This window comes from Vibrio sp. R15-SG3-ISO1A, from assembly GCF_059833955.1.
Genome location: NZ_JCBDGH010000088.1, coordinates 57,672 through 115,342, shown reverse-complemented (window position 1 = coordinate 115,342; position 57,671 = coordinate 57,672). Strand labels below are relative to the sequence as shown.

General features: G+C 49.9%; 50 protein-coding genes, 1 other RNA gene and 1 riboswitch (2 of these 52 cut by a window edge). Of the genes, 31 read left to right on the top strand and 20 right to left on the bottom strand.

Annotated features, from left to right (window positions below):
- From AC6R0L_RS15805 to AC6R0L_RS15790, 4 genes are all read left to right on the top strand, one after another.
- Positions 1–603, top strand: partial view of a phospholipase D family protein gene (locus AC6R0L_RS15805; protein ID WP_500629724.1) — the 3' end only. Its footprint begins 747 nt before the window's first position; 603 of the gene's 1,350 nt are visible here — the last part of the coding sequence; its start codon lies beyond the left edge, outside the window; it ends in the stop codon at positions 601–603.
- A 108-nt stretch (positions 604–711) separates the two neighbouring features.
- A complete protein-coding gene (locus AC6R0L_RS15800) occupies positions 712–2,250 on the top strand; it encodes a hypothetical protein (protein WP_500629723.1) in 1,539 nt (512 codons plus the stop codon).
- Positions 2,251–2,800: 550 nt separating this feature from the next.
- Positions 2,801–4,510, top strand: a complete 1,710-nt coding sequence (locus AC6R0L_RS15795; RefSeq protein WP_500629722.1) for a class I SAM-dependent methyltransferase — start codon at positions 2,801–2,803, stop codon at positions 4,508–4,510.
- 5 nt (positions 4,511–4,515) lie between these two features.
- Positions 4,516–5,238 (top strand): DUF429 domain-containing protein, encoded by a 723-nt coding sequence (locus tag AC6R0L_RS15790; RefSeq protein ID WP_500629721.1) that lies wholly within the window; start codon positions 4,516–4,518, stop codon positions 5,236–5,238.
- A gap of 39 nt (positions 5,239–5,277) precedes the next feature.
- Here AC6R0L_RS15790 and AC6R0L_RS15785 read toward each other — a convergent pair whose 3' ends face one another.
- Both AC6R0L_RS15785 and rrtA read right to left on the bottom strand, forming a co-directional pair.
- The gene (locus tag AC6R0L_RS15785; RefSeq protein ID WP_500629720.1) at positions 5,278–6,690 is read right to left on the bottom strand and encodes a DEAD/DEAH box helicase; all 1,413 of its coding nucleotides are present in this window, start codon (positions 6,688–6,690) and stop codon (positions 5,278–5,280) included.
- A gap of 183 nt (positions 6,691–6,873) precedes the next feature.
- Positions 6,874–7,482, bottom strand: coding sequence for a rhombosortase (gene rrtA, locus AC6R0L_RS15780; RefSeq protein ID WP_500629719.1), 609 nt, complete (start codon positions 7,480–7,482; stop codon positions 6,874–6,876).
- Here rrtA and AC6R0L_RS15775 point away from each other — a divergent pair.
- Positions 7,459–8,079: a tRNA-uridine aminocarboxypropyltransferase gene (locus tag AC6R0L_RS15775; RefSeq protein WP_500629718.1), complete on the top strand. Its 621-nt coding sequence runs from the start codon at positions 7,459–7,461 to the stop codon at positions 8,077–8,079. The two genes, rrtA and AC6R0L_RS15775, sit on opposite strands and share 24 nt — an antisense overlap.
- Positions 8,080–8,156: 77 nt before the next feature.
- Positions 8,157–8,256: riboswitch (purine riboswitch) on the top strand.
- Between the two features lie 76 nt (positions 8,257–8,332).
- On the top strand, positions 8,333–9,358 hold the full coding sequence (locus AC6R0L_RS15770) for an adenosine deaminase (RefSeq protein WP_500629717.1): 1,026 nt from the start codon (positions 8,333–8,335) through the stop codon (positions 9,356–9,358).
- 5 nt (positions 9,359–9,363) lie between these two features.
- Here AC6R0L_RS15770 and AC6R0L_RS15765 read toward each other — a convergent pair whose 3' ends face one another.
- From AC6R0L_RS15765 to AC6R0L_RS15750, 4 genes are all read right to left on the bottom strand, one after another.
- The gene (locus AC6R0L_RS15765; RefSeq protein WP_500625864.1) at positions 9,364–10,668 is read right to left on the bottom strand and encodes an anti-phage deoxyguanosine triphosphatase; all 1,305 of its coding nucleotides are present in this window, start codon (positions 10,666–10,668) and stop codon (positions 9,364–9,366) included.
- Between the two features lie 51 nt (positions 10,669–10,719).
- Positions 10,720–13,215 (bottom strand): bifunctional diguanylate cyclase/phosphodiesterase, encoded by a 2,496-nt coding sequence (locus tag AC6R0L_RS15760; RefSeq protein WP_500629716.1) that lies wholly within the window; start codon positions 13,213–13,215, stop codon positions 10,720–10,722.
- Positions 13,216–13,274: 59 nt separating this feature from the next.
- The gene (gene yfbR, locus AC6R0L_RS15755) at positions 13,275–13,874 is read right to left on the bottom strand and encodes a 5'-deoxynucleotidase (protein WP_334550923.1); all 600 of its coding nucleotides are present in this window, start codon (positions 13,872–13,874) and stop codon (positions 13,275–13,277) included.
- A 112-nt stretch (positions 13,875–13,986) separates the two neighbouring features.
- Positions 13,987–15,201: a pyridoxal phosphate-dependent aminotransferase gene (locus tag AC6R0L_RS15750; protein WP_334550921.1), complete on the bottom strand. Its 1,215-nt coding sequence runs from the start codon at positions 15,199–15,201 to the stop codon at positions 13,987–13,989.
- Between the two features lie 221 nt (positions 15,202–15,422).
- On the opposite strand from AC6R0L_RS15750, the gene AC6R0L_RS15745 reads away from it, so the two are divergent.
- From AC6R0L_RS15745 to AC6R0L_RS15715, 7 genes are all read left to right on the top strand, one after another.
- Positions 15,423–16,751 carry an isochorismate synthase gene (locus AC6R0L_RS15745; RefSeq protein WP_500629715.1) on the top strand — a complete coding sequence of 443 codons (1,329 nt, stop codon included), beginning with the start codon at positions 15,423–15,425 and terminating at the stop codon, positions 16,749–16,751.
- A complete protein-coding gene (gene menD, locus AC6R0L_RS15740) occupies positions 16,752–18,488 on the top strand; it encodes a 2-succinyl-5-enolpyruvyl-6-hydroxy-3-cyclohexene-1-carboxylic-acid synthase (RefSeq protein WP_500629714.1) in 1,737 nt (578 codons plus the stop codon).
- The gene (menH, locus tag AC6R0L_RS15735) at positions 18,478–19,311 is read left to right on the top strand and encodes a 2-succinyl-6-hydroxy-2,4-cyclohexadiene-1-carboxylate synthase (RefSeq protein ID WP_500629713.1); all 834 of its coding nucleotides are present in this window, start codon (positions 18,478–18,480) and stop codon (positions 19,309–19,311) included. The genes menD and menH overlap by 11 nt, the downstream gene beginning before the upstream one ends.
- A 47-nt stretch (positions 19,312–19,358) precedes the next feature.
- Positions 19,359–20,225: a 1,4-dihydroxy-2-naphthoyl-CoA synthase gene (gene menB / locus AC6R0L_RS15730; protein ID WP_500629712.1), complete on the top strand. Its 867-nt coding sequence runs from the start codon at positions 19,359–19,361 to the stop codon at positions 20,223–20,225.
- An 11-nt stretch (positions 20,226–20,236) separates the two neighbouring features.
- Positions 20,237–21,223, top strand: a complete 987-nt coding sequence (menC, locus tag AC6R0L_RS15725) for an o-succinylbenzoate synthase (RefSeq protein WP_500629711.1) — start codon at positions 20,237–20,239, stop codon at positions 21,221–21,223.
- A gap of 27 nt (positions 21,224–21,250) precedes the next feature.
- Positions 21,251–22,642: an o-succinylbenzoate--CoA ligase gene (menE, locus tag AC6R0L_RS15720; RefSeq protein ID WP_500629710.1), complete on the top strand. Its 1,392-nt coding sequence runs from the start codon at positions 21,251–21,253 to the stop codon at positions 22,640–22,642.
- 169 nt (positions 22,643–22,811) lie between these two features.
- Positions 22,812–23,006: a hypothetical protein gene (locus AC6R0L_RS15715; RefSeq protein WP_500625873.1), complete on the top strand. Its 195-nt coding sequence runs from the start codon at positions 22,812–22,814 to the stop codon at positions 23,004–23,006.
- A gap of 14 nt (positions 23,007–23,020) precedes the next feature.
- On the opposite strand, the gene AC6R0L_RS15710 is transcribed toward AC6R0L_RS15715, so the two are convergent.
- From AC6R0L_RS15710 to AC6R0L_RS15700, 3 genes are all read right to left on the bottom strand, one after another.
- Positions 23,021–23,944: a YeiH family protein gene (locus AC6R0L_RS15710; RefSeq protein WP_500629709.1), complete on the bottom strand. Its 924-nt coding sequence runs from the start codon at positions 23,942–23,944 to the stop codon at positions 23,021–23,023.
- A gap of 156 nt (positions 23,945–24,100) precedes the next feature.
- Positions 24,101–25,972: an MFS transporter gene (locus tag AC6R0L_RS15705; RefSeq protein WP_500629708.1), complete on the bottom strand. Its 1,872-nt coding sequence runs from the start codon at positions 25,970–25,972 to the stop codon at positions 24,101–24,103.
- An 18-nt stretch (positions 25,973–25,990) separates the two neighbouring features.
- The gene (locus tag AC6R0L_RS15700) at positions 25,991–26,581 is read right to left on the bottom strand and encodes a TetR/AcrR family transcriptional regulator (protein WP_500629745.1); all 591 of its coding nucleotides are present in this window, start codon (positions 26,579–26,581) and stop codon (positions 25,991–25,993) included.
- 214 nt (positions 26,582–26,795) lie between these two features.
- Here AC6R0L_RS15700 and AC6R0L_RS15695 point away from each other — a divergent pair, with 214 nt between their 5' ends.
- Together AC6R0L_RS15695 and AC6R0L_RS15690 are read left to right on the top strand one after the other, a co-directional pair.
- Positions 26,796–27,665, top strand: coding sequence for a Tim44 domain-containing protein (locus AC6R0L_RS15695; RefSeq protein WP_500629707.1), 870 nt, complete (start codon positions 26,796–26,798; stop codon positions 27,663–27,665).
- A 102-nt stretch (positions 27,666–27,767) separates the two neighbouring features.
- Complete coding sequence (locus AC6R0L_RS15690; RefSeq protein ID WP_487903446.1) at positions 27,768–28,091, top strand: DUF1244 domain-containing protein; 324 nt, start codon at positions 27,768–27,770, stop codon at positions 28,089–28,091.
- Between the two features lie 105 nt (positions 28,092–28,196).
- On the opposite strand, the gene AC6R0L_RS15685 is transcribed toward AC6R0L_RS15690, so the two are convergent.
- The 4 genes from AC6R0L_RS15685 to AC6R0L_RS15670 form a co-directional block, all read right to left on the bottom strand.
- The gene (locus AC6R0L_RS15685) at positions 28,197–28,607 is read right to left on the bottom strand and encodes a phosphate ABC transporter substrate-binding protein (RefSeq protein WP_334550902.1); all 411 of its coding nucleotides are present in this window, start codon (positions 28,605–28,607) and stop codon (positions 28,197–28,199) included.
- A 10-nt stretch (positions 28,608–28,617) separates the two neighbouring features.
- Positions 28,618–29,739 carry a hypothetical protein gene (locus tag AC6R0L_RS15680; protein ID WP_500629706.1) on the bottom strand — a complete coding sequence of 374 codons (1,122 nt, stop codon included), beginning with the start codon at positions 29,737–29,739 and terminating at the stop codon, positions 28,618–28,620.
- A gap of 106 nt (positions 29,740–29,845) precedes the next feature.
- Positions 29,846–31,312 carry a methyl-accepting chemotaxis protein gene (locus AC6R0L_RS15675; RefSeq protein WP_500629744.1) on the bottom strand — a complete coding sequence of 489 codons (1,467 nt, stop codon included), beginning with the start codon at positions 31,310–31,312 and terminating at the stop codon, positions 29,846–29,848.
- Positions 31,313–31,752: 440 nt separating this feature from the next.
- Positions 31,753–32,829, bottom strand: a complete 1,077-nt coding sequence (locus AC6R0L_RS15670; RefSeq protein WP_500629705.1) for a PLP-dependent cysteine synthase family protein — start codon at positions 32,827–32,829, stop codon at positions 31,753–31,755.
- 175 nt (positions 32,830–33,004) lie between these two features.
- Between AC6R0L_RS15670 and AC6R0L_RS15665 the strand changes: the two genes are divergently transcribed.
- Positions 33,005–33,469 (top strand): Lrp/AsnC family transcriptional regulator, encoded by a 465-nt coding sequence (locus AC6R0L_RS15665; RefSeq protein WP_487903569.1) that lies wholly within the window; start codon positions 33,005–33,007, stop codon positions 33,467–33,469.
- A gap of 75 nt (positions 33,470–33,544) precedes the next feature.
- Here the strand turns inward: AC6R0L_RS15665 and tesB are convergent, their stop codons facing one another.
- On the bottom strand, positions 33,545–34,405 hold the full coding sequence (gene tesB, locus AC6R0L_RS15660) for an acyl-CoA thioesterase II (RefSeq protein WP_500629704.1): 861 nt from the start codon (positions 34,403–34,405) through the stop codon (positions 33,545–33,547).
- Between the two features lie 240 nt (positions 34,406–34,645).
- Here tesB and AC6R0L_RS15655 point away from each other — a divergent pair, with 240 nt between their 5' ends.
- The gene (locus AC6R0L_RS15655; RefSeq protein WP_500629703.1) at positions 34,646–35,074 is read left to right on the top strand and encodes a YbaY family lipoprotein; all 429 of its coding nucleotides are present in this window, start codon (positions 34,646–34,648) and stop codon (positions 35,072–35,074) included.
- A gap of 8 nt (positions 35,075–35,082) precedes the next feature.
- Here the strand turns inward: AC6R0L_RS15655 and AC6R0L_RS15650 are convergent, their stop codons facing one another.
- Complete coding sequence (locus AC6R0L_RS15650; RefSeq protein ID WP_500629702.1) at positions 35,083–35,385, bottom strand: MGMT family protein; 303 nt, start codon at positions 35,383–35,385, stop codon at positions 35,083–35,085.
- Between the two features lie 51 nt (positions 35,386–35,436).
- Between AC6R0L_RS15650 and AC6R0L_RS15645 the strand changes: the two genes are divergently transcribed.
- From AC6R0L_RS15645 to AC6R0L_RS15630, 4 genes are all read left to right on the top strand, one after another.
- Complete coding sequence (locus AC6R0L_RS15645; RefSeq protein ID WP_500629701.1) at positions 35,437–36,174, top strand: VP0952 family biofilm-associated protein; 738 nt, start codon at positions 35,437–35,439, stop codon at positions 36,172–36,174.
- Positions 36,175–36,332: 158 nt separating this feature from the next.
- The gene (locus AC6R0L_RS15640) at positions 36,333–38,372 is read left to right on the top strand and encodes a GGDEF domain-containing protein (RefSeq protein ID WP_500629700.1); all 2,040 of its coding nucleotides are present in this window, start codon (positions 36,333–36,335) and stop codon (positions 38,370–38,372) included.
- A gap of 142 nt (positions 38,373–38,514) precedes the next feature.
- Positions 38,515–38,611, top strand: an RNA gene (gene ffs, locus AC6R0L_RS15635) — signal recognition particle sRNA small type.
- 261 nt (positions 38,612–38,872) lie between these two features.
- On the top strand, positions 38,873–39,337 hold the full coding sequence (locus AC6R0L_RS15630) for a GNAT family N-acetyltransferase (RefSeq protein WP_500629743.1): 465 nt from the start codon (positions 38,873–38,875) through the stop codon (positions 39,335–39,337).
- A gap of 41 nt (positions 39,338–39,378) precedes the next feature.
- On the opposite strand, the gene AC6R0L_RS15625 is transcribed toward AC6R0L_RS15630, so the two are convergent.
- Complete coding sequence (locus AC6R0L_RS15625; protein ID WP_500629742.1) at positions 39,379–40,857, bottom strand: phospholipase D family protein; 1,479 nt, start codon at positions 40,855–40,857, stop codon at positions 39,379–39,381.
- A gap of 754 nt (positions 40,858–41,611) precedes the next feature.
- Here AC6R0L_RS15625 and AC6R0L_RS15620 point away from each other — a divergent pair.
- The 6 genes from AC6R0L_RS15620 (at position 41,612) to AC6R0L_RS15595 (ending at position 47,730) form a co-directional block, all read left to right on the top strand.
- Positions 41,612–43,246 carry an ABC transporter substrate-binding protein gene (locus AC6R0L_RS15620; RefSeq protein ID WP_334550882.1) on the top strand — a complete coding sequence of 545 codons (1,635 nt, stop codon included), beginning with the start codon at positions 41,612–41,614 and terminating at the stop codon, positions 43,244–43,246.
- 74 nt (positions 43,247–43,320) lie between these two features.
- Positions 43,321–44,241, top strand: coding sequence for an oligopeptide ABC transporter permease OppB (oppB, locus tag AC6R0L_RS15615; protein ID WP_248331649.1), 921 nt, complete (start codon positions 43,321–43,323; stop codon positions 44,239–44,241).
- A 15-nt stretch (positions 44,242–44,256) separates the two neighbouring features.
- On the top strand, positions 44,257–45,159 hold the full coding sequence (gene oppC, locus AC6R0L_RS15610) for an oligopeptide ABC transporter permease OppC (protein ID WP_334550879.1): 903 nt from the start codon (positions 44,257–44,259) through the stop codon (positions 45,157–45,159).
- A gap of 28 nt (positions 45,160–45,187) precedes the next feature.
- A complete protein-coding gene (locus AC6R0L_RS15605; protein WP_334550877.1) occupies positions 45,188–46,159 on the top strand; it encodes an ABC transporter ATP-binding protein in 972 nt (323 codons plus the stop codon).
- Entirely contained in the window at positions 46,156–47,151 is a 996-nt protein-coding gene (oppF, locus tag AC6R0L_RS15600) for a murein tripeptide/oligopeptide ABC transporter ATP binding protein OppF (RefSeq protein WP_487902387.1), read from the top strand. Before AC6R0L_RS15605 ends, oppF begins: the two co-directional genes overlap by 4 nt.
- 156 nt (positions 47,152–47,307) lie before the next feature.
- Positions 47,308–47,730: a hypothetical protein gene (locus AC6R0L_RS15595; RefSeq protein ID WP_500629699.1), complete on the top strand. Its 423-nt coding sequence runs from the start codon at positions 47,308–47,310 to the stop codon at positions 47,728–47,730.
- Between the two features lie 72 nt (positions 47,731–47,802).
- Here AC6R0L_RS15595 and AC6R0L_RS15590 read toward each other — a convergent pair whose 3' ends face one another.
- Positions 47,803–48,396: an outer membrane protein gene (locus tag AC6R0L_RS15590; RefSeq protein WP_500629698.1), complete on the bottom strand. Its 594-nt coding sequence runs from the start codon at positions 48,394–48,396 to the stop codon at positions 47,803–47,805.
- Between the two features lie 142 nt (positions 48,397–48,538).
- On the opposite strand from AC6R0L_RS15590, the gene cydH reads away from it, so the two are divergent.
- Together cydH and AC6R0L_RS15580 are read left to right on the top strand one after the other, a co-directional pair.
- A complete protein-coding gene (gene cydH / locus AC6R0L_RS15585) occupies positions 48,539–48,631 on the top strand; it encodes a cytochrome bd-I oxidase subunit CydH (protein WP_334550872.1) in 93 nt (30 codons plus the stop codon).
- A gap of 8 nt (positions 48,632–48,639) precedes the next feature.
- On the top strand, positions 48,640–49,785 hold the full coding sequence (locus AC6R0L_RS15580) for a patatin-like phospholipase family protein (protein ID WP_500629697.1): 1,146 nt from the start codon (positions 48,640–48,642) through the stop codon (positions 49,783–49,785).
- 103 nt (positions 49,786–49,888) lie between these two features.
- On the opposite strand, the gene pyk is transcribed toward AC6R0L_RS15580, so the two are convergent.
- A complete protein-coding gene (gene pyk / locus AC6R0L_RS15575) occupies positions 49,889–51,331 on the bottom strand; it encodes a pyruvate kinase (RefSeq protein WP_500629696.1) in 1,443 nt (480 codons plus the stop codon).
- Positions 51,332–51,682: 351 nt separating this feature from the next.
- Between pyk and mlc the strand changes: the two genes are divergently transcribed.
- Both mlc and AC6R0L_RS15565 read left to right on the top strand, forming a co-directional pair.
- On the top strand, positions 51,683–52,900 hold the full coding sequence (gene mlc, locus AC6R0L_RS15570) for a sugar metabolism global transcriptional regulator Mlc (protein WP_500629695.1): 1,218 nt from the start codon (positions 51,683–51,685) through the stop codon (positions 52,898–52,900).
- 113 nt (positions 52,901–53,013) lie between these two features.
- Positions 53,014–53,961: a chemotaxis protein CheV gene (locus AC6R0L_RS15565; RefSeq protein WP_500625579.1), complete on the top strand. Its 948-nt coding sequence runs from the start codon at positions 53,014–53,016 to the stop codon at positions 53,959–53,961.
- 50 nt (positions 53,962–54,011) lie between these two features.
- Here the strand turns inward: AC6R0L_RS15565 and AC6R0L_RS15560 are convergent, their stop codons facing one another.
- Together AC6R0L_RS15560 and AC6R0L_RS15555 are read right to left on the bottom strand one after the other, a co-directional pair.
- Entirely contained in the window at positions 54,012–57,083 is a 3,072-nt protein-coding gene (locus AC6R0L_RS15560) for an error-prone DNA polymerase (protein ID WP_500629694.1), read from the bottom strand.
- A gap of 21 nt (positions 57,084–57,104) precedes the next feature.
- Positions 57,105–57,671: the end of a Y-family DNA polymerase gene (locus tag AC6R0L_RS15555; RefSeq protein ID WP_500629693.1), read on the bottom strand. Its footprint extends 882 nt past the window's final position; 567 of the gene's 1,449 nt are visible here — the last part of the coding sequence; its start codon lies off the right edge, out of view — the gene reads right to left on this strand; it ends in the stop codon at positions 57,105–57,107.

Below are 57,671 nucleotides of genomic sequence, written 5' to 3'. Positions count from 1 at the left end.
TACAACAAAGTTCGACGTGATAACAATACATATCCATACGAAGACGACTATCAACAGCATTGTAAGAACCCACAAGCAACTTTAATGACTATGCTTCAGTGGTGGCAGGACTTACCTGAGCCCCCGTCAGATGAAGATTACAATATCGAAGTCAATGCGCCACTTATTCGCAATAGCTTGTCTAGGAACCAAATAGGTTCAGTTACAAGAGATGATCTTCAAGGTATTTTGAGGGCAACTCATGCGACGATGGACCACTTAATTAAAATGAGCACAGAGTCTTTGGGAAGGCCAAACCAGAAGTCATTGACCAGAGAAGAGAGGCTTCCGCTGTTTACAGATTGGTTATACAACCAACGAAATGGCAAAGGGCAAACGGTAATAGAGCTATTAGATTTAGTGCTCTACGGGGGTAAACCTGAAAATATGTGGGAGCGCATCTATCAAGCAAGTAAGCATGAAGAATATCGATTCGCACATTATGGTATTAGTTCGATTGCTGAGGTTGTTGGTTGGGCTAGACCTGAAGATACTCCACCAAGAAATGGCCGTACTAACAAGGCTCTTAGAGCCCTTGGGTATCCGGTAAAGGTAAATATCTGATAAAAAAATAATATTCCGTCTAGCTATACCAAAAATGTGAAGGGAAACGCTGTCCTGAAAGTAGTTTTATGACACTGTATGCTCATTTAAATGTATGGTGGTCAACTTATGAAATTAGGCTTTTTCTTTGGAGCGGGTGCTGAAGTAGGTTATGGACTCCCGATTGGTGGAAAGTTTGCGATCGATTTGTTTCGCCAAGATGTGAGTGAGCATAAACAGGCGTTGCGCAATCAATTAAGAAGTCTCAACCAATACGATACGTACGTTACAAGCTGGCTACCAGAAAAATACGCTACACAGAGGATTCATGCCTTTGGAAAAAACGAGTTTACTAGTTTAATTGAATCGTCAATTGAGTACAGGAAGTCAGAAATTGTTCGTAGGCTCAATGATTTTGATGTGGAAGCAGACAAGGCACTGATAGATCTAGGAATAGATAAGAAAGTTGTTGTTGATAAATTTAATACTGAAATGGAGCATGCGTTCGGTGACCAGCTGTTTTCAACTGCTGTTCAGATGAATAGTTTACTTTCTGATGAAGTGAGATTGTTTGGCAGCGAAATGTACTCAGCAATGTTGAGTGTACTACGTGTTAAAGAAAACACTGCTGATCTTCAGAGGTATGCAGGGGCTTTTTTACAACTTTTGGTTGGGGCACACGGACAAGAGCTGGTTCAGAGGCTTAATCAAGAACTGTTTGAAGCTGCTCCTGACGATATCCCTATATTTGATGATGTTTCCGGAATGTTCAAAGTTGAGTTCAATCAAGCAGGATTAAGTGCTTTGGAACTATTAATGGAATCAAAGCGAGAATACGATGTAGAGAATGGGTCGATATCAGACTTGCTCTCTGCTTTGGCGCAACAACTTTTAGAAAATATATTTACCACTGTATTAGACTATCAGTCACTCATTGATAGCCACTTTCGCTATTTATACTCCCCAAAAACAGAATGGGCTAAGTTCTCAAAAATGGTTATTTTTTTGTGGGCTACAAGGAAGTACATTAAAGAGCAGTTAGAGAACATTGGCAGTCTGCCCAACAGCGGTTACTATCATGATCTTCAACGTTGTGAAGCTCTTGGTATCGAAATTTCCGCGATAGGAACAGCTAACTATAATAACCTCATTGAGACAATTGCCGGGCAACTTGATTATCAAATACCAAGTGTTCACCAGTTAAATGGTGGTGTCTGTGATTACTACAATCCATATAAAAACTCGGTTGTATTTTGCCAAGATGATAATGATGTTCCACAAGATCAAATCCATGTACCGTTTATACTGACTCAAAGCGGGCTAAAGCCCTTAACATCTGTCGATATGTCAAGACGTTATGTTAGCTTGTTTGACAGTTACTCCGAGTGTGACGCCATAGTTGTAATTGGGTATGGTTTCAATATTGATGATAGCCATATTAACGGATTGTTCCGTCAACTTATAGAAGATAACGGTAAGTCACTACATTGGGTTTGTTTAGATACTGACGGCACAGCAGAAGAACAGAAGCGAGTATTGGTTCAGAAATTAAGAATTAGTGCGGTTAATCGAAATAAGGTTCATGTTGTTCCTGTATCACCTGTTGAGAGATTAATTGGTGGAGTAAACTGGTTGGATAGTATCAAAACAGTGGTCGAGCAAGGTTAGACTTGTTAGTTGTCGTAACTAATCGCCCGATGAACTAAGTGATAGTTTTACCAATACCTAAAGTAGTACTTTGTACTATCTATGGTAATCAAGTCGATGCGTCTAATAGTAGTGCCAACTGGTTGTGTACTTATGTACCATTGGTTGTACCACTTCCATATCTTCTTTTTATGTTTATTGAAAACAATCAGTGTCTTATATCATGATTTCGACTGCCTCACTCCCGCCACATTCTAAAGGTCTGATTTATCAGGCCTTTTTTCATATCTGAAGATTGAAGACTATTTTAGATAACTACTCTAGAACCAACACATATCATTCAGCCCAAATCTAACTTCTCGTAAAGGTCGAACCATTACAAATCAGGCTTGAGTCCAGTCACATTCACTACAAAAAAGCGCGCAATCCAGCGGCGGTAGTCCGAAAATTTCAAATTAAACATCATGCCAAACGTGACGCAAGTCACCAAACCTAACCCATTTCTAAGACTTTATCGCCATATGCAATTGAGCTGTATATCATGATTTCAGAATGATGATCGGCGCCTATTATGTTCCAGACTACCTCTTTTTATGATGCGCACGCAGATGTGCTAGCGAAGCAATACAACTCAGTGTCGTTTGAGTCTGTTCACCAGTCTTGGCGGGCCTATTGGCCGAGTGCGGGCGCGTCTGTGCTTGATGTGGGGGCCGGTTCTGGGCGAGATGCAAAGTGGTGTAGTGCACAAGGGTGTGAGGTCATTGCTATCGAGCCGAGTGATTTGCTGCGAGATATTGGCAAACACAGCACGGGCCCGAATGTCACTTGGCTGAAGGATTCACTCCCTAGGCTAGAGAACACGCTCACCCTAGGCATGCGCTTTGACCTGATCTTAGTCAGCGCAGTATGGATGCATATACCGAGTAGCAAACGGGAGCGCGCGTTTAGGAAACTCTCATATCTTCTTGCTCCCAATGGCAAGCTTGTGATCAGTTTACGTCATGGTGAGTTCGATGATGGGCGCCACAGCTTTCCCGTTTCGGTGGACGAAATTAAGCGCTACGCAAGCGAACGAGCGCTACAAATGGAGTTGGTCACTGATAGCGATGATTCTCTTCAACGCAGCGGTGTGCATTGGCAAACCGTTGTGCTGTCCCTACCTGATGATCGTTCTGGAAGTCTCAACACCGTTCGCCGTATTGTGATCAATGACAGTAAGTCGGCCACCTACAAATTGGCTTTATTGCGCACACTTTTACGCATTGCTGATGCTCATCCCGGCGCAGTGATGGAGAGAGCCGATGGCAAGATAACGCTACCAGCTGGGTTAGTCGCGCTTTACTGGGTCAAGCAGTTTAAGCGACTCATTGATGTCGATATCCAAGGCATGGGGATTCAACAAAACTCCAATAGCAGTAAAGGCCTGGGTTTTGTAAAAGAAGATGGATGGCACCAACTCAACCATCTAGCGGCGGATGATTTTACCATTGGTGCGCTCTTTATGGGTGATGACGCCAAAGCCATACAAAAGCTCTTCTCACACACACTGGCGACCATCAAATCAGGTCCCGTAACCTTTATTTATCAAGGCAGTAAAGACAATCGCTTGTTTGAGTTATGTTCACCTTCCTCTCGTCGCAAGCGTCAAGACTCAGTGGTATTGGATGGCGCGTTTTTCGCAAGCTACGGTGAGTTTGTGCTTGATGAGAGTTTGTGGGAGTGCTTTCGCTTGTATCACTCATGGATTGAGCCTTTAGTCGTCAACCAATGGGTTAAAGAGATGCAGCGATTCGAGTTAAATCGCCAGCGTGATATAGCGCTACATACCTACCATAATTGTTTGGTCTGGATTGATGCTGCGCATGACACGCGTGATGTACGACAAAGAGTTGAGGAGCTCAAAGGTCAAGGGACGGAGATTGTCAGTGTGTGGAGCGGTAAGCCGCTCGCAGATGCGTATCACGTTGATCATTGCTTGCCTTTTGCGTACTGGCCAAACAATGATAAGTGGAACTTATTGCCGACGACATCAGCGGAAAACCTGAAAAAGAGTGACCGACTGCCAACAGTTAAACGCCTGTATGACTCGAGAGTGCGAATCCTAGATTGGTGGAATGTTGCGTGGGGAAATGATGCACATCGCCAGCGCCGTTTTTTCACTGAAGCCGCATTATCGCTGCCCAATTTACCCGCCGCGTGTACCGACTTTGAGGCGGTATTTGAAGCGATGGGGCTTCAGGTGCGAGGGGTCAAAAGCCGCTTACTTGTCTCTGAGTGGTAACCACCATGACTTACACCGGAATTGATGGCTGCAAAGCAGGCTGGTTGGCTTGGGTAGTGACAGAAAATGCACGGCCTAAAATCGTGATTGAAGAAAGTTTGGACGCGCTGGCGGCGCAGATTGGGGGCACTGGAGTGTGGCTGGTGGATATGCCAATCGGTTTTAGCACCCCAGATCAGCCAGATAGGTTATGTGATAAGGCCGCGAGGGCGTTGCTTAAAGGGCGCCGTGCGTCGGTGTTTTCCGTGCCTTGTCGTGAGGCGGTCTATAGTGAGAGTTACGAGCGCGCCTGCGAGCAAAATGTGGCGCGGTTGGGCAAAAAGTTCTCGAAACAAACCTGGGGCATTGTCCCTAAAATGCGTGAATTGGATGCCTTTGTCCGATCTCGGCGCAGTGCGTCACTGTCTGTACGTGAAGCGCATCCTGAGCTGGCCTTTGCGGGGCTATCTGGTCAACCGATGGCGTGGAATAAAAAGTGTATTGAGGGGCATCAAGAGCGGTTAGCGCTGCTAAATCACATAGCCCCAGATTGGATGGCGGTGCTCAATTCAGCGCTGGCGAGCGTACCGCGTAAAGTGGCGGAGAAAGATGACATTCTCGATGCGTTTGTTCTGATGTGTATTGCGATGCGACCAGAAGAGTGGGTGAGCTTACCAACTCCAGCCAGCGATTTAGAATCTGGCTTGCCGCGTGAGATTGTCTATCTACCGAGCGCCGATGTGAGCTGAGTACCCGTTTCACATCGGCGTCATCTGTTTAACACGTGTTTATTGCGCTTTTTGAGTGTTGGATGGCTTGTTTGGACGGTTACCTGAACGGTTTGGCTTTCTTGCACCATTGCTGCTTTTTCCCGCGGGTTTACCACCACGTTTTTCACCGTTCGCCGATTTTGGTCCGAAGTGACGCTTGTTTTTGCTGGCCGGTTTGTGGCCACGGGCGTTGTCTGCTGAGCGTTGTCCGTCGGTATGTTCCGTTTTCGGTTTCTTCGGCTTTTTTGGTTTCTTTGGCTTAATCGGGCGTGTGTCGAGTTTGGATTCTGGCAGCACGTTGACTGGCGCATAGCCTTCTAAGGCAAGGCGTGGCAACAGCTGTTGAATCAATCGCTCGATGGCAAATAGCTCGCTCGCTTCTGCCGCTTCCACCAAAGAGATCGCACGGCCCACTTCGCCAGCTCGACCTGTACGGCCAATTCGGTGAACATAATCTTCGGCCACGTGCGGCAGTTCAAAGTTAACCACTTGAGGCAGCTGTGGGATGTCGATGCCGCGCGCCGCGATGTCGGTGGCCACTAGGACGCGAACGTCGCCAGATTTAAAATCCGCTAGTGCTTTGGTGCGCGCACTTTGACTTTTATTGCCGTGAATCGGCGCTGCGGTGATCCCTTGATCATTGAGGTAATACGCTAAGCGGTTAGCACCGTGTTTGGTGCGGCAGAACACCAGAACTTGTTTCCAGTCGCCATCTTGAATCAGTTTAACCAACATCGGCGCTTTCTTGCGCTTGTCGGCCGGGTAGATGCACTGCTCGATGGTGGTTGCGGTCGAGTTGGCAGGCGCGACAGACACTTCAACAGGATTGTTCACCAAGCCTTTTGCTAAGTCACGAATCTCTGCTGAGAACGTCGCTGAGAAGAGCAAGTTTTGGCGTTTTTCAGGTAGCAGAGCCAAAATCTTGCGGATATCGCGGATAAAGCCCATATCCAGCATGCGGTCTGCTTCATCGAGAACCAGCACTTCCAGTTGATCAAACTTCACCGCATTCTGTTGGTAAAGATCGAGCAAGCGACCCGGCGTGGCGACCAATACGTCCAATCCTTTGCGCAGCTTCATCATCTGCGGGTTGATCTTGACGCCGCCAAATACCACACCCGAGGTTAGGCGTTGGTAACGGCTGTACTTGAAGACGTTTTCTTGCACTTGCGCCGCCAACTCACGAGTCGGTGTAAGGACGAGCGCACGAATGTGATTGCCTTTGACGCGCGTGCCGTTATCGAGGCGCTCTAGAATTGGCAGTGTAAAGCCTGCGGTTTTACCTGTGCCTGTCTGCGCTGCGGCCATGACATCTTGACCAGCAAGCACCGCTGGAATGGCTTGTTGCTGGATTGGTGATGGCTCACGGTAGCCTTGTTCATCAATGGCTTTAAGCAGCGGAGCAGAAAGACCTAAATCGGTAAAACCCATACGTTGTTCTCTGTTGTGATGTAACCACGCCCCAGCGTGTATGCGGGGGGCGAAAAAGTGGGCCATTCTGCGCCCTTTGTCTCTGAACATCAATAAAATTATTGAGACAAAGGGCACAAAGACCGGGCGTCAAGGAGGGCAGTGCAAGACGGCGGATGCGGCCGTGGCTGATTTGAGCGTGACTTATTTTAGCGTGATCGCGTCTTTGTTTTGTTGCGTGAGCAAGTGCATGACAAGCGCGAAGAGCAAGCCGGTCCCCACGCCAAAGAGATGTGCATCAATGGCGACAGGTGCTTCAATCAGAGCGCTGGTGGATTCTGGCGCGCCCATGCTTTGCTCCCAAGCAATTTTTGCCAGCAAGCCAAGCACAAGTAGCCCGCTACTTTTTCGCCTTGGTAAATGGCTCTTGCTTGGTAAGTATTCACGTAAGGCGAAGTAGCCAAATAGCCCATGTAAAACGCCAGAGAGGCCAACATAGCCTTGCATCGTCGTCGTCAAGTTAAGTAAACCGACGCCAAGGCTACAGAGAAACAGGGCTAAAATAAGATCAAAGGGGCGAGGGCGGAATAGATAGCAAATCACCCATAGACCCGCGAGGTTCATCACAAGGTGGGCAAGGTTGGTATGGGTAAAGTTTCCTGTTACGATCCGCCACCACTGACCTTGTTGGATATCGATCTGGTGCCAAGCGCTCCAAGTCGCGGCGGGTTCAGTTTGTAACACGGCACACACAAGGCTAATGAGCCCCAATAGGATAATTAAGCGGAAATGACGTTTCGGTACTGTACTCAATGTGGGAAATCACTCAAAGCGTGTCTATGCCAATGGATAGTGCCGCTATCCTCTCATGTGGAACTCATCATACTCCAACATAAAGCGGAAACCCACCGACCAATGGGCACCGCGCGCATCTTGACGCTCTCGCTCTCCAATAGTCGCTGTTACGTCGGGGAAGATTTCAGTGAGCATGAGGCGCTCAACGCCCTGCTTAGTGAACCCAACGTCGAGCATTGGGTGCTGTTTCCCGGTGAAGGTGCGCAGAGCTATGAGCAAGTGAGAACGCGCCTCCAGCAAGCTGAGCCCAAGGTGCGTCTGCGCGTGATTCTATTGGATGGCACGTGGAAGAAAGCCTACAAAATGTGGCAACTCTCAACCAACTTACACGCTTTGCCTAAAGTGGCGCTCCCTACAGATCTGGTGGGCAACTACCGCATTCGTAAATCGCCCAGTGCCAACAGTTTATCGACGGTGGAGGCAGGCTATCACATCTTGCGTCTGCTTGAGCCTCGGCAGGATTTCACCCCACTTATTACCGCGTTTGAGAAGATGATCGATTTCCAGATTGCGCAAATGCCGCCAGGTGTGTTCGAGAAAAACTACCAAAGCTAGGTGTTGCCACGCAGTAAAGGTTGGCAAAGTCTTCTGTCTCGGTATATGCTTAACGCAATCGTTTTCACCGTAAGGCCATCATCGGCGCTACGGTGCTTCGTATAATCCCACTGATACGGTGTGGGAGTCTCTACCTGGAGCCGAAAATTCCAGATTACGAAGAGATAAGTGCAAGTCGCTTTTCTCTTTGTATGTCTGAAATTCGTCAAGGGAAAAGCGTTTGTTGTGAAAGTGTCATTAAGAGGCGACAAACGTGAGTCATACTGCTTTTATTCAAAACCTACCTAAAGTTGAACTCCACCTACACATTGAAGGCACCTTAGAGCCCGAGATGATGTTTGAGCTGGCTAAGCGCAATCAGATAGACCTGCCCTTTGCGACGCCTGAGGCGGTCAAGCAAGCGTACCAGTTTACCAATCTTCAATCGTTTTTAGACATCTACTACCAAGGCGCCAATGTGCTGATTGAAGAGCAAGATTTCTACGATTTGACGTGGGCGTACTTGCTGCGCTGTGAGCAAGATAATGTGATGCACACTGAGATCTTTTTCGACCCGCAAACTCACACCGCGCGGGGTATAGCCTTTTCTACTGTGATCAACGGTATCACGCGTGCTTTGGATGACGGCCAGCAAAAGCTCGGCATTACTAGCCAAGTGATCATGTGCTTTCTTCGTCATTTGGATGAAGAGAGCGCGATGGACACGCTTGAGGAAGCGATGCCGTTTAAAGAGAAGATCGTTGGCGTAGGACTCGATTCCTCAGAACTAGGCCACCCGCCAGAAAAGTTTGAACGCGTGTTTGCCAAGGCGCGTGAGGCGGGCTTTTTGACCGTGGCACACGCGGGCGAAGAGGGGCCTGTGGCTAACATCACCAACAGTTTAGACAAGCTGCATGTGGCGCGAATCGATCATGGAGTGCGTTGCAGTGACGATCCAAGCTTAGTCGCCTCGCTTGCACAATCGCGCGTGCCGTTGACGGTTTGCCCACTATCAAACATCAAGTTAAAGGTCTTTGATGAGATGGCGCAGCACAACATTGTGGACCTATTGCGCCAAGGGCTTTGTGTAACGATCAACTCTGACGATCCCAGTTACTTTGGCGGTTACATGAGCGATAACTTTCTTGCGGTTGCCGCCAGCCACGCACTAAGCCGCGATGAACTGGCCATGTTCACTCGCAATGCGATTGAAGCCAGTTTCATTTCACAGCAAGAAAAAGCGCGCCTGAATGCCCAGCTTAGTGACTATATGGAAGCTGGGCAGCCAGAGCGTAGCTAATCGCGTTAATGTGACGAAAACAGCTGTTGGTGCAGGCGCTGAGCGTGGCCATCGGTCATTGAGGAGATGTAGTCGGCTATCACGCGATAGCCGTCTGCGCTCTGTGTCCACTGTTGGCGCACTTCGATAGGCAGCAATCGCTCTGGATCGGCGCTCAGCGCTTCAAAGATATCCATAATGATCTGCTGGCCTTTATATTCGACCACCTGAACGTGGGGCACTTGAATCACATAGTCGCTGACAAAGCGCTTGAGAATATCCAGTGCTAGCGCCATTTGTGGCTCCAAAAAGGCATTGAAAGCCAATAAGTCACAATCGAATGGCGCATCCACCGGCTTGATAGAAACGCTGGTCAGCAGGGCGTTGACCATACCGCCAATGGCATCTTTGCGCTGAAAGTGCGTGCCGGCAAACAGCATTTCAGTGATGGAGTCGATGTGCTGCTCAAACCAACTCTCACCGCACTCCGACAACTGGCTCGCCGCGCCCTCTATCCATTGATGACGGGTGACCAGACCAAGCACTATGGCATCTTCCAGATCGTGTACGCCGTAGGCAATATCATCTGCCAGTTCCATAATGGAGCAATCGAGCGACTTAAAGCGCGTTTTGTGGTGCCCTTGGCCGCTGGGCGCCTCACGTAGTTCGCTAAAGCGCGTTTTGTCCGCTTGAGAGAGCGGCTGCAGCATCCAATCAAAGGTGACTTGGTCACAATCGTAATACCCTTTCGCAGGCGACCACTCTTTGGCTTTTAATCGCCGTTGATGAGAGACCGGCGGTGGCGTGTCGGCGGAGCAAGTTTGGCTGAGCGGGGCTGGGTATTTCATCAACCCAAGCAGAGTGCGCCGCGCGAGGTTCATACCAAAATGCTCAGTGTAGGGTTCAAGCTGGGTAACAATACGAAAAGTTTGCGCGTTGCCTTCAAAGCCGCCGTGGTCACGCATCATGTAGTTCAGGGCAACCTCGCCCCCGTGCCCATAAGGTGGATGGCCAATATCGTGCGCCAAACATAACGAATCAATCAAACTATCGCTAGGCAGTAGGTCACGAAACTCAGGCTGCTTCTTTTTGATTTGCGCGACAATACCCGTGCCGAGCTGAGCGGCTTCAAGCGAATGGGTGAGACGGGTGCGGTGAAAATCATCAAAGCTGGTGCCATGCACTTGGGTTTTGGCCTGCAAGCGACGAAACGCCGCAGAGTGGAGGATTCTTGCTCGATCGCGCTGGTATGGGCTGCGATGATCGTCACGGCGAATTTTATGTTCATCGTCGTGGCGCATCAGCCACGCCGGGTCCAAGTTGAAATCCATCAGCACATCACCTTTCGAACGTTACGTGTTTAAACCTCGAGTATGCCTAGCTTACGATGGATTGCCAATCTGCTTTATCAAATCCTCAATAGACAGGGGTTTAGCATAGAAATACCCCTGACCTAAATTGCAGTCGTACTCGATCAACTGCTGGCTTTGCTCTTGCGTTTCTATCCCTTCGGCGACCACTTTCATCTTATGCGCTTTGCCGATGGCGATGATCGCTTTGACCAGCGCATCACTCTGTTTGTTGACCAGCATTTTATCAACGAAGCTGCGGTCAATCTTGATCTCGTTAATCGGTAGATTACAGAGGTAGCTCAGAGACGAGAACCCAGTCCCAAAGTCATCCAACGAGACCGCAAACCCGCTCTCTCTGACTTGATTAAGGATTGGGGTGACCATTTCTAAGTCATCAATCAGGACGTTCTCGGTAATTTCAACCGTGATACGGCTGCGGTCGATCGCCTGTTCATCAATAATACGAGTGAGCTGATCGAGGAAGTTTTTCGCCATCAATTGGCTCGGCGAAATGTTAATGGAAAGACCCAGCGCATCCTGCCCATTGGGGAAGTGCGCAATGATGTGCTGGCACGCATGGCGAATGACAAACTCGCCGATTTGATGGATAAGACCGATCTCTTCTGCTTTACGTATCAGCTCAATCGGTGACACATGCCCAAGTTCAGGGTTGTGCCAGCGCAGCAGCGCCTCTACCGATTCAAACTGGCCAGATTGCAGGTTGATCTGCGGTTGGAACACCATATAGAGCTCATTATTCCTGATGGCGTTTCTCAGCTCTTTTTCTAAAGTCAGCTCGTATTGAACACGCTTGTTAATTGACTCATCAAAGAACAATACGCGCCCTTTGCGGCGGGCTTTTGAGGTATAGAGCGCTGTGTCGGCGCGAGTGATAAGCTCTTCCGGATTTAAGCCATCTTGCGGATAGATAGCGACACCGATACTACAACTGGTGGAGATCACTTTGCCATCCACCACCATTTCTTGTTTAAAAATATCGCGGATTTGATGGGCGATCTCTTCGGCATCAAGCACTGAGCCCAGTTGTGGGAAGCAGAACACAAATTCATCGCCGCCAAAGCGTGCCACCAGTGAGTGATCATTGAGCATTTCGGTAAACTGATGGCCGACATAGGTCAGCAGTTTATCACCCACAGAATGACCAAAGGCGTCGTTGACCTTTTTAAAGTCATCAATGTCGACAAACATGATCGCCGTGAGCGGTGTCTCTTGATTGGCATTGCGAATCGCCTCTTGAATAAACTCAATCAAGAAGGTGCGATTGGGCAACTCGGTTAAACTGTCGTGCAGGGCTTGATGTTGCAGCTCACTTTTGGCCTCTTGCAACTGGGTAAAGTCACGAGAAATCTGCTTTTGCATTATGCGATAACGTAGCCCAACACGTTTACCGACCACCCAAGAGAGCAAGCCTAAAATGCCACAGACCAGAATGCTCGCCAGCAAGACCTGATTGAGCTCTCGCTGATTGCTCTGCGTGATCTGTTGCTCCCGATCCATGAGAAAATCTTCGACGGGCTTGAGGTAAACGCCTGTCCCGACAATCCAATCCCAGTCGGGCAGGTAGGTGACATAGCTGAGCTTGTAGGAATCTTCGCTACCGAGCGGGGTTTGGCTTGAGTGGTAACGGACAAAGCCACTGCCTTGGTGGGCGGTATCGACAATGGCTTGAATGTACTGAAAGCCGGTTTTATCGGTAGCGTCTAAGCGTTCAACACCGAGCAGCGCTTTGTTGGGGTGAGAGAGCATCGCCCCTTTGCTGTCCATGATGAAAATGTAGTCGTTGTTGCCGTAGCGATAATCTGAGATGCGTTCAATCAAACGTTGTTTGATATCTTGCTCGACATCCACCACGTACTCACCGGTACCAATAAACCAATCGTAGGGCTCAAACAGCGCCACATAGCCAATTTTGTCGAACTTTTGATCCAAAGCGTTGGGCTTGTTCCAGTGCCAGCGGTGGTAGACACGCTGTTGATTGCTGACCATTCGGGAGAGGTCTCGAGTGAGGTACGAACCATTGACATCTTGAAGATCCCACATGTCCGTTCCTTCTAACTGGGGAAGAATCGGATGCATGACATTGGTACCATCGAGCTGATAGACAAAGAAATACCCGCGCCCTTGATTGAATCGAATGGGTCTGAGCGCTTCGGTGATCGCCTTTTTGATGGTCTCTTCGGGTTGGCCTTCATACTGGCGATATAAGTTTTGTGCAATGGCGAGGGCTTCTTCAACGCGCTGTTTAATGTCTTGGCGAAGCAGATCTTCGGTGCGTTTTTTCTCAAACTCAATCTGATCGACAATATTGGTCACGCGATTTTGGATACTTTTGCGCTGTGTGGTGTAGAAGTTGTCGCGCAGGGAGTTGACGTCTTTTTCGAGCGCAAAGCGATTTTCGTTGACGATTAAGGCCACAATGACAATCGCAAATGTGACCATTAAGGTAAGCGGCACATACTGAATGAACATCAGCAGTTTTTTATCATTAGAGATACCGTCCTGCACTACACACCTCGTCTTAGGGCTTTTTGATTAAGTGTAGACAGAAAGTACTAGCTTGCCAGTTAACTTATCTCATCGAGAGAGAGCTCAAAACTCGGGGCGAAGGTGTTGAGGAAGTACTCCATTTCTGGGGTATGGCGCTCTTTTAGCGTCACATCGAGGCGCTTTTTGGCCAAGGCGTATTCATGGTTGCCCGCACTGAGCTCTTCCAAGCATTTGAGATAGGCACAGATGGTGTCGGCTTGCTTAACGATGGCAGCATCGTCACTGTGCGCTTGATGAGAAACTAAATAAGGCGCAAAGTCTTCTTGGAACTCTTCCGGCAGCATGGAGAGCAACTTCTTCTCGGCCGCCGCTTCGATTTTTTTGTACTCTTTGGCGATCTCAGGGTTGTAGTATTTCACTGGAGTGGGTAAATCGCCCGTCAATACTTCACTGGTGTCGTGATACATGCCGAGCAGCGCGACACGTTCTGCGTTGACTTGGCCGCCAAACTTCTTGTTTTTGATAAGCGCCAGCGCGTGGGCGACAAAGGCGACTTGCAAGCTGTGCTCGGAGATGTTTTCAGTCGACACCGAGCGCATGAGCGGCCAGCGCTGAATGAGTTTCATACGGGCCAAATGGGCAAAAAAGTGGCTTTCTTGGGGTTGATTGGATGACATTTCTCTACCTCCTAGAAATGAAAAAAGGACACGAGGTCGTGTCCTTAGCATAAGAAAATTCGGCGGCGATTACTATTGCCGAATCGCTGATTACACCATGTCGCGAGACGCGTTACTGGCTGTAACCGGAAAGGAATTTCTCAAAGCGGCCAATGGCCAGTTCCAAGTCTTCAACATGGGGCAATGTCACGATGCGGAAGTGATCCGGTTTGGGCCAGTTGAAGCCAGTGCCTTGTACCAGTAGCACCTTCTCTTGGATCAGAAAATCCAACACCATTTTTTGGTCATCTTTGATCTTGTACATCTTGGTATCAATTTTAGGGAACAGGTACATCGCCCCCTTGGGTTTGACGCAAGAGACGCCAGGGATTTGGTTGATCAGCTCCCAAGCGCGGTCGCGCTGCTCCAGCAATCGACCACCCGGTAAGATCAACTCATTGATACTTTGGTAGCCACCGAGCGCGGTTTGAATCGCATGCTGCATAGGCACGTTGGCACACAAACGCATCGACGCCAGCATGTCCAAGCCGTTGATGTAGCCTTGTGCCAGGTGTTTTGGCCCGGTCATAAACATCCAGCCGCCGCGGAAACCACACACACGGTAGGCTTTGGAGAGGCCATTGAAGGTCATCACCAGCACATCATCGGTTAAGGTCGCAACGGAGGTGTGCGTCGCGCCATCGTAGAGCACTTTGTCGTAAATCTCATCGGCGAAAATGATCAACTTGTGTTGGCGCGCAATTTCAATCACTTCCAATAGGAAATCACGGCTGTAGACCGCACCGGTTGGGTTGTTTGGGTTGATCAAGACAATCCCGCGGGTTTTGGGCGTGATTTTCTTCTTGATGTCATCCAGATCGGGGTACCAATCGGCTTGCTCATCACACAGATAGTGCACCGCTTTACCACCTGACAGTGCGACTGACGCTGTCCATAGTGGGTAGTCCGGTGCTGGCACTAGCATCTCTTCGCCGTTGTTGAGTAGCGCTTGCATCGCCATCACGATCAACTCCGACACGCCGTTACCGATGTAGACGTCTTCCACATCAAGCGAGCGAATACCTTTACGTTGGTAATGTTGCACGACCGCTTTACGGGCCGAGTAAATGCCTTTGGAATCGCAATAACCTTGTGATGTTGGCAGGTTACGAATCACATCGACCAAAATTTCGTCAGGGGCGTCGAAGCCAAATGGGGCGGGGTTGCCGATATTGAGCTTTAGTATTTTGTGTCCTTCTTCCTCCATGCGTTTAGCATGTTTCAGTACAGGACCCCTAATGTCATAGCAGACATTGTCGAGTTTTGACGACATCCCGATATTTTGCATTGGCAACAACCTAAAAATAATTGAATTTCTTTATTAAAGTAACTCAATTCAAAGTTATTTAGAATAAAAATCTGAATGATTGCGGCTATTTAGTGAGCTTGTAGCACGCGTATTATCACAGGATTTCGCAAAACATTGCTTGCATCCTTGATTTGAGTAGGGTCAATAAATAGAGTAGCGGTATAAAATTGAATAATGATCTCTTTGCATACGAGGCTGATTTGTCCCATTTCCATCAAGCAGTCACTGAACTGATAGAACGCGTCAAGCAAGCAGAAGACGGCACCGCCCGTCTGGTTCAAGCTCTTGAAGACAAACCAGAATGTTCAATGATCGATTGGCTGGATGCTCAGCCGCTTTTCCCTAAATTTTACTGGCAATCCCGCGATACTCGTGAAGAGGTGGTGGCGCTCGGTCAGTGGCATACTTTCGTTGACCCGGCTCCCGCTTACGCAATTTTATCGGCAGATCAGCGCGTGTGGGGAGGGAGAGCGTTTGATGGTGATGATGAAAAAAATCGCCGTTGCATGCCGTCGTTTTTCTTTTTACCTCAAGTGGAGTTGATTCGTCTTGATGATCAATGGTCTTTGGCGGTCAACCTTAACCCAGATAAATCGCGCACCTTGATGGCGCTAACCAAATTGCGTTGCGAGGTGGCCAAGCTCAAGCCTTTAAGTGCTAACGTGCAGAGCATGACCCATAGCCCAGAGCAGCCGCAGTGGCATGATTTGGTCGACAAAGTGTTGCACGGTATCGACAACGATCAGTTTAAAAAAGTGGTGCTCGCAAGGCGCACCGATGTGGCGCTCGACCGCGCGATCAGCGCCGCGCAACTGCTTAAATCCAGCCATGAGCAAAATCACCATAGCTTCCATTTTATGTTAGCGCTAGACAGCAAACACAGCTTTGTAGGATCAACGCCAGAGCGGCTCTATGCCCGCCAAGAGAATGAGCTGCACACCGAAGCCTTAGCTGGCACGATTGGGCGTGGGCAAAGTGCGACGCAAGATATGGCGCTCGCCAATTGGCTGGCTAATGACAGCAAGAATCTCAACGAAAACCAGTACGTGGTGGATGACATAGTGCAAAGCCTTGCGCCGTTTTCTTCCCATGTTGAGGTGGAGCAAGAGGCGCGTTTGGTTCGGCTGAGAAAAGTGCAGCACCTTAAACGCACCATTCACGCCACGCTACACTCTGGTATTAACGGTGTGCAGTTGCTTGGCGCTTTGCAGCCAACGGCGGCGGTCGCCGGTTTGCCGCGTCAGGCGTCGATCGATTTCATACGCCAACACGAGCCGTTTGCGCGCGGTTGGTACGCAGGTTCTATGGGCTTTATTAGCTATCAACGTGCGGAGTTTTGCGTGGCGATCCGTAGCGCGTTGGTCTTGGGGGAGACAGTGCAGCTCTTTGCCGGGGCAGGGATTGTGCCCGGCTCTGTGGCTGAGCATGAGTGGCAGGAGCTGGACAAAAAAATGTCGACGCTACTGTCACTGTTTGGCCATCAATCACCGCCTTTTTGTCAACGCTCATCATTAGGAGTGGCTTCGTAAATGCCCCCACAAACCCATACACAAGCGGTGACAAATCGTCTTTGGTCGCGTGTTTTACTGGAAGAATTATCTCGATTTGGCGTGCGCCACGTCTGTGTCGCGCCTGGCTCGCGTTCAACGCCGTTGACCCTAGAAGCCCATGCCAATGCGCATTTTACCCTGCACACCCATTTTGATGAGCGAGGTTTAGGCTTTCTCGCTTTAGGGCTGGCCAAAGCCAGTCAACAACCGGTCGCTATTGTTGTCACCTCTGGGACGGCGGTGGCCAATCTTGTGCCTGCGGTTGCTGAGGCCAAGTTAACCGGCGAGCCTTTAGTGGTGCTCAGTGCTGATCGTCCCCCGTCGCTGGTGGATTGCGGCGCGAACCAAGCGATCAATCAAATAGGATTGTTCTCAACCCATGTCACTAACAGCTTAAATCTGCCTATCCCTGCGGGTCGAGAGGCGTATCCTTGGCTGCTGACATCGGTTGATAACCTGATGGCCAGCCAGCAGCGCGAGGGCGGTGCGGTGCACATTAACTGCCCGTTTCCTGAGCCTCTCTATCTCAGCGCTGAGGATGAGCCAGTCTTGGCGCAAAGTCTCGATACCTTATGCCCTGAACTGGCTAAGTGGACGCTATCATCCACACCTTATTCGCAAAAAAGTGCTGCTCAGCACAGTGAGCCTTGCCATGTTCCTAATCTGGCGGGCAAGAAAGGCGTGGTGGTGGTGGGGAGTGTGGAATTACAGGAAGCCAAACAAGCCAAACACTTAGCCGACACATTAGGTTGGCCGGTGTTTTGCGATCCGCAGTCAGGCGTCAGTTCGCCTTGGGCACACTACGATTTATGGCTGCAAAATTCGCGTTTTCGCTCTCAGCTTGCATCTTGCGAGTGCGTCCTACAGTTTGGCTCGCGTCTGGTCTCTAAACGTTTGGTGCAGTGGATAGCCGAGTGCGTTACCCACTCTGGCGCTGAGTATCACTATGTGTCACCTCACCCTGCGCGCAATAACCCGAACCATCTGCCACAGCATCATCACGAGATGGATATTGGCCGTTGGATTGAGAATGTCCAAGCGATGATGCCCGCAGCGGTAAGCCGTCAAATCGGATGGGCGGAGCGCTTAATAGAAGCAAGTGAGCAAACACGTCGCCTAGTGCAGCAGTTCAATGTGAATGGCCCGCTCAGCGAAGTGTCCGTGGCCATGTCGTTAGAATCGTTGCCCGATGAGGCATCGCTCTTTATTGGCAACAGTTTGATTGTTCGCTTGGCGGATATGTTTACTGCGTTGACGCCGCGAGAGGTACTGAGTAACCGCGGTGCATCGGGCATTGATGGCTTGATTGCCACTGCAGCAGGTGTTGTTCGTGAGCGTCAAACGCCGACGGTGGTGCTGCTTGGCGATACCTCCGCACTTTATGATTTGAATTCACTTGCCCTGTTCCATCACGAGCCAACGCCGGTGGTGATTGTGATTACCAACAACGATGGCGGCGCGATTTTTGATTTGTTGCCGGTTCCAGATAGGGAAAAGCAAGCTCTGTATCAAATGCCGCACGGTTTTCATTTTGAACACGCCGCGGCTCAGTTTGGCCTTGCGTATCGTCAGCCAAAGACGTTGGCGGACTATCAGCACTGTTTAGCCACGCACCTCAAGCAGGGAAGTGGCGCACTCATTCTTGAAGTTTTCACGCCCGCGGGTGAGGCGTCGAGTCATATTCGTCAATGTGTTAGTCAGATCCATGCTCTCTAGTCAGTTCTTCCCTGCCGATGATGTTCAGAAAAAAGACAGTATTCAGCAAGCCGGTGACGCGCCGCTGTTGGTGTTTCTTCACGGCTTTCTTGGTTCGAGTGACGACTGGCGTGAGGCGCTCAGCTATTTGAGCGAGTTTGATCGACTTTGCCTCGATCTTCCGGGGCACGGTGAGAGTGTCGGTATCCACACCGAGTCATTTTCGACCTGCTGCGCACAGATCACCAAGAGTGTGTTGGCGAGATTGCAGAGTGAGCAAATCTCTTTGGAGCGACCTATAGTGGTAGTGGGTTATTCGCTTGGCGCTCGCCTTGCCATGATGGGCACGGTGAAGCGCGATTTTGCGCCGCTGAACATCCAAGCCTTGCTGCTAGAGGGCGGTAATTTTGGCTTGCAAGACAAAGCACAGCGCCACGAGCGATGGCTCAGTGATGCGCAATGGGCCCGCCGCTTTAGCGAGGAGCCGATTGAGCAGGTATTGAGCGATTGGTATCGCCAGCGCGTATTTAGTTCACTAAAGGATGCGCAAAGACAAACTCTTATCGCCAAGCGCAGTGATAATCTAGGCCCCGCGGTGGCCAAGATGCTATTAGCAACGTCTTTGGCGAAGCAGCCGGACTGCTTAGACGCACTGCGCCAACTCACCCTGCCAATCACCTATGTCTGCGGTGAGCAGGATGAGAAATTTAAACAACTTGCACAGCGCAGCAGGCTCCACCTCTGCTGCGTTGAGAATGCGGGGCACAATGTTCACGTTGAACAGCCCCAACGCTTTGCAGAGCAGGTGCGCGCGCAGTGTATTGCGCTTGCCGCTCGCTCTTAGACATTATGCCCCGCTCGATTGGGCTACAAGACAAAACAGGAATCATCATGGCTAAAACAGTCGGTATCTCAGAAGAAGAACTCTACGCTCCCGTTCATTGGCGTGATTGCAGCGCCGAATATGAAGACATCCACTACCACAAATCGGACGATGGCATTGCCAAAATTACCATCGCGCGACCTCAGGTGCGCAATGCGTTTCGCCCTTTGACGGTCAAAGAGATGATCCATGCGCTCGCGGATGCGCGCTACGATGAGAGTGTTGGGGTGATCATTCTGACTGGGCTAGGCGAAAAAGCGTTCTGTTCAGGTGGCGATCAAAAAATTCGTGGCGACTACGGCGGCTACCAAGATGATTCTGGCACTCACCATCTCAACGTGTTGGACTTTCAGCGCCAGATCCGCACCTGTCCAAAACCTGTGATTGCCTCGGTGGCCGGTTGGGCGGTGGGTGGAGGCCACGTATTGCACATGATGTGTGACCTCACGATTGCCGCAGACAACGCCCAATTTGGTCAAACAGGACCTAAAGTGGGTTCTTTCGATGGCGGTTGGGGCGCCTCTTACATGGCTAGAATTGTTGGGCAAAAGAAAGCGCGTGAAATCTGGTTCTTGTGCCGCTTTTACGATGCCCAAGAAGCGCTCGACATGGGGCTGGTGAATGCCGTTGTGCCACTGGAAGAGTTAGAAAAAGAGACGGTGCGCTGGTGCCGTGAAACCTTGCAACACAGCCCAATGGCGCTGCGCTGTCTGAAAGCGGCGTTAAATGCGGATTGTGATGGTCAGGCGGGTCTTCAAGAGTTGGCAGGCAACGCAACCATGATGTTCTACATGACCGAAGAAGGCCAAGAGGGTCGCAACGCTTTCAATGAGAAGCGTCGCCCTGACTTCAATAAATTCCCACGCAATCCGTAAAGGAGTTGGTGATGAGAACAGCCAAACTGTACCGCTACAAACTGCCAATGGACAGTGGTGTGATCCTGCGCGAGCAACGTTTGACTGTGCGGGAAGGCTTTGTGATTGAGCTTTGCTGCGACGGTCAAATTGGTCGCGGTGAAGTCGCGCCGTTGCCTGGCTTTAGCGTGGAGAGCCTCGATGAGGCTTACGCGCAATTGGTCGAGCAGCTTTCTTACTGGCAGCTAGGCCAAGAATTGGCGCTGGATGCGCTGCACCCGTCGGTGGCCTTTGGTCTATCGATGGCGCAGATGGAGCTCGACAACGCCTTGCCGGCTGAGGGCTGTTTTCAGGCCGCGCCGCTTTGCTCGGGCGACCCAGATGAGTTGTTGCCCAAACTGGCGGGGATGAGCGGGGAGAAAGTCGCCAAAATCAAAGTTGGCTTGTATGAGCCAATCCGAGACGGCCTACTGGTGAGCCTATTTCTTGAGTCGATTCCCGATTTGACGCTGCGTCTTGATGCGAACCGAGCATGGAGCGCGGACAAGGCGGCGCAATTTGCTAAGAAAATCGCGCCGTCGCTACGTCAACGTATCGCTTTTATTGAAGAGCCGTGTCAAGCGCCGGGGGACAGCTTCTCCTTTGCCATCAATACCGGCATAGCGATTGCCTGGGATGAAACACTGCAGCATGCCATGCGCAGCGAGGATTTCTCACTGCACGATCTCAATGGCGCCAAAGCGATCATCATCAAACCGACCTTAATCGGTTCGATTGAACGCTGTAAATCGCTGATTGAGCAAGCGATGTCGCTGGGGATAAAACCGGTGATCAGTTCAAGTATTGAGTCGAGCCTTGGCTTGACTCAACTGGCGCGCCTTACCCATTGGTTGCTGCCGGAGACGATTCCAGGTTTAGATACCGTCGGATTGTTTGCCGCGCAACTTGAGGTCCCTTGGCCGGGCTGTGAGCTGCCCGTTACGCCACTCTCTTCGCAAAGTCTCATCTGGCAATGTTAATCGCCGCTGTGAGATACGATCACTGTGATGGAAGGCTTCAAGTTGTCACCCGTTAGACAATGGGCGCAGCAGCGCCCATTGCAACTGGCCTTGCGCACGCCAGAGCGAGACTATACCTGGGCAGAGCTGTCTGATGTGGTCAGTGAAACAGCATCGACTCTCGCTCAGCAAGGTGTGGGACAGGGTGATGTGCTCACCTGCATCGATAAAAACAATTCGGAACTCCTGTTTGTGTTGTTGGCGTGTATGGAGCTAGGGGCCATTTGCGCCATCAGCATGCCCGATAGTGAGCAGGAGAGGGCGCAAAAGTTTTCTACGTTGTATCCCGCATCCAACGCTGTGAAGCTGTGGTCTTCTCGCCAAGATATTCGCAGTACCCTCCGCTTAGACTTTTCTGCCAACCAGCGACAACGCCAAGAGAATTTTTCTCACAGTTACCACCCAGATAACCTCGCGACGCTGATTTTTACTTCAGGCTCGACTGGGCCTGCTAAGGCCGTCGCCCATACACACGCGCAGCATTTGGCCTCAGCGACGGGTCTATTGGCGCACTTTTCTTTTCAGCCTGAAGATTGCTGGCTACTGAGCTTGCCGCTTTATCATGTCTCTGGGATGGCGATTGTCTATCGTTGGTTGGTCAGTGGCGCGCAGCTCAAAGTGGGCACGGGTGAGTTGGCGCAAGACATTCAACAGGTGACTCACGCCTCGCTGGTGGCGACGCAGCTTAAACGTTTACTCGATAGCCCACAGCCTTTACAGCTGAGTCGTGTGTTGCTCGGTGGCAGCCATATTCCGCTAGAGCTTAGTCAACAAGCGGCGGATCGCGGTATCGATACCTGGCTGGGGTATGGGTTGACGGAAGCGGCCTCGACCGTGACAGCAAAACGCGTGGATGGCAAAGAGAGCGCCGGTGTGGTGTTACCCCATCGCCGCGTGATGGTGCACGACGGGCGGATTTTGATTGGCGGTGAGACACTCGCGTCAGGGTACTACTTTCAAGGTCAATTGACCCCGCTCCCGACGGTTCGCGTGCCGGGCCAGGGTGATGGGTTTGATAGCAAAGATTTAGGCCAGTGGCAGGACAATGAGCTGTGCATACTTGGCCGCGCCGACAACTTATTTATCTCTGGCGGTGAGAATGTACACTGCGAAGAGATAGAAGCGGCGCTCTGTACCCACAGTGCGATTCGCCAAGCGATTGTGGTACCCATTGACGACGCAGAATATGGCCAGCGGCCAATCGCAGTTATCGATGCCAATACACTGCCCGATAAAACTGAGCTAGATTCCCACCTAACACCACTATTAGCCAAGTTCAAATGGCCCATCGGTTACTATTTGATGCCCCCTGAATTGACCCAAACAGGCATCAAAGTCTCACGTTATGAGGTTAAGAAGTTTGTAGTTTCAAGTTCCTAGTGGCTAGTTCCTAGAGTAGGGCTTTCTCCTTCTAGGAACCAGAAACTAGCCACTCGCCTCTCCTCACCCATTAGGTCTTTTGGCAATATCACAGACCAAATCTGAATTTCGTTTTGTTATTCCTCTCTTTCATAATAATCGCAAGTTTAAATGGTGAAGGGAATAAGCAATGAATGCGATCTTGATCGTCGCGGTGGTGATTCAGATTATTGTCGCGACGCAAAGCGAGGGTGTGATGCGCTCGTTGTGCGAGCTCACGGCTTTCCTTTTGGTCATTGTGTTTGTTTTTCGTCAGCGTCAGCGATTGAGCCCACGTCATAGACAGCAAGACAACAAAGTGATGATCGAACCAGAAGATCTCTAATGTCGGTTTGCGCGTTAACTGAGCATTAGCCAAGTCAGTGAACCGCTTGAAATCAACACCCATAAGGTGATGCCAAACAACAAGGGCTTGGGTCCGGCAGCTTTCAATTTTTCTAGCGAAATACCACATCCAATCAAAAACAAACAGACCACTAATGCGCGTTTTGCCAGCGCGAAAAGGCCTTCATAGAGCACCTGAAATTGCGGTAGCGCATCACTCACTCCGATCGCGGCGCAGTAGAACAGGATGAAATAGGGAATGGTGACCTTTTTTGCATCGCTGTGAAAAATCCACGCACTCACCAGAGCCACAGGCACTATCCATAACGCACGCGCTAACTTTAGCGTGGTTGCGGTGGTAAGCGCTTCCTCACCGTATGACGAAGCGGCGCCGACCACCGAAGAGGTGTCATGGATGGCGATGGCGGCCCAAGTTCCGAAGGTGTGTTGGTCGAGATTGAAGGCGTGTCCAATCAACGGGAACACAAATAAAGCGACCGAGTTAAGCACAAATACGGTTGCGAGTGCCAAGCCAATTTGGTCGTCTTTCGCATTGATCGCCGGTGATACGGCGGCGATGGCGCTGCCGCCACAAATCGCGGTGCCCGATGAGATTAAATATCCGGTGACCGTGTCCAGCTTAAGCTTCTTCGCTAGCCAGCTACCGATGAGCAAGGTGCCAACGATGGTGGTGATAATCAGGCCGATGCCATCCGCTGTGACGCTGATGGCTTGCTGAAATTGAATACCAAAACCCAAGCCAACAATAGAATAGGCGAGCAGCTTTTTGGTGATTTTTGCAAGCGGGATCGACGCCGGTACCCAGCCCATCGACGCGATCAAAAAGCCAATCACCAGTGCGGTGGGTGACGAAATCCAGGGCGTTAAACACAGGGCCAGTGCTGCCCAGAAAAGCCAAGTTGAAGAGGATCGGATCATCGTTGCTCTAAGTGCCTACAGAAACGTGTTCAGTGAATAACGTCAGTCTAAAGCAGTTTTGTTGTTAAGTAGATTAGTATGATTTGAACAAGCGTTAAGTTTTTCTTAACGCTCGTCTTCACAGTGAGCGCCTGTATCAAGTCGTGTGCGGGGTGATTATCGCCAATCGCCGCGCAGTTCTAGTACGCGTTGCTTCATCCCTTCGGCGGAGGCTTCTTGCGGCGTAACCGGCTCTCCGGCTTCGATTTCAATTCTCGACCAGAATCGACTCGGCAAGCCTTTGCAGGCACTGCCTTTCACGCGACTAAAGTAGCTGCCCCACATGCCTTTCAGAGCGACGGGAATCACAGGGACAGGGCTGCGTTTAAGAATGATGTCCATACCGCGCATAAAAGGGCCGATTTCGCCATCAGGCGTCAGTGTGCCCTCAGGGAAAATACAGACGATGTGTCCCTCTGCCAGCGATTGTTCCACTTCGCTGAACGCGCGGCGGATAGAGCCTCGGTTTTGCGCGCAAATCGGAATCACGCCCGCCCGCTTTAAAAAGCGTTTTAGCGGAGGAAGATGGGCGTACTCTTCATGCATCACAAAACGAATCAAACGCGGACACACCGCGCTCAGTAGCAGCGCATCCATATAACTGACGTGGTTACAGACAATCAGTGCGCCGCCCTGTTCGGGCAGATGGTGTAAGTTTTTGTGTTTGACGCGATAGGCGCTGTGCGTCAGCACCCAAACCAAAAAACGCACCGCAAAAATCGGCACTTGCAGGAAGAGATAGAGCGCGACTAAGGCATTCAACACCGACAGCAGAATAAACAGCTGCACTATGGAGAGGTTGAGTAAGCTCAGGCACACAATGCCCATCACAGCACTGCCTACCATAAAGAGTGAGTTGTAAATATTGAGCGCCGCAACGACCTGCGCGCGCTCATTCTCCTTTGAGCGTTGCTGCATTAACGCATACAGAGGCACGATAAACAGACCGCCAGAGGCGCCCAGCAGTAGCAGATAAACAAACACTGGCCACAGTGCTGAGTGGCTAATAAACGCGTGGAACGTAGAAAATTCAGGCAATTGATCAGGGACAGCGAGCGCCATTAGCAGACCAAACAGGGTAATTCCGGCACTGCCAAGTGGCACGATGCCAATATCGATGCGATTTTTCGATAGCTTGTCACACGCCATGGAGCCAACCGCAATGCCGACTGAAAACAGCGCGAGCAGGAAGGAGACCGCGGCTTCATTACCACTTAAGTGCAGTTTGGTGAAATTTGGGAACTGAGTCAGGTAGGCAGCGCCTAAAAACCAGAACCAACTGATCGCCATTAAAGTTTGAAAGACGGTTCTGTCGCGTTTTGCAATCGCAAGTGTACGGCGTGTCTGTTGGATAGGCTGCCAACGAAAGGTCAGGTTTGGGTCGCTGGCTGGGGCAACCGGAATTGATCGGCTCGCGAGATAACCCGCAATCGCAAACACCACGACGGCGCCCGCCGCAACGTATTTGGCGTTCTCTGCGGAGGCAATGACGCCAGCGCCCAGTGTGCCAAGCAAAATCGCAAGAAAGGTGCCGGTTTCGACTAAGGCGTTGCCGTTCACCAGTTCATGTTGCTTAAGCTGAGAAGGTAATAGCGCGTATTTAATCGGCCCGAAAAACGCCGATTGGGTACCCATTAAAAACAGCAACAAGAGCAAAATAACATAGCTTTCGGTAATAAAACCGACAGCGCCAAGGCACATAATGGCAATTTCCGCCAATTTGACCTTACGAATGAAGCCCGCTTTTTCGTATTTGTCTGCCAATACTCCCGCCGACGCCGAGAATAAAAAGAAAGGCAAGATGAAGAGGCCCGCAGCGAGGTTGATAAATAAGTTGCTAGAGATGGGGAGCGCGTTTGCGCCCGCGAACGCGACAAACAGCAGCAAAACATTTTTGAAAATGTTGTCGTTAAACGCGCCAAAAAACTGAGTAATAAAATAGGGTAGAAAGCGCTGTTGTCGAAGAAGCGAGGTCTGGGGCTCTGACATGAAGGGGCCTTTTATTGATTACCAGCTTTTAAGATAGCTCGAAAGTAAATTTTCGATAAGCACTTTGCCCTCAATCGGCTCAGCAGCAAAAAACTTATCATCGACACTGAGCAAGGTAATGCCGTGAACGCCCGCCCACAACACGCGACTGGCTTTCACCACCTCTTGATCTGAGCGATGAGGGGAAACAGCTTTCAGCAGATGTTCCAGCATGCTGGTCATACCGTCAATGCGCTGTGCTTGCCATTCGGGCAGCGCTTCCCCGTTCATGTTGTGCTCAAAAATGAGCTGCCAACGGTAAGGGTGGCGCGCCGCAAAGTCGTGGTAGCAATAGGCAAGCTCATATAAGGCTTTGGTGCTGTGGTTACAACGTTCAACGACCTTTTTTGACTCAAGCGCGAGTTCGTCCAGTGTTTGAGCGACCGCGTGTAAGAGCAGCAGATTGTAGTTGCCAAACACATTCACCAAGGTGCTCGGAACATAGCCGATTTTGTTCGCCAGCTTACGCAGGCTCAACTCATGATGAGAGTGAGTCGTGAGGAACTCTTTTACCGTGTCTAAGGTGAGTGCGATCAGCTCTTCGCGAGTGTGGTCGTTGCGTCTGGCCATAAAAAGGGGATGAAAATGAACAATGTTCAATATTCTAATAAGCACCTGTTCGATCCGCAACAAAACAATCACTAAATTGGGGCGTTTCCTTGCGGATAGCTGCAATATTCTGATACATCATAAACCCGGCTTCTGGTTTCTTTATTAAGGATGACTGGGTATTATGCGATGATAACGAAAACTTCATCCTCAAATGGAAACTCTAAGGAAAAATATGAAACGTTTGTTTTCCCTAGTTGCTCTACTCATGGTCTCTGTCGCCATGACGCCTGTTGCCGAAGCGAAAAAGTTCGGTGGTGGTAAATCTTTCGGTAAAAGCTTTAAAACAGCCCCTGCGCCGAAGCAGCAGCAACAAAACACCAATACGCTGGGTAAAGACCAAGCGACCAAAGCACCGAGCTCAAGCAAAAAAGGCTTAATGGGCGGCTTGCTTGGCGGTCTGCTGGCTGGTGGCCTGCTCGCGGCATTTTTCGGTGGCGCGTTCGAGGGCATCCAATTTATGGATATTCTCATTCTCGGTTTGATCGCCTTTGTGATCTTCAAATTTATGCGCGGCATGCTGGGCGCAAAACAGGGCAGCATGAATCAACATCGTCAGCAACCTGCTTTTGGCGGCAGCGCACCCAAGTTCGAACAGCCGAATGTTCACAACTTTGAACAAGCGTCTGCCTCTTCTGCGGGCGGTTTTGGTGCACAGACTGATGTGCCACACAACACGCCACCGGGTTTTGACCAAGCGGCCTTCATCAACGGCGCGCGTGAGCACTACCGCATTTTGCAAGGAGCGTGGAACCACAACCAGTTGGATACCATTGAAGAGTACGTGTCACCAAGCTTGTTTGAAGACCTAAAAGCAGAGCGTGCGAAGCTAGAGGGCGATCAACACACTGACGTTATGTACGTGGATGCGGAAATCGTGCGAGCGGACTACGACGCGTCAAAAGCGCAACTGAGCCTACAGTTTAGCGGTCGCTACCGTGATGCGGTGGAAGGCGTTGAAGAGAATATCGAAGACATCTGGCACCTAGAGCGTGACTTAACCGTCGACAATGCGCCATGGTTGATTGTTGGCATCCAAGGGTAATATCCTAAGGTATAAACTGATGTAAGAAAACGCCCATTTCGATGGGCGTTTTTTTCACCTCTCCATGATTGACCTTAACAACGAAAACAAGGAATGAGTAACGTGGCTGATTTTAAGTACCAACACCTCTCACAGGAAGAACAAGACAAACTCGATGCTGCTGTGTTTCGCCGCTTGCTGTCACATCTAGACGACAATAAAGACGTGCAAAATATCGACCTGATGATCTTGGCGGGCTTTTGCCGCAACTGCTTTAGCAAATGGTACAAAGCCGAGGCAGACAACCAAGGGTTAGAATTGGACATTGATGACGCGCGCGAGCGTGTTTACGGCATGACTTACGATGAGTGGAAGCAAAACCATCAACCTAAGGCTACCCCAGAGCAGTTGGCTGCGTTTGAAGCTCGTCAGAATCGCACCAAATAGCAAACGGCTACAGAGCGAGTCAAAGTAGTAGCAAACGTCAGAGACAAAAAAGCCAGCGAAGGTTCCACCTCGCTGGCTTTTGTCTAGGTTGTGTTTAGGTGTGGTTTAGAGCTTGAGAAGCACCTTAACATCGCCCGTAACCGCAGACTCATCCACATAGCCAATCGCGCTGGCATTCGAAGAGACTTCCGCAATCACGCCAGCGTAATCCGCCACTTGAACAGGCGCTTCGGCTTTACCCGTAAAGACCAAGCGTGACCAAGCCGATTGCAGCTGAGACTCACTGCGACCCGTGGCGATTTCATGAAAAGCAATACGCCCAGCGTCGCCATCAGCCAGCTCAACGATACGCGCAGTTGAGCCATTGTCGAGCTTGGTTTTCTTGCCCATAAAGAGCTTTTTCACATCACCCGCTGAAAGTGAGTCCACACCAGCCGGATTACCAATCACGACCATACCTGCTAGCGCATTGAATGAAAGGGCAGAAGCCGCTAATAAAGTGATCAGTTTTTTCATCGCTTCCTCCTTAGAATACAAAGTCTAGACGTGCAGAGTAGACAAGTGTGCTGTCTTCGTAGTCAGAGCTTGAAGGATCATTGGTTGATACTCCACCCGTCGTGTCTTTGTAGTCAACATATGTCACGTCAAATTTTAACGCCATGCTTTGGTAGAAATCCCAACGAGTGCCGACTGAATAAGACATACGCTCGTAATTTAACGCGGATAGTCCGCTTAGCAGCGGTCTCTCTTTATCATCTGTTGTTTCTACCCAGCTACTTGCTAGATAAGGCGTGAATTCGTTGATTCGGTAGCCGATAAGACCTGATACTGAACGTGTGTCCGAAAACTTACCATCGAGCTGTACATCAGTTCCTTCAACGTTGACTAGTAAATCACCATTGTCGTATTGAGCACCAATAGAGATGAACTGACCATCTTGCTCGTGTACTTCTAGCACATCTGCTAGGTAGCAACTACTAGTTGGGCTTCCTTGTGATGCGCCTTTTGCACACTCAGGGTTAGCTTCTGCCACAAAGTAAGAACCACGAAGCGTGAGATCATTGAAGTTCCAGTTGGCTGACAAACCCATCATTTTATCCAGTTTAACTTCGCCGATGCTTGAGTCATCTTCGTCTACGGTTGCGATACCTAGCACGGGTTGAAGCAGAAGCGTTGAGTCTTCAAAGTCAATCGGCACGAGCAGTTCTGCACCCGTGTAGCCTTTCAAGACGATGTTTTCGTACGTCTCTTGTGATGGACGAATCATCGGATAGGCGTAGCCCAAATCGACATAGTCAGAGTAGAAGAATAGCGGTAGACGCAGCTTACCTGCACGCGCTGTAAATGAGTCAAAGTCGTAAGAGACGTAAGCCATCTCGAACTTTGGATCGTAATCATAACGGCTGTTCGCTACGATTTGAGTGACAAACTTGGCTCGATCATTGATCTGGAAATCAAACTGCAAACCGCCAAGGGTTTCTTGTTCCCACTCAAGGTGCTCATCCGTGTAACCGGCGTAGCCGACGGCGTTATCCGCTTTACCCATGCCGACAGAACCAAATCCACTGATGGATAGGTCTTCTAAACTGGCAGCGTTAGCGCCAAATGCGGCGAGTGCCACACAGCTTGCTAGAATCGTTCTTTTCATCCTGAACTCCACTACTTTATGTTGGGGGTTATCATAGTTATTTAATTTTGGGCGAATTTGTCCACACCATCGCGCTTACGAGACGGTGTGAGAGACAAAGAGGTCGCTACTTGACCTTAAAGTGACTCGTCAGTTCGGTTAAGTTAGCGGTAATAATGTTGATGTTTTGCGCGACGCTATCGAGCTCACCGACACTGTCTGCCGTGCCTTGAGCCATGTTGCGGATGTTGGCCACTATGGTTTCAATCTCTGCGGATGTGCGTTCTTGCTCTTCTGTGGAAGAAGCAATCAGTTCGTTTTTGTGGCTAATATCCGAGACGTCAGCGGTGATGCGTTGCAAGGATTGCTCAGCAACGAGCGATTTCTCTACGCACGCTTCCGCTTTGTTGGCGCTTTCGGTAATGATGTTGGCAGCGGTTTTGGTCTGTTCCTGTAACTGCTGCAAGACAGATTGAATTTCTTGAGTAGAGGTTTGAGTGCGAGAAGCGAGGGTACGCACTTCATCGGCCACCACGGCAAATCCTCGGCCCTGTTCGCCCGCGCGGGCGGCTTCAATGGCGGCGTTAAGCGCCAGTAAGTTGGTTTGCTCAGCAATGGCGCTGATCGCATCCAGAATCGAGCCCGCATTTTGGGTGTTGGCATCGAGCTGTTGAACGACGGTCGAGGCGTTTCTCACGTCTTCCGTCAGTTCTTGAACGGCAGTGATGGTGCTCTTAACTTGCACTTCACCGTTGCTGGCTTGCTCACTGGCGCTGTTGGCTGAGACGGATGCATCGCTGGCGTTGGAAGCAATCAGCCTTGCAGCTTCAAATAATTGCGCCAATGAACGAGAGACTTCTTCGATCGCTTGGTATTGTTTATCTGAGAGGCTAGAGGTCGAATGGCTCGACTCCACTAGAGTGGTGGAAATGTTGTCCAGCTTACTCACATTTTCGATAGTGTGGGTGACGTTTTGTTGCAACTTATCAACGAATACGTTGAAGGAGTCGACCACGGGTTTCAATTCATCGCGTTTGTCATGTTGAATACGAACGGTGAGATCGCCATCGCCCTCGGCAATATCGCGCATGTTTTCAGCTAAGGCACCCAGATCGCGGCGAATACCGCGAGTCACAAATGCGCCCATGACGATGATCAGAGCCAGCGCCACAACGCCAAGAACGCTCATGTTGCGACTTGCGGTCACGTTGTCACTTTGTAGCTCCGTCACCGACTGTTCAAACTCATCAATGCGAGCTTGAGAGAAATCGGACATTTGGGTGGTCAGTTGGCTAAGAAGTTGGTTGTTTGCTTCGGCTTTTTTGGCCGCCTCGGACAGATCGAGTTCACCATCAATCATGCCGAGCGCGACATCATAAGTGCCATTGAAATAACTTTCTAACGTCGATTTAAGTTGCGCAGTCTGTGATTTTAGTGCCGGCTGCAACGTGGCTTGCATCTCAAAGTTGCCGACGATTTCCGCGAGCGTATCACGGTTGATGTCGAGCATCTCTTCATCACCAAGTGTTACGGCGAGATTGAATCGCTCTGCAAGCTGAGAGAGCAGCACAGAGTTCAGGGAGGCCGAGTTCATCACGGGGTAATAAAGCTTATTGATATCACGAACTTGTTCGGTGTTATTGGTGAGGGTTGAGCCACCGATAGAGAGAATGCTCACAAAGCCGAATAGCGACACCAAGCAGAGTGCAAGGACCTTCCCACGAATGGAGAGCGACAGCATAGAAATTTCCTTATTTCAGTATCAACAATTTAATGGTGACTGTTATAGTTTTAAGGTACGTAATATTATTATCAATAATCATCACATCTTATCAACACTAAAACAATAACCTAACCACGTTATTTTGCTATTACTGTGAAGGATAGTCGCTCTTTTGGGACTCTGCTGAGTTTAAAACAGAAGTCTTAGGTTAAAAATTGATTTTTGTATGACTTAGTCCCTTGCTATTTTCGTTATTTATAATAAATACAACGGGTTAATAATCGCACGATTTTATCACCCGTTGTTTGAATTTATCGGATGTTTAGCCCCGATCCTGTGGTTGCAAACTGTTTAAGTTGCGTGAGGTAAGGCGCTAAATCACCAATGTGATCCTCAACCCATTCTGGTGAAAAGTAGGTATCGAGGTAGCGCTCGCCACTGTCACAGAGTAGCGTGACAATCGCGCCTTGCTCGCCTTTGGCTTTCATTTCGCTGGCAATTTGTAGCGCGCCGAACAGATTGGTGCCTGTAGATGGCCCCACTTTACGCCCCAGAATCCCCTCAAGCCAATGGATGGTCGCGACCGAGGCGGCGTCCGGAATGGTGCGCATTTCATCGATAACGCCGGGAATAAAGCTCGGTTCAACTCTTGGGCGGCCGATCCCTTCTATTTTACTGCCACAGTCGAGCGTCAATGAGGTATTGCCAGTACGATAAAATTGATGGAACACTGAGTGTTCTGGGTCAACCACGCACAACTTGGTGTTGTGCTGTTGATAGCGAATAAAGCGGCCAATGGTGGCGGAAGTGCCGCCTGTTCCCGGGCTCATGACTATCCAACTGGGGATAGGGTGTGTCTCGAGTGCCATCTGGCTAAAGATCGAGTTGGCAATATTGTTGTTGCCGCGCCAGTCTGTCGCGCGCTCGGCATAAGTGAACTGGTCCATATAATGGCCGTTGAGCTCTTTGGCGAGGCGGTGAGATTCTGCGTAAATCTGGTCGGTGCGTTCGACCAGATGCGCTTTGCCACCGTAAAATTCGATTTGCTCAATTTTTTTCCGCGCGGTGCATTTGGGCATCACGGCGATAAAGGGCAACCCAAGTAGCCGCGCAAAGTATGCCTCAGAGACCGCGGTACTGCCGGAAGAGGATTCAATGATCGGAGTGTCAGGCCCGACCCAACCATTGCATATTGCGTACAGAAACAGTGAACGTGCCAATCGGTGCTTAAGCGAGCCGGTAGGGTGCGTGCTTTCATCTTTTAAGTAGATATCAATGCCGTCAACACACGGCAAATCGAGTTTGATGAGGTGAGTGTCGGCGCTGCGTTGATAGTCTGCTTCAATTTTGCGCACAGCGCTGTTTATCCAATCATGATCTTTACACACGGTATCGCTTCCATTGTTCATGCAATGAAAATAAACTAACTTCAAATAAGGAGAAATGCTTACCTATTTTTCCTTGTATTTACTGTCAAGGTAGAAAAAAATTCTCCCATAACCCATAACCCATAACCCATAACCCATAACCCATAACCCATAACCCATAACCCAAGGCCTCACCATGCAACTAGACCGCATCGATAAAACCCTCCTCAACTTGCTGCAACAAGATGCGACGCTGTCGTTGAACGATCTGGCGGACGCGGTGAATCTAACGACGACACCGTGCTGGAAGCGGCTGAAAAAGTTGGAAGAGAGTGGCGTTATAGAGCGTCGCGTTGCGTTGCTCAACCCTGACAAACTGGAGTTGTCGTTTACGGCGTTTGTGTTAGTGAAAACATCGGATCACTCGCATGGCTGGTATAGCCACTTTGTCGAGACCGTGTCGGAGTTCCCTGAGGTGATGGAGTTCTATCGGATGGCGGGAGAGTATGACTACATGATGAAAGTGCTGGTGAAAGACATGCCGTGTTTTGACCGCTTCTACAAAAAGTTGGTCAACTCGGTGGCGGGTATCTCTAATGTTACGTCGACCTTTGCTATGGAGCCCCTGAAATACACCACGGCGTTGCCGATTCAGGGATAGCGTTATGATTAGCAATGACTGGCAGCGCCTGAAAAATAGCGCCGCGCTTGGATGATTCCAAATACGGCATTGGCGTTATTGAGTAAATCGCATCACACCTTCTTGCACCGCAGTGGCGACCAGATGTCCCTCACGATTGTATATCTCGCCACGGACTAAGCCTCGGGTATTGCTGGCGGTCGGGCTCTCGATGGCATACAGCAACCAGTCATCCATTTTAAAAGGGCGATGGAACCAAATTGAGTGGTCGATGGTAGCCACTTGAAACTTCGGTGTCATCAAAGAAACACCGTGCGGATGAAGCGCGGTCACGAGGAATCCCCAATCAGAAGCGTATCCAAGCAAGTATTGGTGAATCAGTTGATTGTCGGGCATCTCACCGTTGGCACGAATCCAAAGATACTGCTTGGCGTCGACTTTTTGCGGATTTAACGGATTGACGACGGTGACCGGGCGCATCTCAATTGGCTTCTCCCCACAAAACGCTTTTTTCAGCCTCTCTGGCAACATGTGTTCGATTTGCGCAGCGAGCTCAGACTCGGATTTAAAGTTTTCAGGCCCAGGAATATTCGGCATGGTGTTTTGATGCTCAAAGCCCGGCGCATCACCATGATAGGAGGCGGTGAGGTAGAAAATCGGTCGACCGTTTTGAATCGCTTTTACCCGACGTGTGCTGAAGCTTCGGCCATCGCGCAGGTTTTCAACATCGTAAATGATCGGTTTTTCCGGATCGCCCGGGTAGAGAAAGTAGCTGTGAAATGAGTGCACAGTGCGCGCATCATCCACTGTGTAGCGAGCGGCAGAAAGCGCCTGACCAATCACTTGTCCTCCATAGACTTGCGGTAGGCCAAGGTTTTCACTTTGGCCGCGAAACAATCCTTCTTCTAATTTTTCAAGTTTCAGTAGTTCTAGGAGTTCTTTGAGAGGTTTACTCATTGGCAGATCCTTCCCCTTGTCGAGCGGGTTTCATAGGTACAGGTTGACGATAGCGACTATTTTATCGGTTGAGTGATAAATTTAAACAGCTGTATGAAATTGTAGTCAGACTTTTCTGATTTGCGTTAGGTCGCGGTCAACTCTTTCATCAATAAGCACCACTGTGCACAGCCATCGTTTATACTCAAGACGATTCTCCCGCTTACGTTGGGTTTTTGGCGAACAAATTAAAGAGGCACTATGAAAAAGAATATCACGCATTGGTTTTTAGCATGCACTGCGATACTTGCGCTCGCAGGTTGCCAAGCGGGGCAACCATCGGCGACAGCGTCGAAAATGGAAACAGTCTCCGGTACTCTTGCCTACCGAGAGCGGATCGCACTGCCGAGCGAAGCCTTGGTGACGGTCACGTTGCAAGATGTCTCACTGGCGGATGCGCCAGCAAAAGTGATCGCCAAACAGCAGTTTTCGGCGGATGGGGCACAAGTTCCGTTTACGTTTGAGCTCAGTTACGATCCGAGCCAAATTGACGCGCGGCATACTTATAGCGTCAGCGCAAGAATTGAGGTGGATGGGAAATTACGTTTTATCTCTGATACCGCGTACCGCGTGATTACCGATGAAGCGAAAACGCAGCAGGTGAATCTACTGCTTAAAGGTGTGCGTTAAACATCGTCTTACGGCTGCCAGCGATAGCGAACCAGTCTTACTCGGCCTTCTGGTAAGACCTCAATGCCCTCTTCAATGAGGGCGTTTTTTTGTCTTTCAAACGCTTCGCCTTTTAGTGAGAGCTTACCTTGACTATTGATGACCCGAAACCAAGGCAGAGACGATCCCTCAGGCAGTTGGCCTAGCGCTCGGCCGACATGTCTTGCGTAACCTGGGTAACCCGCCATTTTTGCAATCTCTCCGTAGGTAGAGACCTTTCCACATGGAATTTGGTGAATCACAGCAAAGATTTGCGCGAGAAACTGGTCCATAATGCTTTTGTCCTAGTTCGATTTTTTCCATGGAATGGATAAGGAGAGAGGATGGTATTGTCTACATTTCAGTTCTTTGTCGCAACACTGCTGGCGGTGATTTGCGCCCGCACCATCAGCATAAGTGAAGGAGACATCCCACTGCTCGCGATGCTCATTCCCGCGCTTTGGATATTGCCTCAAGGCGGTATTGTCGGGTTGATATTGATCGGTGCAATGACGGTTTACGGCTTGACGTTGCCTTATCAGCCGATTGCGTTGTCTGTAAGCCAATGGATACTCTTTCCGCTCTTAATGGTGGTGTTCTCAAAACGCAGCAATATGTGGGTGGTGTTAACCATCGCATTGATTGTCGCAGCGCTGCAAGTCGGCATTATGGTCACACAGGCCGGTGGAAAATTAGAGGGCAGTGCCTTTATCACTGTGCTGCAAACCCTCTCAATATCGGTGGTGTGGTGGTCAGCCAATCACTGGAAACCATCGAATAAACATAGCTGGTGGGCGCTCAGTTTGATTTTGCCCCTGTGGATGGCTGAACTCTCCTACGGCGTGCTGGTGGCACTCTCGCTGACGGGTATGATTGCCTCAATGGAAACGCTGACGAAGCTAAAAACATTGCGTTGGGGGAAATTGCTCTGTTGGACGCTACCGACCGTCGGATTTGCCGCTTTAGTGGTGTCGCCCAATATTGAGGTGCCTAACCCGGTATTTGTGGTGTGGTTTGCCTTGTTAGGTACGGCGTGGATGACCGATTACATCCTTCGCAGTGCGGAAGAAGCGGAGATTTAGTTGCATAGCTCTCACTATAAAGCGTTTGGGCTAGCAATTATTTGGCGTATGCAACCGAGTGTGCGAGAATCTTGCGTAATTGCAATCTCATGCAAAGGGGTGAGCAGTCTTCACCAGGACTGGTTACTTGGGTTAGTTTTTCGCTAGAGACATGAACAATGTGGTTTAGGTTTTGGCTACGGATGGTCAAACTCGGCCAAGGATTGTGGCTACTGTTGGCGTTGATGGGAGGAGCCCATGCAGCGCAAGAGCAGTATCGGGTCGCGATGGAAGCCGATGACGTCGTCACGAGGACGCTGTTTGATGCAGTATCGCAGCATTTTTCCATCAAAGTAGAGTATGTGCTCTATCCTAGTTTTAGCGACATCTTACAATCTGTCGAGTCTGGTGAGAGCGATTTCGCGGCCAATGTCACCTACACCCCTGAGCGTGCCCAATACTTCGATTTTTCTGCGCCCACTAACATTGAATACACCTATTTGTTTAGCCCCCAAGCCCGCCGCTTAGGGGACGTTCAAGTTGTGGGCGTGCCCAACGGCACGATTTATGGCGAGCTGATTGAGCGCCACTTTCCTGCGATTACCCTCATCGAATACTCGGGCCATCACGAAGCGGTTCGACTACTGAATGCCGGTGAAGTTGACGGCGTTGTTGACGCCATTAACCAGCTTAAGCCGATGTTGCTTTCCGGTTTTGATGCTGAACTGCTGAATGATCAAATCCCCATTAAACCGGTCTCTATCGTGACAACCAAAGGCCAACACGCGGATCTCCTAGCCGCGATAGAACATTACGTCCATAGCGCTAGCGTACAAAAACTGTTGCGTGAGTCGATTCGACAATACCAATTTAATATTCGCAGAGATGCACTACGAAATGTGGCGAAAGAGAGCGGCCTTGACCTTGATCGCCCACTGAGAGTGAAGTTGGAGAATTTTGGTCAGTACGCGACTTATCATGCCGACGGCAGTGTGTCTGGGATCGCAGCTGACGTTTTGTTTCAAGCGTGTGACATCTTACTGCTTAAGTGCCAGCTTGAGAGTCAAGCCAATGAAACTTGGGAAAGCATGTACCAAGATTTGGTCAATCAGGCCATCGATGTACTTGCTCCGGTTGCAGTGCTGGAATCGCGTAGGGGTGAGCTGCTCTTTGGTGATTCTTACTACTTCCCTGAAGCGATTTTGGTCAAACGGGAAGGGTACAAGAAGGGCGTCTACAGCAACATTTCTGAATTGATTGCAGAGCGTATTGGCGTGATAAAAGAGGCGGCATCTGAATCACTGCTGAATGTCTTGCTGCCCAACAAGCGCTTTAAGGTCTACAACAATAGCCAAGCGTTGGTGACGGCGCTACTGAATGGCGAAATCGACTACATCCCCATGACGCGCGGCAGTTTCCATGCGCTGCTGCGTGAGAGCAAAGAGGTGTTGCCACTCGAAGAGGACACCGCGATAGCGCCTTTCTACCGTTCAGAGGTAGCGATGGGCTTTGCAAACAATGAACTCGGAGCGCAATTGGTGCCGCTGTTCAATCAGGCGCTGACGATGATCAACGTCGAGAAAATCATCCACCTCTATGACAACCAGCCAGACTGGAAAGCCACGCTGCATAACGAGAAAAGCTTAGCCCAGCAGAACCAAGCATTGCTTCTGTTTGTGCTGGCGTTCTTGGTCATCGTGGCGTATTTCCTCTATAGCCAATCGAATACGGATAACTTAACGCGTTTGAGAAACAGGCGTGCCATGCAGCGTAAATATCGCCTCGGTCTCAAATCGCGTGACACTTTGGTCTATTTTGATGTCAACGGGTTCAAAGCCATCAATGATACCTATGGGCATGAGATAGGTGATGAGGTGTTAAAAGCGATCGCCAACCAGATCGTTCGCTACTGGCAAGGCAGCGCGTATCGTATCGGTGGTGATGAGTTTATTTTGATTGGCCCGATGGATGAAGGGCAACTGGATATTCTCGCTCAACATGTTGCCGCCTTAACCTATACCTCATGGGACAACAGTGTGTCACTCAACATTACATTGGCTATGGGCGTTTGCCAAGCGAGCGCTCGCTCACTGACACTTCAGCAAGCCCTGAATCAGGCGGATCAAGCGATGTACAGCCACAAACGCAAGCAGCGAGAGCGCAGCAGCCAAGGCGCAAAAGAGCAAGGTAGCTTGGTTAACTGCTCCGTCAATGGCTAAGTAGCTACAATTGCCTAATGATTAGGCAGTTAAGCCACTTTTCGTTGATTTGTCTGGTTAACCGCTTGAAATCAGTCAGGCGATGATTGATAATCCCCACACTTCTTAGCGCACAGTCGCAAGAAAAACGAATCAATGGAGGCTCTGGTCCTCCCGCAACAATAGCTTGTGAACTCGGTCAGGTCCGGAAGGAAGCAGCCGCAGCAAGTGACTTGTGTGCCGGGATGTGGCTGGGGCTTCCACCCTTTTGAAGCCTGCAATATATGTCGCATAAATTGCAGGCTTTTTCATATCTGCACAGCATTGGGTTCTGTGTCGCTAGGCGAAGGATTCATCTCACGTATACAGGATATGACAGTCTTCATCAGTTAGCTCATGTTTGCCCCTTTTCTTTTTTCGACGAATTCAACAACCACTTGACCAAAGTAACGATTGACTCACTTTCCCTCACCTCACTATGTGGTCAAATTTACTACCGCACTGCAGAGCAACAGATAACTATGATTACGATACGAGACTACCAGCACTCAGACGCCCTAGAAATGTGGCAGCTGAAGTTCCAAACGATTAGAACCGTGAATATCAAAGACTACACTTTTGAGCAAGTATCCGCTTGGGCTCCGGATGGCTTTGATATGGCGGTTTGGCAAAAGCGCACCGATGGTATGAAACCTTTTGTTGCGGAACTCGAAGGCAAAATAGTCGGCTTTGCAGATTTACAGAAGGATGGGTATATCGACCATTTTTTCTGTCATGCCGATTATCAAGGCATCGGGGTAGGGCGACGATTAATGGAGCACCTATTCACGAAAGGACGCAGACTAGGCATCAAGCGTTATTATTCTCACGTGAGCATCACCGCCCGTCCGTTTTATGAGCACCTTGGCTTTCGTGTTGTAGGAAAGCAGCAAGTTGATGTACGTGGGCAGCAACTCACCAACTTCATAATGGAAACAAGCGGCTAAGATGGATTGGGCAACGGCCGAAGTGCGATTTTGTTACTCGCTTACAATTGGCTTTCTATCGGCAGCCATCCGCTGATCCAAGCGCCCATTTTTAACCATAGGCTAGCATCGGGTTCGCTATCGAATTGCACGGACTGTGCGTGATCGATCCAAATCAGTTCGCCCTCTTGCACAGTGACTTGGTAGGCCTTCTCATTCAATTTACTGTACAGCTGCGCTAATGCACGCTCAGCGTACTCAGGTTGTTCGAACAGTACCGCCAACTCGGTATTGAGCTCCGCAGAGCGCGGGTCAAGGTTCATCGAACCGACGGCAATTTTGCTCCGATCGAGTACGATGACTTTGGCATGTAAGCTGGCGTTACTGCTGCCCTTGATGCTCCAACTGTTGTCGATGTCTGCTGTCGCTTTGACCTCCCAAAGGATAACGCCGCCTTCAATGAGCGCTTGGCGATATTTCGCGTACCAACCGTGAACGGCGAAAACGTCATTGGACGCGAGACTGTTGGTAATAATCGTCACTTCAATCCCTTTCTCAACCGCTGAAATCAAGGCTTGTGTACCAGATTCCGTCGGGACAAAGTAGGGGGAAATCAAGACCAACTCACTCTCTGTTTGGCTAAGAAATTGTGTCAATCCGCTTTTTAGTGGCTCGCCTTGTCCTAGCACTTTGTTTGGCGAGTCGTAGATAAGCTGCGCCTTACCCCAGAAAAGCGAGAGTTCTGCGTTAATAAGCTTTTGATAAAGAGGTAACTGGGTAAAGTCGTATTGGCCCTGCGTGAACTGCTCTTCGATTTTAGAGCTTGCGACCCAATCTGAGATGGCTTCAGAGGTGAGCGGTGTGCGATTGGGGTAAATCCACTCCATTGGGATAGCGAAGTCGCTGTTCCAATATTCATCGAACTGCTCACTCACCGCTGCGACGGCTTCACCGTGCATCAACAGATCAAAGTCGCCAAACTCGACATCCGATTGAAATGAAAAGTACTCATTGCCAATGTTTCGCCCGCCAATCACTGACGCGACATTATCTGCCGTGAGTGATTTATTGTGCATGCGGTGGTTAAGACGGTCAAAATCACTGAGGAAGGCCGCGCCGCGCGCTGTGCGATATTGGTGAGGATTGAATAGACGAATCTCGATGTTTGGGTGTGAGTTGATGTAAGCCATGACCTTGTCATCGCGCTTTTGCATGTCGTCTAACAATAGGCGAACTCGGACGCCTCGCTCTGCGGCGATGAACAGTCGCCAACTGAGCAGTTGGCTGGTTTCGTCGTCACGGAAAATATAATACTGAAGATCTAAGCTTGCCTTTGCGGATTCAATCAGCGCCAAGCGAGTCAGGAGAGCGTCGTGGCCATGCTCTAAAGGATAGAATCCTGTCTCTCCCGGCGTCTTTTTCGAAAGGGCAGAGAAATAGTGATCTAAGGGTGAGTTATGCTGATATGGCAGGGCGGTGCTGGTGGTCTTCTCATTATGGGTGTCAGGTGACAGGGAAGTACACGCCGTCATGGCGATCATAACTAAGCTAATCAACAGCGTTTTAAATAAAGAAGACAAAGCCAGCGCCTGTTCAAAACCGATAGATACCCTTGAGTGTAAATGAGTCACGCTAGAGAACTTGCTATTTTGCGTTTTTGAGATGGATAAGTATGAGAGACGTCACATTGGCGGTTTATAAAGCATTCCACGCATTCGCCACGACGATGAATAGCTAAAAAACACACAAAATAAAGCTCTAAATTTATCAATGTAGAGTGGGCTATTGACTGAAGTGTTGAGCATTGGCAGTGAGTTATTTGTTTCGTGAATGATCACTTTTGGCGCAGGTTGACTAAATAGGTGCATCATGGTGATTCGCTTCACAGAACCTCTCATCGGATAAGCGATTTGTAGTTAAGTAGTCGCCACCTTTCATAACTAATGTTAAATTTTCTGCACGCTTTCTAGCAGATGATGCTAGATGCTGATGTTAATTTAGACTAAAAGGCGCATTAGTCTGTCTGCAGATGTAAAGAAATGCCAACTCTCTGGCAAACGTTTACGTATGCAGAATTATATGCCAATTCATTGATATGATCGTGGAATATTACGGTTGAATGCTACAAATTTATGGCAAATTACTTCAATGGTTGGTAATGTGTGCCGCAATCTTTGTGGGGTTATTAGGTGATTCTTGGTCGAATTTTGGGCTAAAAAAACCTAAATCACTGGCCGTTCAAGTGAAAACCACAAAGACGTCATGGATGCAAAAGAAAAACTTGGAGTTTTACTCATGTACAAGAACAAAATCACACAAGCCCTTCTACTAGGTGCCGGCCTTGCAGTGGCCTCTACCGCAACTTTTGCCGCTGATGTTCCAGCGGGTGTCGAACTAGCAGCAAAACAGGAATTCGTCCGTGGTAACGGTACGGAAGTGGCGTCGCTAGACCCTCATAAAGTTGAAGGTGTGCCTGAGTCTCACGTTCTACGTGATTTGATGGAAGGCCTTGTTATCCAAGATGGCCCGGGTAATACCATCCCAGGTGCTGCTGAATCTTGGTCTACTGAAGACAATCAAACGTTCACATTCAAAATCCGTAAAGATGCGAAATGGTCGAACGGCGATCCTGTCACCGCTTATGATTTTGAATACAGCTTCAAACGCGCTGCTGACCCAATGACTGCGTCTCCTTATGCTTGGTATATCGAATACACCAAGATGAAAAATGCGAAAGACATCATCGCAGGGAAGAAAGACGTGGCTGAGCTGGGTGTGAAAGCCGTAGATGAGCACACGCTCGTGGTTGAGACTGAAGTACCACTGCCATACTTCGTGAAGATGATGGCGCACACTACGATGTACCCAGTACACAAAGCGACGGTTGAGAAGTTCGGTAACGACTGGACGAAACCAGGTAACTTTGTCGGCAACGGTGCGTACGTGTTGTCTGATTGGGTAGTGAACGAGAAGATCGTTCTAGAGCGTAATGCTAACTACTGGGATAACGCCGATACCGTCATTGATAAAGTGACTTACCTGCCTATCGAAAACCAAAACGCGGAAATGAACCGTTTCCTATCGGGTGAAATCCACATGACTTACGAAGTGCCAAATGAGCAGTTCCGTCGTCTTGTGAAAGATTACCCAGATAACGTGGTTGTTTCACCAAACCTATGTACTTACTACTACGGTTTCAACAACCAACGTCCTCCGTTTGACGATGTTCGCGTACGTAAGGCGCTGTCTTACTCGATTGACCGTGACATCATCACTCAAGCGATTCTAGGTCAAGGCCAAAAACCTGCTTACGCATTGACGCACAGCGGCATCACAGGTTTCGCACCTGAGGCGCCAGAGTACGCAACAATGACGCAAAAAGAGCGCGTAGAGAAAGCGAAAGAGCTTCTTGCTGAAGCGGGCTTCGGTCAAGGCAAACCTCTTGATTTCACTTTGCTGTACAACACCAGTGAAAACCACAAGAAGATCGCCGTCGCGGTTCAATCTATGTGGAAAAAATCGCTGGGTGGTTTCGTCAACGTTAAGCTTGAGAACCAAGAGTGGAAAACTTACCTAGACAGCTCTAAGCAAGGCAACTTTGACGTTCGCCGTGCAGGTTGGTGTGCAGACTACAACGAAGCCTCTACCTTCCTAGCGATTGCGATGACTGAGAATGGTTCAAATGACCAGAAATACTCTAGCGAGATTTTTGATAAGGCGATGAACGACGCAGTAAAAGTGGCGAAAACTGAAGAAGAGCGTAACAAGTACTACGCGATCGCAGAAGCTCAGTTGGCACAAGATATGCCAATCGCACCTATCTATCAGTACGTTCAGCCACGTCTAGTAAGCAAACAGCTTGGTGGCTACCCTGATCAAAACCCGCAAGACAATATCTACTCAAAAGACATGTACATTATCAAAAAGTAATCCTTGAGTAAGATATCCAGTGCGCTGATAGCCCGCGTTATTAGCGCACTGTTTTTTTAGATGTGAGATGTTTTATGTTAAAGCTAATTTTCTCTCGAATTTTGGAAGCTATTCCAACCTTACTTGTCCTAATTACCGTATCGTTCTTCTTGATGCGGTTTGCACCGGGTAACCCTTTTTCTTCAGAGAAGACACTGCCTCCTGAAGTGATGCAAAATATCAACGAGAAATATGGCTTGGATAAGCCTCTATTTGAGCAATACACCACCTACTTAGGTAATATTCTTCAAGGCGACTTTGGCCCCTCGTTCAAGTACAAAGATTATACGGTGAATGAGTTGGTGTCTGAGGCGCTACCTGTATCGGCAAAAGTCGGTTTCTATGCCTTTATTTTCACTGTGATTGTCGGGGTGGCGGTCGGCACGCTCGCCGCGTTAAAGCAAAACACCTGGCTCGACTATACGGTGATGTCCACCTCCATGATAGGGGTGGTGCTGCCGTCGTTTGTTTTTGCCCCCGTCCTTATCTACATTTTCTCGATTGGTCTGGGTTGGTTCCCAGCGGGTGGCTGGAACGGCGGCGCGATTGAGTACATGGTTTTGCCTGTCCTTGGTATGTCCTTTTTGTACATCGCCACGTTTGCGCGTATTACCCGTGGCTCGATGATTGAAACCTTGAACAGTAACTTTATCCGCACTGCACGTGCGAAAGGTTTGAGCTACCGTTACATCATTCTTAAACACGCACTGAAACCTGCGTTGTTGCCTGTCGTCTCTTACATGGGCCCTGCGTTTGTCGGCATCATCACCGGTTCGGTGGTGATCGAGACCATCTTTGGTCTGCCTGGCATTGGTAAGTTGTTCGTCAACGCCGCATTTAACCGCGATTACTCGCTGGTGATGGGAATTACGATTTTGATCGGCTTCCTCTTCATTCTTTTCAACGCAGTGGTAGATATTCTCCTTGCAATGATTGACCCGAAAATTCGCTACTAACAGGGAAGATTGGTTATGTTAACGAAAAAAGAGAACCTCGAAGCGGTCGAGAAGTTTGCAGAGAATTTGGAAGTCGAAGGCCGCAGTTTGTGGCAAGACGCCCGTATTCGTTTTATGCGCAACAAGGCGGCAATGATCAGCCTGTGCATTTTGTTTGTGATGACCTTAGCGGTGATCTTCCTGCCAATGATTGCGCCGTACACATTCGATGATACCGATTGGTACGCGATGCACGTTGGTCCAAGTGCTGAGCACTGGTTTGGTACCGACAGTCTAGGTCGTGACCTCTACGTACGTACGCTGATTGGTGGCCGAATCTCACTGATGGTGGGTGTACTCGGCGCCTTGGTGGCGGTTCTGATTGGTACCCTCTATGGCGCAACCTCTGGGTTTATCGGCGGTAAAGTCGATAGAATCATGATGCGTATTTTGGAGATCCTTTACGCGGTGCCATTTATGTTCCTTGTGATCGTATTGGTGACCTTCTTTGGCCGAAATATCATTTTGATTTTCGTCGCGATTGGTGCCATTGCTTGGCTGGATATGGCGCGTATTGTACGCGGTCAAACTTTGAGCCTGCGCAGTAAAGAGTTCATTGAAGCGGCGCACGTCTGTGGCGTCAGTAACTGGAAAATCATCACCCGTCATATCGTGCCAAACGTACTGGGTATTGTGGCGGTTTACTCCACACTGTTGATCCCAAGCATGATTCTGACTGAATCTTTCCTTTCATTCCTTGGTCTAGGTGTACAAGAGCCGATGACAAGTTGGGGCGCACTTCTACAAGAAGGTTCGCAAACGATGGAAATCGCTATTTGGCAGCTGACTTTCCCAGCCGCGTTCATGGTGGTGACCTTATTCTGCTTCAACTACGTTGGTGACGGTCTGCGCGATGCGCTTGATCCTAAAGACAGATAATTAAAAGAGAAAGATTAAGGAAGCAATGATGAGCTTATTAGATGTCAAAGATCTGCGCGTCGAATTTACCACGCAAGATGGTATCGTCACCGCAGTTAACGATCTGAACTTCTCACTCAACCAAGGTGAAACACTGGGTATTGTGGGTGAATCTGGTTCAGGTAAATCGCAAACGGTTTTCGCTATCATGGGGCTGCTGGCCAAAAACGGCATCATCTCAGGTAGTGCTAAATTTGAAGGCAAAGAGATCCTCAACTTGCCAGAAAAAGCGCTCAATAAAGTGCGCGCTGAGCAAATTGCGATGATCTTCCAAGATCCTATGACGTCACTGAACCCTTATATGAAGGTCAGTGATCAGTTGATGGAAGTGCTGATGCTGCACAAAGGCATGGGCAAGGCCGAAGCGTTTGAAGAGTCGGTCCGCATGTTGGAAGCAGTGAAAATCCCTGAAGCGCGCAAGCGTATCACCATGTATCCGCACGAATTTTCAGGCGGTATGCGTCAGCGTGTGATGATCGCAATGGCGCTATTGTGTCGTCCTAAACTGCTGATCGCTGATGAGCCGACGACCGCTCTGGATGTAACAGTTCAAGCGCAGATCATGGATTTGCTCAACGAGCTAAAACAAGAATTCAACACCGCCATTATCATGATCACGCACGACTTAGGTGTGGTTGCGGGTTCATGTGACAAAGTGTTGGTGATGTACGCAGGCCGTACCATGGAGTACGGTAGTGTGGATGAGATCTTCTACAACCCAAGTCACCCTTATGCAGAGGGGCTGCTCAAAGCGATTCCTCGCCTAGATACCGAAGGTGAGGTACTGCCCACCATTCCTGGAAACCCGCCAAACTTGCTACGTCTGCCGACGGGCTGTCCGTACCAAGAGCGTTGCCATCGCGTGATGGATCGCTGTAAGCAAGAAGCGCCAATCCTGACGCCATTTGGTCAAGGTCGTCAACGCGCGTGTTTTTCTGATTGGGAGGCTTGGACGAAATGAGTGCAGATAAAAAAGTCATTCTAGACATTTCAGAGTTGAAGGTGCACTTCAACATTGCCGCAAAATCGGCGTGGCCATGGGCCAAACCTTCAACGCTAAAAGCGGTGGATGGTGTTAACGTGCGTTTGTACGAAGGCGAAACGCTCGGTGTAGTGGGCGAATCTGGCTGTGGTAAATCCACCTTCGCCCGTGCCATCATCGGCTTGGTCGAAGCGACTGACGGTGAAGTGGTATGGCTTGGGCAAGACTTGACCAAGATGAAAGAGGTCCAGCGCCGTGAAACGCGTAAAGAGATCCAGATGATATTCCAAGATCCGTTGGCGTCGCTTAACCCGCGAATGACCATTGGTGACATCATCGCCGAGCCGCTGGAGACTTTCTACCCAGATCTCTCCAAAGAGGAAGTGAAGCAGCGCGTTAAAGAGATGATGAAGAAGGTCGGCCTGCTGCCTAACGTTATTAACCGGTATCCTCATGAGTTCTCGGGTGGTCAGTGTCAGCGTATCGGTATTGCCCGTGCGCTTATCTTGAATCCGAAGATGATCATCTGTGATGAGCCGGTATCGGCGCTAGACGTATCGATTCAGGCTCAGGTAGTGAACTTGCTTAAAGAGCTGCAAAAAGAGCTGGGTCTGTCACTGGTGTTTATCGCCCACGATTTGTCGGTGGTCAAACACATTTCTGATCGCGTGTTGGTCATGTACTTGGGTAACGCAGTGGAGTTGGGTGAAGCTCACGCGCTGTTTGACAACCCGAAACACCCTTACACACGCGCACTGATGTCGGCGGTGCCGATTCCCGATCCCAAGTTGGAACGTGAGAAGCAGATTGAAATGTTAGAAGGCGATCTGCCATCACCGATCAGTCCGCCGTCTGGTTGTGTGTTCCGCACCCGCTGTCCACAAGCGACCGACGCGTGTGCTAAGACTAAGCCAACCATTCAAGGTAGCGATGTGCACGCAGTGTCGTGTTTGCATGTGTCCGTCTCTTAATTGACGCATTATGCACGCTCAACTTTCAATGCCAGTCTGATGACTGGCATTGTTGTCTCTAGCCCTTTGTTATTAGGTTCTGACGTTTTCCTGACACCTGATAGGCACTTTTGACGATAATTTCCTGCAGAACTTAAACCGCTAAGGAACTCATCAATGAACAAGAGAAGCGTTAGCATGGTAGGGGGCACGTTGGCAGTATTGCTTGGCTCTTCCGTAGCCATGGCAAACCCAGATAAAACCCCAATTTCGGTCGGTATGGCTTACGATCAAGAGCTTAGTGCGGTATTGGAGCTCGATAATCAATACCGTTTCACCCTTGGCAATGATGGTGCTGCATTTGACTACCTGATCACCTCTGGTCGTTTTGATGGCAATGCCCCAATCTCTTGGTATGTCGGCGTTGGTGGTTGGAGCGAGTGGGATCACAAAGAGTTTGGTGTGCGCGTGCCACTCGGCTTGAAATGGGATCTGGGCAAAGGTTGGGATCTTTACGGCCAACTTCACCCAGAGCTTGACCTATACAGTGGTCCTGAACTGCAAATTGGCGGCGCACTCGGCATTAAGTACAACTTTTAAGCGCTCCAATTGAACTCTCTACGCCACCGCTTTGTCGGTGGCGTTTTTATGCCAGCCTCTCTATTGAGAACCCTAAAATCGCCACGTGAGCCCGATGTTGGCGGAAAATTGATTCATCCAATCGGTCTTAAAGCGAATGATGCACTGTTCGCTGCCATCGCTGGGTAGATTGCATATCCCGCTGGTGTCGTTGTCCACCACAGTCCCGAGCCAGCGTACTTGCGTGTTAACAGAAAGTTGCGAGTTGAGCTGGTAATCAAAGCCACCAAAGATCGAGGCGGAAAACCCATAGTGGTCATCCACCCATTGGGCATCGATGTAGGACGCGCCCAAACCGACGCCAACGTAGCTCGACAGCCCCGGATTCAGGGGATAGTAAATACTGCTCTGAAAGTGAAGATAGTGAGTGGTCGCTCGCTCTGAAATCTTGTCTACATCGGTCGACTGCGTGGCGTAAAAAAGGCCGATGCGTCCCTTATCTAGCGTATGCTCTAGGCTAAAGGCATAGCTCTCTGACGGTTTGAGGTCGTAGGTTTGCCCGTTTTGGTCTTCTAATTCGCCGCCCAGTGTCACACCTAGCCAAGGGGTGAGGAAAGTCTCGGCGTAGCTGATGGAGGGTAGGGTGCAGAGTAAAAGCAAGGGAGTGAGCAAGCGCAGACAAGTCATGAGCGGTTCCTTATCGAGAATCTAATCGCAGTGGGGTAAGGCAATTGTGACGCTAACGCCATAATTAAACACAAAAAAGATGTGGTATTTGAAGATACTTCACAGAGGTGTTATTACTTTGTTAAACAACAAGGAGATGTCTATGGAACACGATCTCAAATTTGCCCTCATCATCGTCGCGACCGTCTTTACCGTGTTAATTGGCTATGGACTTATCGCGATCAATGCGGCTTAACCGCCATCATGAACAACAGCGGATACATTACTAATGCAGCTGTCGAGTTAGACGAATCCCGACTCGCCAAATATACCGGTGGCAAAAACGCTTTGGTTGCCCAAGGGGGCGGACAAAGAGGTATCTTTACTGCCGGTGTACTTGATGCTTTTCTTCTCTCCAATTTTGACCCGTTTGATACCTTCTATGGTACCTCCGCTGGCGCGTTGAATTTGTGTGCGTACCTTTGCCGTCAACGCGGCATCGGTCGATCGTTCATCTTAGATTTGACCACGGATCCGCAGTTCTTCAATCTTTTCGGTTACATTCGCCGCAAACAGTACCTTGGGCTAGATTGGTCGCTGGATAAAATCAGTGATTACCCCTACCGGTTGGATGTCGATTTAGGGCGCAAAGTGCTGGGTAAGCGTGATGCCTATGCGGCGGTCACGGATACGCATCATCTTCTCGATCACTATTTGCCCATGTTAAAAGACGATTGGAAAAAGGTGCTGATTGCCACCTGCGCGATTCCAAGGCTCTATCCCAATACGGTGGCGTTTGATCATGGAGAATACGTGGATGGCGGCGTGTCGGCGTCGATCCCGGTGCAAGAAGCGTGGCGCAAGGGCGCTCGTTGCATTGTCGTGATCCGCACCGAAGGGGATGATCTTGCTGTAGAGCCCACTCCTCTTGCACAAACAGAGAAAGTTGAGTGGTTTCGTGACTCTTTCAATCTGATTCAAGAGCAGTGGCAGCAAAAGCTGTCGCAATGGAAGTTGGATTGGGGCGCGTTTTTGTCGGAAAAGGTGCAGAAAAACAAACAGCTGCAAATCCAAAAACAGGGCTTTGAGGCGCTCAATGGTGGGCGTTGGTTGTTTGGCGCCGACGATGTGTACCGTTTGAGTCACTTGCTGGGTGATAAGTTTGACTCACATTTAGCCGATATGCTGATGGTGCACTATCAAACCTACGCCTTGACGCAAGATTTCCTTCATTCGCCACCGGATGATTGTTTTATTGTGCAAATTAAGCCCGATAAACCTCTGCAATCGAGTTCGCTGATGAGCGAGAAATCCGCGTTAGAACACGATTATCAACTCGGTTTACAGGCAGGTTATCGATTCGTCGAGACCTTCGCCCGATGCAGTGAGCAGCGCTTGTTCAGTGTTTAGGGGGCAGGCGAGTTAAGCTAGAAAAGATGTAAAGTCGGCCAGTAAACAGGCTCAGATAATAAACAACCAATAGGGAACATCACTCCCTATTGGCGTTCTTTGGCTAGGCTTTCAAGATACGCATGCAGTTGGTCGAGCCCACCACATCCATCACGTCACCGAGCGTGATCAACACTAAGTCCCCCTCATCCAGCAACCCTTTCTCTTTGAGCGTATTGACCGCGGCTTGAGCGGTGTTAAAGCCTGTGTCGCCTTTGTAGTCAAAGAAAATCGGGAACACGCCACGGTAAAGGGCGCTGCGATTTAGCGTATCTTCGTTGCGAGAGAGAGCAAAGATGGGCAGCCCTGAGCTTGGACGAGACATCATCAGTGCGGTGCGGCCAGATTCAGTCAGGGTAATGATGCCTTTAACGCCTTTGGTATGATTGGCGGCGAACATGGTGCTCATCGCGACCGCTTCTTCGGCGGATTCAAATTCTGAATCGACTTGGAATTGACTGCGATTGATGGAGGCCACACGCTCGGCACCCAAACAGACTTCGGCCATCGAAATCACGGTCTCAAGAGGGTATTTACCCGCTGCGGTTTCACCCGAGAGCATCACCGCATCGGTGCCATCCAGTACTGCGTTGGCCACATCCATGACTTCCGCTCGAGTGGGCATCGGGTTTTCCATCATGGATTCCATCATCTGTGTTGCGGTGATCACGGTGCGGTTCAGGCTACGTGCGCGGCGAATCAGTTGTTTTTGTACGCCGACCAGCTCAGGGTCACCGATCTCCACGCCTAAATCGCCCCGAGCGACCATGACGGCATCGGAAGCGAGAATGATGTCATCGATGTTCTCAAGGCTCTCCACCGTTTCAGCGCGCTCAACTTTTGCGACCAATTTGGCGTTGAGCCCGGCATCTTTTGCGAGGTGTCTGGCGTACTTCATGTCTTCGCCGTTGCGTGGGAACGACACCGCGAGGTAATCGACATTGATTTCTGCCGCAAGCAGAATGTCCCGTTTGTCTTTTTCGGTTAAGGCGGCGGCCGACAAGCCGCCCCCTTTTTTGTTAATGCCTTTGTTGTTCGAGAGCGCGCCGCCGATGGTTACTTCGGTGCGCACCTGCTGGCCGGATACGCCAATCACTTTCAGTTGCACTCGGCCATCATCAAGAAGCAGGATATCGCCGGTGGTGACGTCTTCTGGCAGTGCTTTGTAATCCAAACCGACGGCGTTCTTGTCACCTTCACCTGCAGGTAGGTCGCCATCAAGAATAAAAATGTCGCCCACGTTGAGGTGCACTTTGCCCTCTTTGAAGGTTGAGACGCGAATCTTGGGGCCCTGTAAGTCACCCAAAATGGCGACATGCGTGCCTAATTTAGCGGCGATATTGCGGACTTTGGTGGCGCGATCTCGATGATCTTGAGCCGTCCCGTGCGAGAAGTTCATTCTCACCACGTTGACCCCCGCTTGCAAAATGGCGTCTAAGATACCGGGTTGGTCGGTTGAAGGTCCGAGGGTTGAGACGATTTTTGTTCTTCTCTGGATGATGGTCATTGAACTCTCCTTGCAAGGCGTTATTCGCCAGACTCGCTTTCTCCAAGCGCTCGATGATGTCTGTGGTCGATAAATTAAGTGTTTGAGAAATTAAGTCCCTGATAACTTAAATGCTCGATGAGATAAGTTCCCTATGAGATAAGTATATACGCTGTTTCAAACTTGAGGATGGAGACATATTTATTAATGCAAAAAAATAACACTAAGGGGGCAGGAATCGTTTTGTGATTTGACTCGGGACACAAACAAAACGCTTTATACGTGATGCTGGTCACGGCGATTCATCAAAGCTCTTCACAATTAGTTCGCAAAGTAAAAAAATTACCAGGTTACTGATATTTGGAGCACTCTATGTACATGGCTCAACCTGGCCATATTGATCATATCAAGCAGGTCAACGCTGGCCGTGTCTACAAACTGATCGATCAGTTCGGCCCTATTTCTCGCATCGACTTATCCAAGTTGAGCGAGTTAGCACCAGCGAGTATCACCAAGATTACTCGTGAGCTGATAGAGGCGCACCTTATTCATGAAACCACAGTGCAAGAAGCCACCAGTCGTGGTCGACCTGCGGTGGGACTTCAAGTCAATAACGAAGGCTGGCAATTTCTCTCGATGCGTCTTGGTCGCGGTTATCTGACCATTGCACTGCATGAGCTGGGTGGTGATGTCCTCATCGATACCAAAATCGATATTCACGAGACAGACCAAGATGACGTGCTCGCGCGACTTTTACATGAAATTGACGAGTTCTTCCAAACCTACGCCGATCAGCTTGATCGCGTCACCAGTATTGCCATCACGTTGCCGGGCTTAGTGAACTCTGAGCAAGGCGTCGTGCTGCAAATGCCGCACTATCACGTCGAAAATCTAGCCCTAGGCCCAGAGATCTTTAAAGCCACGGGTTTGCCTGTGTTTATTGCTAACGATACCCGAGCTTGGGCGCTGGCAGAAAAACTGTTTGGTCACTCACAAGAGAACGACAACTCGGTACTGATCTCGATTCACCACGGCCTCGGGGCTGGGATCGTTTTGGATGGCCGTGTTTTGCAAGGGCGTCACGGAAACATTGGTGAGCTTGGCCACATTCAAATCGACAAAAACGGTAAGCAGTGTCACTGCGGCAACCGTGGTTGTTTAGAGACCGTTGCCAGTTCACAAGCGATTCGTGATGAGGTGACCGAGCGTATCGCCAATGGTGAAGAGTCATCGCTCTCATCGATTGAAGAAGTGTCGGTTGAAGACATTTGTGAAGCGGCGGCGAACGGTGATCCACTGGCGGTGGATGTCATCCAAAAGTTGGGGCGCTACCTCGGCTCTGCGATTGCGATGGTGATCAATTTGTTCAACCCTGAGAAGGTGTTGATTGGCGGCGCCATTAACCAAGCCAAAACCATTTTGTACCCTGAAATCCAAACCTGCATTGAAGAGCAGAGTTTGCCTGTCTATCATCAAGATCTGGAACTGGTGGAATCGCGCTTCTACAAACAAGCGACCATGCCGGGCGCGGCGCTAATCAAACAGGCGCTATACGATGGCCTGCTGTTGATGAAAGTCATTGAGGGTTAACGCACGTCATCTCATAGCCAAGCTTTATCTTTTCCACTTTCCCATATAATCTTGAAAAGGGACGGGGTGAATTCCCTAGTTAATTTGTCTTAATACATTGGTTGAGAAGTAGTATGTCTGGAGTATTAAATACCGTAGATCAGCGCACAAACTTGGTGGGTGAGAACCGACTTGAGTTGTTGCTGTTTAGCCTCAACAGTCGTCAAATCTTCGCGATCAATGTGTTTAAAGTGCGTGAAGTGATCAAAGTGCCGCCATTGACCAAAATGCCCGGCTCTCATTACAACATCACGGGTGTCGCATCACTGCGTGGTGTCTCTGTGCCCGTGATTGATCTGCGCGCTGCCATTGGCTTCCCGCCTTCTCGTCTTGAAAATCAAGAAGAAAATCTCATCATCACCGAATACAACCGTACTGTGCAGGGCTTCCTAGTAGGTCAAGTGCGCAATATTGTTAACACCGCATGGAGTGAAATTCAGCCGCCACCGAAAACGGCAGGACGTGCGAACTACCTGACAGCCATTACACATGTGCAAGAAGACAGCCAGCAGAAGATTGTCGAAATCATCGATGTAGAAAAAGTGCTGGCTGAGATCATTGACTACGACGTCTCCATTTCCGAAGGCGTACTGGATGAAGAGTTGTCGACACAAATGGTCGGACGCAACGTCTTGATTGTTGATGACTCCTCGACGGCGCGCGCTCAGGTGAGAGGAACCTTGTCGCAATTGGGCCTTAATATCATTGAGTGCCGCGATGGTCTTGAAGCATTAAGATTGCTTAAGTCTTGGGCGGATGAAGGCAAGAATGTGGTTGAAGACTTGTTGCTGATGATCACCGATGCCGAAATGCCAGAAATGGACGGCTACAAACTCACCTATGAAATCCGTAACGATCCACGTATGAAAGATCTCTACGTGACCTTGAACACCTCGCTCAGTGGCAGTTTTAACGAAGCCATGGTGAAAAAAGTGGGCTGCGATCGCTTTATCTCCAAGTTCCAACCGGATTTGCTGGTGGAAGTGGCGCAAGACCGTCTGCGCGATGTACTGAGCAAGTAAGGCTGACATGTTGTTATGACCTTTGGGTTTGAGTCTACCCGCTCATCCGTTTAATGAAAGTCTCGCGAACTGCTGTTTAAGTCTGCCAGTTGCTCGGTCATATCCTCTAAGCGCCCAGCGATGACATGTGTGACGTCGCCTTCGCGTTCTAAAATCCCTTTGACTTTGAGTATCTTGGCGGTCAGGTAAGCATTTTTTTGCGCTCTGGCGGTCGCTTGCCACACCACAACATTGATATTGCCGGTATCGTCTTCCAGGGTAAAAAAAGTCACCCCAGCGGCGGTTCCCGGGGATTGTCTGCCCGTCACCACACCCACCACGGTGACTAAGGACTGATGCGGCTTTTGCACCAGTTGATTCATCCGCGTAAAACGGCCTAATCGCTGAGCGTTATCCAGCAGTGTGATGGGGTGACTGTGCAGCGATAGCCCAGTGGCGGCGTAATCTTCAAGTAAGGTTTGTACATCGCTTGGGGCAGGCACCGGCGCGGCTTGCTCATCATTGAGGTGGCGAAACAGTGGCAAGTCATTGAGTGAGTCCATCATCGCCCAGCGGGTATGGTAGCGGTTGTTGGCAATGGTGTGCATGACGTTGGCTGAGGCCAGTGCTTCGAGCTCTTTCTGGTTTAAGCCAATGTGTTTGAGTTGGCTTGGGTGGTGAAAGGGTCCGTTATGGCGCGCTTTGAGTACCTGCTTAGCGCTGGTTTGACTGAAGCCTTTGATGAGACGAAAGCCCAACCTTAGGGCAAATCCGTGTTCATCGCGTACGACCTGATGGTCATACTCAGAGTGGTTGATACAGATAGGTAATACGCGCAGTTGGTGGCGACGCGCATCTTGGATCAATTGAGAAGGGCTGTAAAAGCCCATCGGCAAGCTATTGAGCAGCGCCGTATAAAACGCGTAAGGGTAATGGCACTTTAGCCATGCCGAGCAGTAAGCGAGCACAGCAAAGGAGGCGGAGTGGCTCTCAGGAAAACCGTATTCGCCAAAGCCTAAGATCTGGTCAAATAATCGCTCGGCAAACGCTTGTTCATAGCCGCGCGCTAACATGCCCTCAATCAGCTTGGTGCGAAACTTCACCAAATCGCCATTTTTCTTCCATGCCGCCATTGCGCGTCGCAACTGATCGGCTTCCCCGCCACTAAAGCCGGCGGCCACCATCGCCAGTTTGATCACTTGCTCTTGGAAAATCGGCACCCCCATAGTGCGTGACAGCACCTCTTCCACCTCTTTTGAAGGGTAGGTGACGGGCTCTAAGCCATCGCGGCGCTTGAGAAAGGGATGAACCATATCCCCTTGAATTGGCCCTGGGCGCACAATGGCAATCTGTATCACCAGATCATAGTAGTTAGCGGGTTTGAGGCGCGGTAGCATGCTCATCTGCGCGCGTGATTCAATCTGAAACACGCCCACGGTGTCGGCTTTTTGAATCATTCGATAGACCTTGGGGTCATCGCCAAGGCGGGTAATGTCGGCAATCGATAAGTTGCGTCCGTGCCAGCGCTCAATCAAGGCAAAACATTTGCGAATGGCGCTGAGCATGCCCAGTGCCAGCACATCGACTTTGAGCAGTTTGAGGCTTTCTAAGTCATCTTTATCCCACTGGATCACGGTGCGATCGGCCATGGCGGCATTTTCGATCGGCACCAGTTCATAGAGTGGACCTGCGGAGATGACAAACCCGCCCACATGCTGTGATAAGTGACGTGGAAAGCCTAAGATCTCATTGACCAAATCGATAAACTGCCGGCCTTTGAGTGAGCCCGGTTGTAGACCTAACTGTACGATCTGAGCTTGCCAACCTTGGGTGCGGTCACGGCGGTTGACGTTGTGAATGAAGTGGTCAAGTTGGCTCTCTTCAATGCCAAGCGCTTTACCGACATCACGCACCGCACTTTTAAAACGATAGGAGATCACCGTTGCGGCGAGCGCTGCGCGTTCACGTCCGTATTTTTGATAGAGGTATTGAATGACCTCTTCGCGTCGCTCGTGCTCAAAATCGACATCAATATCGGGCGGCTCATCGCGCTCTTTACTGATGAAACGCTCAAACAGCACTGAGATTTGTCTTGGGTCAACGGCGGTGATTTCTAAGCAGTAGCAGACGACGGAGTTGGCCGCTGAACCTCGCCCTTGGTAGAGGATTTTCTGGCGTTTGGCAAACATCACCATGTCATGAATGGTGAGAAAGTAAAACGGATAATCGAGTGCTTCAATGAGCGCTAGCTCTTTTTGAATGGTGTGTTCAATCTCTTCAGGAACACCGTCTGGAAAGCGTGCTATTTTGCCTTTTTCTACTAATGCGGTTAGGTAACTCATCGGGGTGTGGCCGTCAGGAATCAGCTCGCTAGGGTATTCGTATTTGAGCTCACTGAGGCAGAAATGGCAGCGCTTAGCAATCCGAACACTCTCCGCTAGCCATTCGGCTTTAAACAGTTTGTTGAGCTTATCTTGGCTGCGCAGGCTGCGCTCTGTGTTGGCGAGCAAATGCGCAGAGACCTGTTCAACACTTTGACCAAGACGAATCGCGGTGAGGACATGTTGCAAAGGCAGGCGTGTTGCGCTGTGCATCAATACGCCGCCGCACGCCGTAATGGGCAGATGAAGCGATTCGGCGAGCTGCTCACAATGGGCTAAGTAGGCGTGATCGTCTTCTTTAAGATGGCGCTGAACACCAATCCACAAGCGATCAGCATGATGTTGATGGAGCCAGCGTCCCCAGCGGCTATCTTCGCTGTGGTGGGTGGGGAGCCAAAGCACAAAACAGTGGCGAACGGACATCAGATCCCACTCTGATAGTTGATATTGCCCTTTCTCTGAGCGCCGACGCGCATTGGTAATAATCCGGCACAGCTCGGCGTACGCTTCACGGCTAGGGCAGAGTAACACCACGTGGCAATGGGGGTTCAACCAAAATACGCTACCGACAATCAAATGAATCCCGAGTTGGTGCTGCTTAACGGCACTGTAGGCGCGCACCACGCCCGCGACGGAGCACTCATCGGTAATGGCCAGTGAGTGATAGCGAAGAAAATCCGCCTGCAAGATCAGCTCCTCTGCGTGAGAAGCGCCGGTCAGAAACGAGAAATTGGTTTGGCAGTAAAGCTCAGCGTACGACATGCTTTTCTCTTGGGTTCAGTGCTAACAAAATAGGCCATGCAAAAACCACTGCCGCTGCGGGGTGCGATAGACCCACAACCAGCGCCCAACCTCACTGCGAGCGATGAAGTAATCCCGAGTGATGCTGTCACCATCCCACCATCCGGTTGCAATGCGTTCGGGTCCTTGAATCAAGGTGACGTTCTCTTCCAGTGGCTGAGCGTTGTCGAGTAACACCAAAGGGCGAAACTTCGGCGTAGCCAGAGAGGTCGGAACGGGACGCTCTGGCTCGCGCAGCGCCAGTGATTTTTCCGGTCTAGGATCGGCGGTGAGGGCGATTTTACGTACCTGCTGCGTGCCCAACTTGGCTTGCAGTAGGCTGATGAGCTCCAACTCGCTCTGTTGGCCCTGCTTTTTGCCAAACAGGTTGGGGCTGGTGGATTCTAATTCGCCGCCGCGTACTAACTTGAGTGTCAGTCCTTGTACTGGCGCGTCGAGTTTCATCGACTCTAACGTCAGCTGGCACAGCGTCATCCAGCGCGTGGCCAGATAATCACCACTGGCGGAGGTAAAGTGAATCTGCGCCTCTTGTCTTTCCCGTTGATGCAG

Bases quoted from the DNA above. Each gene is read 5' to 3' on its own strand.
- AC6R0L_RS15800 (WP_500629723.1), top strand. From the start codon at position 712: ATGAAATTAGGCTTTTTCTTTGGAGCGGGTGCTGAAGTAGGTTATGGA.
- AC6R0L_RS15795 (WP_500629722.1), top strand. From the start codon at position 2,801: ATGTTCCAGACTACCTCTTTTTATGATGCGCACGCAGATGTGCTAGCG.
- AC6R0L_RS15790 (WP_500629721.1), top strand. From the start codon at position 4,516: ATGACTTACACCGGAATTGATGGCTGCAAAGCAGGCTGGTTGGCTTGG.
- AC6R0L_RS15785 (WP_500629720.1), bottom strand. From the start codon at position 6,690: ATGGGTTTTACCGATTTAGGTCTTTCTGCTCCGCTGCTTAAAGCCATT.
- AC6R0L_RS15775 (WP_500629718.1), top strand. From the start codon at position 7,459: ATGACGTTTCGGTACTGTACTCAATGTGGGAAATCACTCAAAGCGTGT.
- AC6R0L_RS15765 (WP_500625864.1), bottom strand. From the start codon at position 10,668: ATGGATTTCAACTTGGACCCGGCGTGGCTGATGCGCCACGACGATGAA.
- yfbR (WP_334550923.1), bottom strand. From the start codon at position 13,874: ATGTCATCCAATCAACCCCAAGAAAGCCACTTTTTTGCCCATTTGGCC.
- AC6R0L_RS15750 (WP_334550921.1), bottom strand. From the start codon at position 15,201: ATGCAAAATATCGGGATGTCGTCAAAACTCGACAATGTCTGCTATGAC.
- menD (WP_500629714.1), top strand. From the start codon at position 16,752: ATGCCCCCACAAACCCATACACAAGCGGTGACAAATCGTCTTTGGTCG.
- menH (WP_500629713.1), top strand. From the start codon at position 18,478: ATGCTCTCTAGTCAGTTCTTCCCTGCCGATGATGTTCAGAAAAAAGAC.
- menB (WP_500629712.1), top strand. From the start codon at position 19,359: ATGGCTAAAACAGTCGGTATCTCAGAAGAAGAACTCTACGCTCCCGTT.
- menC (WP_500629711.1), top strand. From the start codon at position 20,237: ATGAGAACAGCCAAACTGTACCGCTACAAACTGCCAATGGACAGTGGT.
- menE (WP_500629710.1), top strand. From the start codon at position 21,251: ATGGAAGGCTTCAAGTTGTCACCCGTTAGACAATGGGCGCAGCAGCGC.
- AC6R0L_RS15715 (WP_500625873.1), top strand. From the start codon at position 22,812: ATGAATGCGATCTTGATCGTCGCGGTGGTGATTCAGATTATTGTCGCG.
- AC6R0L_RS15710 (WP_500629709.1), bottom strand. From the start codon at position 23,944: ATGATCCGATCCTCTTCAACTTGGCTTTTCTGGGCAGCACTGGCCCTG.
- AC6R0L_RS15705 (WP_500629708.1), bottom strand. From the start codon at position 25,972: ATGTCAGAGCCCCAGACCTCGCTTCTTCGACAACAGCGCTTTCTACCC.
- AC6R0L_RS15700 (WP_500629745.1), bottom strand. From the start codon at position 26,581: ATGGCCAGACGCAACGACCACACTCGCGAAGAGCTGATCGCACTCACC.
- AC6R0L_RS15695 (WP_500629707.1), top strand. From the start codon at position 26,796: ATGAAACGTTTGTTTTCCCTAGTTGCTCTACTCATGGTCTCTGTCGCC.
- AC6R0L_RS15685 (WP_334550902.1), bottom strand. From the start codon at position 28,607: ATGAAAAAACTGATCACTTTATTAGCGGCTTCTGCCCTTTCATTCAAT.
- AC6R0L_RS15680 (WP_500629706.1), bottom strand. From the start codon at position 29,739: ATGAAAAGAACGATTCTAGCAAGCTGTGTGGCACTCGCCGCATTTGGC.
- AC6R0L_RS15675 (WP_500629744.1), bottom strand. From the start codon at position 31,312: ATGAACTCGGCCTCCCTGAACTCTGTGCTGCTCTCTCAGCTTGCAGAG.
- AC6R0L_RS15665 (WP_487903569.1), top strand. From the start codon at position 33,005: ATGCAACTAGACCGCATCGATAAAACCCTCCTCAACTTGCTGCAACAA.
- tesB (WP_500629704.1), bottom strand. From the start codon at position 34,405: ATGAGTAAACCTCTCAAAGAACTCCTAGAACTACTGAAACTTGAAAAA.
- AC6R0L_RS15655 (WP_500629703.1), top strand. From the start codon at position 34,646: ATGAAAAAGAATATCACGCATTGGTTTTTAGCATGCACTGCGATACTT.
- AC6R0L_RS15650 (WP_500629702.1), bottom strand. From the start codon at position 35,385: ATGGACCAGTTTCTCGCGCAAATCTTTGCTGTGATTCACCAAATTCCA.
- AC6R0L_RS15645 (WP_500629701.1), top strand. From the start codon at position 35,437: ATGGTATTGTCTACATTTCAGTTCTTTGTCGCAACACTGCTGGCGGTG.
- AC6R0L_RS15640 (WP_500629700.1), top strand. From the start codon at position 36,333: ATGTGGTTTAGGTTTTGGCTACGGATGGTCAAACTCGGCCAAGGATTG.
- AC6R0L_RS15630 (WP_500629743.1), top strand. From the start codon at position 38,873: ATGATTACGATACGAGACTACCAGCACTCAGACGCCCTAGAAATGTGG.
- AC6R0L_RS15625 (WP_500629742.1), bottom strand. From the start codon at position 40,857: ATGATCGCCATGACGGCGTGTACTTCCCTGTCACCTGACACCCATAAT.
- AC6R0L_RS15620 (WP_334550882.1), top strand. From the start codon at position 41,612: ATGTACAAGAACAAAATCACACAAGCCCTTCTACTAGGTGCCGGCCTT.
- oppB (WP_248331649.1), top strand. From the start codon at position 43,321: ATGTTAAAGCTAATTTTCTCTCGAATTTTGGAAGCTATTCCAACCTTA.
- oppC (WP_334550879.1), top strand. From the start codon at position 44,257: ATGTTAACGAAAAAAGAGAACCTCGAAGCGGTCGAGAAGTTTGCAGAG.
- AC6R0L_RS15605 (WP_334550877.1), top strand. From the start codon at position 45,188: ATGAGCTTATTAGATGTCAAAGATCTGCGCGTCGAATTTACCACGCAA.
- oppF (WP_487902387.1), top strand. From the start codon at position 46,156: ATGAGTGCAGATAAAAAAGTCATTCTAGACATTTCAGAGTTGAAGGTG.
- AC6R0L_RS15595 (WP_500629699.1), top strand. From the start codon at position 47,308: ATGAACAAGAGAAGCGTTAGCATGGTAGGGGGCACGTTGGCAGTATTG.
- AC6R0L_RS15590 (WP_500629698.1), bottom strand. From the start codon at position 48,396: ATGACTTGTCTGCGCTTGCTCACTCCCTTGCTTTTACTCTGCACCCTA.
- cydH (WP_334550872.1), top strand. From the start codon at position 48,539: ATGGAACACGATCTCAAATTTGCCCTCATCATCGTCGCGACCGTCTTT.
- AC6R0L_RS15580 (WP_500629697.1), top strand. From the start codon at position 48,640: ATGAACAACAGCGGATACATTACTAATGCAGCTGTCGAGTTAGACGAA.
- pyk (WP_500629696.1), bottom strand. From the start codon at position 51,331: ATGACCATCATCCAGAGAAGAACAAAAATCGTCTCAACCCTCGGACCT.
- mlc (WP_500629695.1), top strand. From the start codon at position 51,683: ATGTACATGGCTCAACCTGGCCATATTGATCATATCAAGCAGGTCAAC.
- AC6R0L_RS15565 (WP_500625579.1), top strand. From the start codon at position 53,014: ATGTCTGGAGTATTAAATACCGTAGATCAGCGCACAAACTTGGTGGGT.
- AC6R0L_RS15560 (WP_500629694.1), bottom strand. From the start codon at position 57,083: ATGTCGTACGCTGAGCTTTACTGCCAAACCAATTTCTCGTTTCTGACC.